General features: G+C 67.2%; 48 protein-coding genes, 2 tRNA genes and 1 pseudogene (1 of these 51 only partly in view). 28 read left to right on the top strand and 23 right to left on the bottom strand.

The genetic code is table 11. From position 1 onward, the window contains the following. Nucleotides 1-183 precede the first annotated feature (183 nt). The gene (locus HV701_RS10325; protein WP_175132967.1) at nucleotides 184-507 is read left to right on the top strand and encodes a YXWGXW repeat-containing protein; all 324 of its coding nucleotides are present in this window, start codon (nucleotides 184-186) and stop codon (nucleotides 505-507) included. 174 nt (nucleotides 508-681) lie between these two features. On the opposite strand, the gene HV701_RS10320 is transcribed toward HV701_RS10325, so the two are convergent. Next, nucleotides 682-766: transfer RNA gene (locus HV701_RS10320), tRNA-Leu, on the bottom strand. A gap of 120 nt (nucleotides 767-886) precedes the next feature. Then, entirely contained in the window at nucleotides 887-2278 is a 1392-nt protein-coding gene (locus tag HV701_RS10315; protein ID WP_175132966.1) for a uracil-xanthine permease family protein, read from the bottom strand. A 171-nt stretch (nucleotides 2279-2449) separates the two neighbouring features. On the opposite strand from HV701_RS10315, the gene HV701_RS10310 reads away from it, so the two are divergent. The 4 genes from HV701_RS10310 (at nucleotide 2450) to HV701_RS10295 (ending at nucleotide 8272) form a co-directional block, all read left to right on the top strand. Continuing rightward, a complete protein-coding gene (locus tag HV701_RS10310) occupies nucleotides 2450-3835 on the top strand; it encodes a DKNYY domain-containing protein (RefSeq protein ID WP_254595157.1) in 1386 nt (461 codons plus the stop codon). Between the two features lie 182 nt (nucleotides 3836-4017). Continuing rightward, on the top strand, nucleotides 4018-5907 hold the full coding sequence (gene htpG / locus HV701_RS10305; protein WP_175132964.1) for a molecular chaperone HtpG: 1890 nt from the start codon (nucleotides 4018-4020) through the stop codon (nucleotides 5905-5907). 68 nt (nucleotides 5908-5975) lie between these two features. Continuing rightward, nucleotides 5976-6875, top strand: coding sequence for a HipA domain-containing protein (locus tag HV701_RS10300; protein WP_254595156.1), 900 nt, complete (start codon nucleotides 5976-5978; stop codon nucleotides 6873-6875). A 197-nt stretch (nucleotides 6876-7072) separates the two neighbouring features. Beyond that, nucleotides 7073-8272 carry an MFS transporter gene (locus HV701_RS10295; RefSeq protein ID WP_175132963.1) on the top strand — a complete coding sequence of 400 codons (1200 nt, stop codon included), beginning with the start codon at nucleotides 7073-7075 and terminating at the stop codon, nucleotides 8270-8272. Between the two features lie 3 nt (nucleotides 8273-8275). Here HV701_RS10295 and HV701_RS10290 read toward each other — a convergent pair whose 3' ends face one another. The 8 genes and pseudogenes from HV701_RS10290 to HV701_RS10255 all read right to left on the bottom strand — a co-directional run bounded on the left by HV701_RS10290 (nucleotide 8276) and on the right by HV701_RS10255 (nucleotide 18509). Beyond that, nucleotides 8276-10444, bottom strand: coding sequence for a TonB-dependent receptor (locus tag HV701_RS10290; protein WP_175132962.1), 2169 nt, complete (start codon nucleotides 10442-10444; stop codon nucleotides 8276-8278). Between the two features lie 40 nt (nucleotides 10445-10484). Further along, a pseudogene (locus tag HV701_RS10285) lies at nucleotides 10485-11944 on the bottom strand (ABC transporter permease subunit). A gap of 10 nt (nucleotides 11945-11954) precedes the next feature. Beyond that, nucleotides 11955-13343: an ABC transporter permease subunit gene (locus HV701_RS10280; protein ID WP_175132961.1), complete on the bottom strand. Its 1389-nt coding sequence runs from the start codon at nucleotides 13341-13343 to the stop codon at nucleotides 11955-11957. After that, nucleotides 13340-14050 (bottom strand): ABC transporter ATP-binding protein, encoded by a 711-nt coding sequence (locus HV701_RS10275; RefSeq protein ID WP_175132960.1) that lies wholly within the window; start codon nucleotides 14048-14050, stop codon nucleotides 13340-13342. Before HV701_RS10275 ends, HV701_RS10280 begins: the two co-directional genes overlap by 4 nt. A gap of 227 nt (nucleotides 14051-14277) precedes the next feature. Next, the gene (locus HV701_RS10270) at nucleotides 14278-15669 is read right to left on the bottom strand and encodes an MFS transporter (protein WP_175132959.1); all 1392 of its coding nucleotides are present in this window, start codon (nucleotides 15667-15669) and stop codon (nucleotides 14278-14280) included. Nucleotides 15670-15700: 31 nt separating this feature from the next. After that, nucleotides 15701-16849, bottom strand: a complete 1149-nt coding sequence (dgoD, locus tag HV701_RS10265; RefSeq protein ID WP_175132958.1) for a galactonate dehydratase — start codon at nucleotides 16847-16849, stop codon at nucleotides 15701-15703. Next, entirely contained in the window at nucleotides 16846-17499 is a 654-nt protein-coding gene (locus HV701_RS10260) for a 2-dehydro-3-deoxy-6-phosphogalactonate aldolase (protein ID WP_175132957.1), read from the bottom strand. Before HV701_RS10260 ends, dgoD begins: the two co-directional genes overlap by 4 nt. Then, the gene (locus HV701_RS10255) at nucleotides 17496-18509 is read right to left on the bottom strand and encodes a 2-dehydro-3-deoxygalactonokinase (RefSeq protein WP_175132956.1); all 1014 of its coding nucleotides are present in this window, start codon (nucleotides 18507-18509) and stop codon (nucleotides 17496-17498) included. The genes HV701_RS10260 and HV701_RS10255 overlap by 4 nt, the downstream gene beginning before the upstream one ends. Before the next feature lie 320 nt (nucleotides 18510-18829). On the opposite strand from HV701_RS10255, the gene HV701_RS10250 reads away from it, so the two are divergent. From HV701_RS10250 to HV701_RS10215, 8 genes are all read left to right on the top strand, one after another. Beyond that, nucleotides 18830-19666, top strand: a complete 837-nt coding sequence (locus HV701_RS10250; protein WP_175132955.1) for an IclR family transcriptional regulator — start codon at nucleotides 18830-18832, stop codon at nucleotides 19664-19666. A gap of 117 nt (nucleotides 19667-19783) precedes the next feature. Further along, nucleotides 19784-20290: an RNA polymerase sigma factor gene (locus HV701_RS10245; protein WP_175132954.1), complete on the top strand. Its 507-nt coding sequence runs from the start codon at nucleotides 19784-19786 to the stop codon at nucleotides 20288-20290. Between the two features lie 72 nt (nucleotides 20291-20362). Further along, the gene (locus HV701_RS10240; RefSeq protein ID WP_175132953.1) at nucleotides 20363-21382 is read left to right on the top strand and encodes a FecR family protein; all 1020 of its coding nucleotides are present in this window, start codon (nucleotides 20363-20365) and stop codon (nucleotides 21380-21382) included. Nucleotides 21383-21623: 241 nt separating this feature from the next. Then, the gene (locus HV701_RS10235; protein WP_254595153.1) at nucleotides 21624-24737 is read left to right on the top strand and encodes a TonB-dependent hemoglobin/transferrin/lactoferrin family receptor; all 3114 of its coding nucleotides are present in this window, start codon (nucleotides 21624-21626) and stop codon (nucleotides 24735-24737) included. Between the two features lie 139 nt (nucleotides 24738-24876). Next, nucleotides 24877-25482 carry a heme acquisition protein HasA gene (locus tag HV701_RS10230; protein ID WP_175132952.1) on the top strand — a complete coding sequence of 202 codons (606 nt, stop codon included), beginning with the start codon at nucleotides 24877-24879 and terminating at the stop codon, nucleotides 25480-25482. A 133-nt stretch (nucleotides 25483-25615) separates the two neighbouring features. Beyond that, entirely contained in the window at nucleotides 25616-27553 is a 1938-nt protein-coding gene (locus HV701_RS10225; protein ID WP_175132951.1) for a type I secretion system permease/ATPase, read from the top strand. Then, complete coding sequence (locus tag HV701_RS10220; protein ID WP_175132950.1) at nucleotides 27550-28902, top strand: HlyD family type I secretion periplasmic adaptor subunit; 1353 nt, start codon at nucleotides 27550-27552, stop codon at nucleotides 28900-28902. The genes HV701_RS10225 and HV701_RS10220 overlap by 4 nt, the downstream gene beginning before the upstream one ends. Further along, nucleotides 28899-30254: a TolC family outer membrane protein gene (locus tag HV701_RS10215; RefSeq protein WP_175132949.1), complete on the top strand. Its 1356-nt coding sequence runs from the start codon at nucleotides 28899-28901 to the stop codon at nucleotides 30252-30254. The genes HV701_RS10220 and HV701_RS10215 overlap by 4 nt, the downstream gene beginning before the upstream one ends. Nucleotides 30255-30358: 104 nt before the next feature. Here HV701_RS10215 and HV701_RS10210 read toward each other — a convergent pair whose 3' ends face one another. Beyond that, nucleotides 30359-31294: a LysR family transcriptional regulator gene (locus HV701_RS10210; RefSeq protein WP_175132948.1), complete on the bottom strand. Its 936-nt coding sequence runs from the start codon at nucleotides 31292-31294 to the stop codon at nucleotides 30359-30361. Nucleotides 31295-31392: 98 nt separating this feature from the next. Here HV701_RS10210 and HV701_RS10205 point away from each other — a divergent pair, with 98 nt between their 5' ends. From HV701_RS10205 to HV701_RS10185, 5 genes are all read left to right on the top strand, one after another. Next, nucleotides 31393-32868, top strand: a complete 1476-nt coding sequence (locus tag HV701_RS10205; RefSeq protein ID WP_175132947.1) for an aldehyde dehydrogenase — start codon at nucleotides 31393-31395, stop codon at nucleotides 32866-32868. Between the two features lie 5 nt (nucleotides 32869-32873). Next, complete coding sequence (locus HV701_RS10200; RefSeq protein ID WP_175132946.1) at nucleotides 32874-33908, top strand: NAD-dependent epimerase/dehydratase family protein; 1035 nt, start codon at nucleotides 32874-32876, stop codon at nucleotides 33906-33908. Between the two features lie 96 nt (nucleotides 33909-34004). Further along, nucleotides 34005-34964 carry a tripartite tricarboxylate transporter substrate binding protein gene (locus HV701_RS10195; RefSeq protein ID WP_175132945.1) on the top strand — a complete coding sequence of 320 codons (960 nt, stop codon included), beginning with the start codon at nucleotides 34005-34007 and terminating at the stop codon, nucleotides 34962-34964. Nucleotides 34965-35464: 500 nt separating this feature from the next. Beyond that, nucleotides 35465-37411 (top strand): hypothetical protein, encoded by a 1947-nt coding sequence (locus tag HV701_RS10190; protein WP_254595152.1) that lies wholly within the window; start codon nucleotides 35465-35467, stop codon nucleotides 37409-37411. 36 nt (nucleotides 37412-37447) lie between these two features. Continuing rightward, nucleotides 37448-37999, top strand: a complete 552-nt coding sequence (locus HV701_RS10185) for a hypothetical protein (protein ID WP_175132944.1) — start codon at nucleotides 37448-37450, stop codon at nucleotides 37997-37999. A gap of 5 nt (nucleotides 38000-38004) precedes the next feature. Here HV701_RS10185 and HV701_RS10180 read toward each other — a convergent pair whose 3' ends face one another. From HV701_RS10180 to HV701_RS10165, 4 genes are all read right to left on the bottom strand, one after another. Then, nucleotides 38005-38625, bottom strand: a complete 621-nt coding sequence (locus HV701_RS10180; protein WP_175132943.1) for a glutathione S-transferase family protein — start codon at nucleotides 38623-38625, stop codon at nucleotides 38005-38007. Between the two features lie 18 nt (nucleotides 38626-38643). Further along, on the bottom strand, nucleotides 38644-39222 hold the full coding sequence (gene ampD, locus HV701_RS10175) for a 1,6-anhydro-N-acetylmuramyl-L-alanine amidase AmpD (protein ID WP_175132942.1): 579 nt from the start codon (nucleotides 39220-39222) through the stop codon (nucleotides 38644-38646). Nucleotides 39223-39357: 135 nt separating this feature from the next. Further along, nucleotides 39358-39624 carry a PP0621 family protein gene (locus HV701_RS10170; protein WP_175132941.1) on the bottom strand — a complete coding sequence of 89 codons (267 nt, stop codon included), beginning with the start codon at nucleotides 39622-39624 and terminating at the stop codon, nucleotides 39358-39360. A 1-nt stretch (nucleotide 39625) separates the two neighbouring features. Beyond that, complete coding sequence (locus HV701_RS10165; RefSeq protein ID WP_175132940.1) at nucleotides 39626-40468, bottom strand: cytochrome C assembly family protein; 843 nt, start codon at nucleotides 40466-40468, stop codon at nucleotides 39626-39628. A gap of 106 nt (nucleotides 40469-40574) precedes the next feature. On the opposite strand from HV701_RS10165, the gene ffh reads away from it, so the two are divergent. Beyond that, a complete protein-coding gene (gene ffh, locus HV701_RS10160; protein WP_006385754.1) occupies nucleotides 40575-41981 on the top strand; it encodes a signal recognition particle protein in 1407 nt (468 codons plus the stop codon). Between the two features lie 176 nt (nucleotides 41982-42157). On the opposite strand, the gene lysM is transcribed toward ffh, so the two are convergent. From lysM to trmB, 5 genes are all read right to left on the bottom strand, one after another. Then, nucleotides 42158-42604 carry a peptidoglycan-binding protein LysM gene (gene lysM / locus HV701_RS10155; protein ID WP_175132939.1) on the bottom strand — a complete coding sequence of 149 codons (447 nt, stop codon included), beginning with the start codon at nucleotides 42602-42604 and terminating at the stop codon, nucleotides 42158-42160. A gap of 46 nt (nucleotides 42605-42650) precedes the next feature. Beyond that, complete coding sequence (locus tag HV701_RS10150) at nucleotides 42651-42968, bottom strand: hypothetical protein (protein ID WP_175132938.1); 318 nt, start codon at nucleotides 42966-42968, stop codon at nucleotides 42651-42653. A gap of 225 nt (nucleotides 42969-43193) precedes the next feature. Next, nucleotides 43194-43394, bottom strand: coding sequence for a sulfur carrier protein ThiS (thiS, locus tag HV701_RS10145; RefSeq protein ID WP_042795329.1), 201 nt, complete (start codon nucleotides 43392-43394; stop codon nucleotides 43194-43196). A gap of 10 nt (nucleotides 43395-43404) precedes the next feature. Continuing rightward, nucleotides 43405-44346, bottom strand: a complete 942-nt coding sequence (pip, locus tag HV701_RS10140) for a prolyl aminopeptidase (RefSeq protein ID WP_175132937.1) — start codon at nucleotides 44344-44346, stop codon at nucleotides 43405-43407. Beyond that, nucleotides 44346-45146: a tRNA (guanosine(46)-N7)-methyltransferase TrmB gene (gene trmB / locus HV701_RS10135; RefSeq protein ID WP_254595151.1), complete on the bottom strand. Its 801-nt coding sequence runs from the start codon at nucleotides 45144-45146 to the stop codon at nucleotides 44346-44348. Before trmB ends, pip begins: the two co-directional genes overlap by 1 nt. A gap of 146 nt (nucleotides 45147-45292) precedes the next feature. On the opposite strand from trmB, the gene HV701_RS10130 reads away from it, so the two are divergent. The 5 genes from HV701_RS10130 (at nucleotide 45293) to HV701_RS10110 (ending at nucleotide 49791) form a co-directional block, all read left to right on the top strand. Then, on the top strand, nucleotides 45293-46204 hold the full coding sequence (locus HV701_RS10130; protein ID WP_175132935.1) for a LysR family transcriptional regulator: 912 nt from the start codon (nucleotides 45293-45295) through the stop codon (nucleotides 46202-46204). A gap of 180 nt (nucleotides 46205-46384) precedes the next feature. Then, entirely contained in the window at nucleotides 46385-47578 is a 1194-nt protein-coding gene (locus HV701_RS10125) for a CaiB/BaiF CoA transferase family protein (RefSeq protein WP_175132934.1), read from the top strand. 40 nt (nucleotides 47579-47618) lie between these two features. Beyond that, nucleotides 47619-48581: a hydroxymethylglutaryl-CoA lyase gene (locus HV701_RS10120; protein ID WP_175132933.1), complete on the top strand. Its 963-nt coding sequence runs from the start codon at nucleotides 47619-47621 to the stop codon at nucleotides 48579-48581. Nucleotides 48582-48650: 69 nt separating this feature from the next. Continuing rightward, a complete protein-coding gene (locus tag HV701_RS10115; protein ID WP_175132932.1) occupies nucleotides 48651-49640 on the top strand; it encodes a Bug family tripartite tricarboxylate transporter substrate binding protein in 990 nt (329 codons plus the stop codon). Between the two features lie 77 nt (nucleotides 49641-49717). Next, a tRNA-Gly gene (locus HV701_RS10110) sits at nucleotides 49718-49791 on the top strand. A 1-nt stretch (nucleotide 49792) separates the two neighbouring features. Here the strand turns inward: HV701_RS10110 and HV701_RS10105 are convergent. Beyond that, nucleotides 49793-50413, bottom strand: coding sequence for a TetR/AcrR family transcriptional regulator (locus HV701_RS10105; protein ID WP_175132931.1), 621 nt, complete (start codon nucleotides 50411-50413; stop codon nucleotides 49793-49795). 108 nt (nucleotides 50414-50521) lie between these two features. On the opposite strand from HV701_RS10105, the gene HV701_RS10100 reads away from it, so the two are divergent. The 3 genes from HV701_RS10100 (at nucleotide 50522) to HV701_RS10090 (ending at nucleotide 54221) form a co-directional block, all read left to right on the top strand. After that, nucleotides 50522-51982, top strand: coding sequence for an amidase (locus HV701_RS10100; RefSeq protein WP_175132930.1), 1461 nt, complete (start codon nucleotides 50522-50524; stop codon nucleotides 51980-51982). A gap of 52 nt (nucleotides 51983-52034) precedes the next feature. After that, entirely contained in the window at nucleotides 52035-53090 is a 1056-nt protein-coding gene (locus HV701_RS10095) for a DUF72 domain-containing protein (RefSeq protein ID WP_175132929.1), read from the top strand. A 75-nt stretch (nucleotides 53091-53165) separates the two neighbouring features. Next, nucleotides 53166-54221, top strand: coding sequence for an RNA methyltransferase (locus HV701_RS10090; RefSeq protein ID WP_175132928.1), 1056 nt, complete (start codon nucleotides 53166-53168; stop codon nucleotides 54219-54221). A gap of 42 nt (nucleotides 54222-54263) precedes the next feature. Here HV701_RS10090 and HV701_RS10085 read toward each other — a convergent pair whose 3' ends face one another. Then, the gene (locus HV701_RS10085; RefSeq protein ID WP_175132927.1) at nucleotides 54264-54836 is read right to left on the bottom strand and encodes a GNAT family N-acetyltransferase; all 573 of its coding nucleotides are present in this window, start codon (nucleotides 54834-54836) and stop codon (nucleotides 54264-54266) included. 92 nt (nucleotides 54837-54928) lie between these two features. Further along, nucleotides 54929-55705 (bottom strand): Crp/Fnr family transcriptional regulator, encoded by a 777-nt coding sequence (locus tag HV701_RS10080; protein WP_236755649.1) that lies wholly within the window; start codon nucleotides 55703-55705, stop codon nucleotides 54929-54931. 138 nt (nucleotides 55706-55843) lie between these two features. On the opposite strand from HV701_RS10080, the gene HV701_RS10075 reads away from it, so the two are divergent. Further along, a protein-coding gene (locus HV701_RS10075; protein ID WP_175132926.1) for an ABC transporter substrate-binding protein crosses the window boundary here: on the top strand, nucleotides 55844-56842 show its 5' portion. Its footprint extends 225 nt past the window's final position; only the first 999 of its 1224 coding nucleotides appear in the window; its start codon is at nucleotides 55844-55846; its stop codon lies off the right edge, out of view.

Here is a 56842-nt window from a genome sequence, read left to right as displayed (position 1 = left end):
AATTCCCCTTAAGTCCACTGGGCGGAATTTACGGGGCCATATCCGGCCGGGTGGCCCCGCCGCGCCAGATGAAATCCACTGAAACCGCCTACGCCCGACGCGTAACGATTTCGACAATTCCTTCCGAGCACACTGGCCTCACCGCGTCCGCATCGGCGGACGCGACTGCGAGGGAGATGCATCATGAAGAGTCTTGTCAAAGCCGCGATGACCGCGGGCACCGCGGCGATCCTGTCCCTGGGAGCGCTGGCGGCGCCCGGCGTGGCGCAGGCCGGCGTGGCCATCAGCATCAATGTCGCGCCGCCGCCTCCCCGCGTGGAAGTGGTGCCGCCGCCGCGCGCGGGCTACGTCTGGGCGCCAGGTCATTGGGAATGGATCGGCGGACGCCACGCCTGGGTCGGCGGCGTCTGGGTGCCGGCGCGGCCGGGTTACGTGTACCACCGGCCCGAGTGGCGTCATCGGCACGGGCATTGGGTGTATTACGCGGGGCGCTGGGGGCGTTATTGACGGCTTGCCAAGGGGGAGGGGGGGGCGCCGGGATCAGGTGGGGCCGGTCTGCCCGCGCAGCGGTGATATTCCGCGCTGGTGGCGGCTGTTCCGTTTTTGGCTAAGGGAATGACGCACGCATGGGGCCTAAATACAAAAAGCCGCCACTGCAATGCAGTGGCGGCTTTTCTAATTTGGTGCCCGGGGCCGGAATCGAACCGGCACGCCTTGCGGCGGGGGATTTTGAGTCCCCTGCGTCTACCAATTTCACCACCCGGGCAGGCTGGTCGCGGAACCGTCCAGGTGACGGTCGCGGGTAAAGCGAAGACCGCGATTATATGCGGTCTGGGAAAAATTGTCAGGCAAGGGGCCGGCGCCCGTGAACGCCGGCCCGGCCGGCCTACTTCTTTTCCGGCAGGAACCAGTTCATTACCAGCGCGCAGATGCCGCCGGTGGCCACGCCCGATTCCAGGACGCTTTTCACCGCGTGCGGCAGGTGCGACAGGATCTCGGGGACCTGCGACACGCCCAGGCCCAGGGCCAGCGACACGGCGATGATCAGCAGGGCGCGGCGGTCCAGGTGGATGCCGGCCAGGATGTTGATGCCGGAGGCGGCCACGGCGCCGAACATGACCATGGCGGCGCCGCCCAGCACGGGTTCGGGCACGGCCTGCAGCACGCCGGCAACGGCGGGGAACAGGCCCAGCAGGATCAGCATGCCGGCGATCCACACTCCGACGTGGCGGCTGGCGATGCCGGTCAGCTGGATGACGCCGTTGTTCTGGGCGAAGACCGAGCTGGGGAAGGTGTTGAAGACGCCCGCCAGCAGCGAGTTGGCGCCGTTGACCAGCACGCCGCCCTTGATACGCTGCATCCACAGCGGGCCTTCGACCGGCTGCTTGGACACCTTGCTGGTGGCGGTGACGTCGCCGATGGCTTCCAGCGAGGTGACCAGGTAGATGATCAGCATCGGCACGAACAGCGACCACGAGAAGCCCAGGCCGAAGTGCAGCGGCATCGGCAGCTGGAACAGCGCGGCTTCGCGCGCGCCGGTGAAGTCCAGGCGGCCCATGTAGGCGGCGGTAATGTAGCCGACGGCCAGCGCCAGCACCAGCGCGGTGCTGCGGATCCACACCACCGGCACGCGGTTCAGCAGGATGATGGTGCCGAGCACCAGGCCCGACAGTGTCAGGTTCTCGGCGCTGGCGAAGGTGCCGTTGGCCATGGCGCCGAAGCCGCCGCCCATGCTGATCAGGCCTACCTTGATCAGGGTCAGGCCGATCAGCAGCACCACGATGCCGGTGACCAGCGGCGTGATCAGGCGCTTGACGAAGGGCAGGATGCGGCTGATGCCCATTTCGACGAAGGAGCCGGCGATGACGACGCCGAAGATCGCGGCCATCACGGCTTCGACCGGCGTGCCTTGCTTGACCATGACCGAGACGCCGGCGATCAGCGGGCCGACGAAGTTGAAGCTGGTGCCCTGCACGATCAGCAGGCCTGCGCCCAGCGGGCCGAAGCGCTTGCATTGCACGTAGGTGGCGATGCCGGAGATGACCAGCGACATGGACACGATCAGGGTGGTGTCGCGGCTGCTTACGCCCAGGGCCTGGCAGATCAGCAGGCCAGGGGTGACGATGGGCACCAGGATGGCCAGCAGGTGCTGCAGGGCGGCGACGAAGGCGACGGGGGGCGCGGGGCGGTCGTCGGGGCCGTAGACCAGGTCGTGGCGGGGGGCGTCGTCGGCGGGCGCGCCGTGGGCGGCGGGTGGGGTCAGGGAGGCGGGTTGCATGGCGGCAGGGTCGGCCGGGGGCGGGAGAGGAAAGTGCGGGATTTTAGCGGGGAAGGCCCCCGGGTGCAGCGCGTCCGCCGCGGGGCTGCCCGGGGGGGCTTGATAGAATTCTGGTCCGTCAACCAGCGGCCGCCGGCCTGGGAATCGATGCAGAAGCGCACCAGAGGGATCGTGATCTTACTGGTCTTGTTGGCCGTCATCCTGCCGCTGGGCCTGCTGTCGTGGCTGATCGCCGGCGGCGACGATTTCACCGCCATCGACCATGGCGAGTCCTATGGCAGCAGCATCTACAAACGCTACCAGGGCGAGGTCTATGCGGCCGTGCCCAGCAATGGTTATTACCGGATGCGCGATGCGGATCCGGCGGCGTTCGAAACCTTCGACACGGGCCGCTATGACGGCCGGCAGGCGGCGCGCGATGGGCGCCACGTGTATTGCGGCAATCGGGTGCTGCCGGAGATGCGGCCCGCATCGACGCGCTACCTGGGGAACAGTTATTTCAGCGACGGCGCGGTGACGTATTTCTGCGATTTCGCCTCCGAGCGCAATGGCGAGCTGGGCCAGATGGACGAACTCTGGCAGACGATCCTGTACCGCGCCGGCAAGGGCGACAAGCCGCAGACCTACCTGTACCCGTTCCTGGCCCTGCCGGCCAGCGCGCAGCCCTACCGGCCGCTGCTCGATCGGCAACTGGCCACCGACGGCGCGCGCGTGTTCTACGAAGGCCGCGAAATGCCGCAGGCGGATCCGGCGCGGCTGCGCCGCATCGCCGCGATCCAGCGGGGCGAGGCGCGGCCGGGCGAGAATTTCTTCGGCGATGGCCGCCGGGTCTATTACCGGGAGACGTTGCTGCCGCTATCGGACGATCCGGCGCTGTATACCTTTACGGTCGGCAACCTCCATCGCCAACCTTATCTGCATGACCCGCGCGACGGCATGGTGTACCTGGGCGCGCTGGCGTTCGACCGCGCGCATGCGCCGTACCGGCTGCTGAGCGAGGCGGGCCGTCACATGCTGCATGCGCTGTTCGCCGGCAAGGACGGCATCTATTTCTACAACAGCGAGAAGCGCGTGGTGGAGCGGGCCGGCGACGATCCGTTCGCGGCGGGCGGCTTCACGGCGTTGTCGCCGTATGTGTTCTGGGACGGCCGCCAGCTGCTGTTTCTCAAGGGCAAGGCCGTGTGGAACCGCTCGCGCACCGGCGGGCGCCTGATTTCCCGTTCCACGCTGATCCTGCGCATGAAGGACGCGCCAGCGGGCCAGTGGACCCGACTGGGCGGTGTCTACCACGGCTTCGGGTCGGTCTGGCGCAACGGCGACGCGCTCTATTATCTCGACGAGCTGGGCCCGGACCAGCTGATCCCCAGCGCGATCTATCGCATCCTGGATCCCATGGCGGCGGATTTCCTGCTGCGCTCGCGGCAGACGCGGCAGATCAAGACGGACGACATTCGCAATCTGGTGCGCAGCGGGAAGCTGGCGGCGCCCGAGTCCGACGAGGTGCTGGAGGCCAAAACGCGTTACCGGCGCGGCGTGCTGTCGTTTTTTCTGGACTGATGCCGGGGGCGGCCGGTCCGATCGTGGGGCGGGCCGGGCAGCCTGGCCGGCCGCTGCATTTTCCGGTCTTGAAATATTTCACATGGCCCCCATCACAATAGGGTTTCCCGGAGACCGCCTGGGCCATGCGCCCCGCTATCCGGCTTCCTTTTGTCCCTAATTTTCCGACTTTTCATACAACGATGAGCCAGACCGCCACGTCCGAAACCCTGGGATTCCAGGCCGAGGTGAAGCAACTGCTGCACCTGATGATCCATTCGCTGTACAGCAACAAGGAAATCTTCCTGCGCGAGCTGGTGTCGAACGCATCGGACGCCTGCGACAAACTGCGCTTCGAAGCCATCGACAATCCGGCGCTGCTGGAAGGCGATGGCGAGCTGGCCATCACCGTCAGCTACGACAAGGACGCGCGCACCATCACGATTTCCGACAACGGCATCGGCCTGTCGCGCGACGAAGCCGTGGCCAACCTGGGCACCATCGCCCGGTCCGGCACGCGCGAGTTCTTCTCGCAGCTGACGGGCGACAAGCAAAAGGACGCGCAGCTGATCGGCCAGTTCGGCGTGGGCTTCTATTCGTCGTTCATCGTGGCCGACAAGGTCACCGTGGTCAGCCGCCGCGCCGGCGCCACCGACGCCATCCGCTGGGAGTCCGACGGCCAGGGTGAATTCACCATCGCCGCCGCCGACAAGGCCACGCGCGGCACCGACGTCACGCTGCACCTGCGCGCCGACGAAGACGAACTGCTCAACGGCTGGAAGCTGCGCGAGATCCTGCGCCGCTATTCCGACCACATCTCGCTGCCGATCCGCATGGCCAAGGAAGAGTGGGATTCGGAGAAGAGCGAGCAGGTCAAGAAGGACGAGCTCGAAACCGTCAACCAGGCCAACGCGCTGTGGGCCCGCAACAAGGCCGACGTCACCGAAGAACAGTACCGCGAGTTCTACAAGACGGTGTCGCACGACTACGACGACCCGCTCGCCTGGACCCACAACCGCGTCGAAGGCCGCAGCGAATACACGCAGCTGCTGTACGTGCCCAAGCACGCGCCGATGGACCTGTGGGACCGCGACGGCCGCCGTGGCGTCAAGCTGTACGTCAAGCGCGTCTTCATCATGGACGATGCCGACCAGTTGCTGCCGTCGTACCTGCGCTTCGTGCGCGGCGTGATCGATTCGGCCGACCTGCCGCTGAACGTCTCGCGCGAAATCCTGCAGGAAAGCCGCGACGTGCGCGCCATCCGCGAAGGTTCGGCCAAGCGCATCCTGTCGCTGCTGGAAGACCTGGCCGAGAACAAGCCGGAAGACTACGCCACGTTCTGGTCGGAATTCGGCCAGGTGCTCAAGGAAGGCGCGGGCGAAGACCACGTCAACCTGGAACGCATCGCCAGGCTGATGCGTTTTGCCTCGACCCACACCGGCGACCAGGCCCAGACCGTGTCGTTCGCCGACTACGTGGCGCGCATGAAGGAAGGCCAGGACAAGATCTACTACGTCACGGCCGATACCTTCGCCGCCGCCAGCAACAGCCCGCACCTGGAGATCTTCCGCAAGAAGGGCATCGAGGTGCTGCTGCTGTCCGACCGCGTCGACGAATGGATGCTGTCGTACCTGCGCGAGTTCGATGGCAAGTCGCTGGTGTCGGTGGCCAAGGGCGGCCTCGACCTGGCCGAGCTGGCCGACGAGGAAGAAAAGAAGCACCAGGCCGAAGTGGCCGAGGACTTCAAGCCGCTGGTCGAGCGCCTGCAGAAGACCCTGGAAGACCAGGTCAAGGAAGTGCGCGTGACGCTGCGCCTGGTGGATTCGCCGGCGTGCGTGGTGGTGGGCCAGAACGAACTCAGCCCGCACCTGCTGCGCATGCTGAAGGCGGCCGGCCAGGAAGCGCCCAACGTCAAGCCGGTGCTGGAAATCAATCCGGAACACCCGCTGCTGGCGCGCATCCGCGCCGCCGACGACGGCGAGTTCGACCAGTGGGCGCGCCTGCTGCTCGATCAGGCCCTGCTGGCCGAAGGCGCGCAGATCGCCGACCCGGCAGCGTTCGTCAAGCGCTTGAACGCGCTGCTGCTGAAGTAAGCGGTTGGCGTGACAGGTGAAAGGGCGCCCGCGAGGGCGCCTTTTTCATTGGAGAGGGCGGGATCTCCGTGCGCTTGTTGGATCCGGCGCAACCGGCCCTGGTCGCCGAAAACGCCGACGGGGCGCGCATTTCACTGGCGGGCGCGCAGGACAAGCTGCTGCTGATGGTCATGCCGGATGGCTCGCCGGCCTGGCCGGAGGGCGCCGCGCCCTCCACGCACATCCTCAAGCCGGACATGCGCGGTTTTGATGGCGTCTGGTCATCGGCGCTCAATGAAACCCTGGTGATGCAATTGGCGGCGCGCCTGGGGCTCGGCGTGGCCGAGGCAAGCCTGCAACCGGATACCCGCGCGTGCCTGGTCACCCGCTACGATCGCGCGCCGGACGGCGCGGGGGGCCTGCTGCGCCTGCATCAACTCGATCTGTGCCAACTGGCAGGCAAGCCCTCGGACGTGAAATACGAAGCCGATGGCGGGCCGTCGCTGGCGCATTGCCGCGAACTGCTCGGGGGCATGGGCGTCAACGCGGCGGACCTCAAGCGGTTCCTGCTGTGGGTGCTTTTCAACCTTTGCGTTGGCAACAACGATAGCCATGCAAAGAACCTGTCCGTGCTGCAAACACCAGATGGCCAGTACCGCCTGGCGCCGTTCTATGACCTGATGTGTACCGCGCTGTATCCCGGCCTGGCCCGCAATTTCGCGTTTGCCGTGGGTGGCGAGTCCAGGCCGGGCCACATCGGCCGCGGGCATCTGGATGCGATGGTCCGGGAACTGGGCTTCAGCCCCCGCTATGTGGCCGGCGTGGCGCAGGCGTTGGTGACGGAATTGCCGTCGGCGCTGGAAACGGTACAGGCCGACCTGGCGCGGCAGGCCACGGCAAGAACGGAAAGCACGCTGATCGAGCGTCTGGTCCCGTGGATTCGGGCCAATATTCGCAAGCTCGCCAAACGCTGGGAATTGCCGGGCTGATCCGGTCCGCTCCCCGGAACCCCCCCCACATCATTCATGACTCCAGGTCAAAAGTCTTTCGCCGTTTCGTTGCTTTTTCCGCAAGGGTATACCCGTCATACTGGCCGCCTGTCTTCCGATCAGACCCGCCCCACGCTGCGGCCTTCGCCGCGACGCTTCTGGATTCCCTGGTCGGCGCACCCAACCAAGGAACCCGTATGTCTACCCATGAAACCCCGCCGGTGAAAGCCGGCCTGCCATTGCTGGCATTGGCCGTTGGCGCCTTTGGCATCGGCGTCACCGAATTCTCTCCCATGGGCCTGCTGCCCGTGATCGCCGACGGCGTGGGGGTGTCCATCCCCAGCGCCGGCATGCTGATCAGCGCCTACGCCATCGGCGTGATGCTCGGTGCGCCGCTGATGACGCTGGCGCTGTCGCGCTGGTCGCGCCGCAAGGCGCTGATCATGCTGATGGCGATCTTCACGCTGGGCAACCTGCTGTCGGCGCTGTCGCCCAACTACACCACGCTGCTGCTGGCGCGGCTGGTGACCAGCCTGAACCATGGCGCCTTCTTCGGCCTGGGGTCGCTGGTGGCCGCCAGCGTGGTGCCGCGCCACAAGCAGGCCAGCGCGGTGGCGACGATGTTCCTGGGGCTGACGATCGCCAACGTCGGCGGCGTGCCGGCGGCCACCTGGCTGGGTCAGGTGATCGGCTGGCGCATGTCGTTCGCCGCGACCTCGGTGCTGGGGCTGGTGGCGATGCTGTCGTTGTGGCTCGCGCTGCCGGCGGGCGAGGCGGGCCGGCGTCCGGACATCCGTCATGAACTGGCGGTGCTCAAGACGCCGGTGGTGCTGGTGGCCCTGTTGACCACGGTGCTGGGCGCGGGGGCGATGTTCACGCTGTACACCTATGTGGCGCCGACGCTGGCCGAGTTGACCGGCGCGTCGCCCCACTTCGTGACGGCGATGCTGGTGCTGATCGGTATTGGCTTCACCATCGGCAATACCGCCGGCGGCCGCTTCGCCGACCGTTCGCTCGACGGCAGCCTGATCGCCTTCCTGGTGCTGGTGATCGCCGACCTGCTGGCGTTCCCGTGGCTGGCCCAGACCCCGGCGGGCGCGGCGATCGGGCTGCTGATCTTCGGCTTCGGCACCTTTGCCGTGGTGCCGCCGCTGCAGATGCGGGTGATGCGCGCCGCCACCGACGCGCCTGGCCTGGCCTCGTCGGTGAACGTGGGCGCCTTCAACCTGGGCAATGCGGTGGGCGCGGCGGCCGGCGGCGGGGTGATCTCGGCCGGCCTGGGTTATGCCGCGGTGCCGGTGGCGGGCGCGGTCATTGCCGCCGCCGGGCTGGCGCTGGTGCTGTGGCAGCGCGCCGCCAACCAGCGCCAGCGCAAGTTGGCGGTGCAGGGCTGCTGAGCCTCAGAACTCGAAGGTCGCGCCCAGTTCGTAGGTGCGCCCCGGCGCCAGCAGCACCTGGCTGGTGGCGCGGCCGCCGTAGTAGGCGTAGAGCTTGTCGGTCAGGTTGCGCACGCGGAAGGTGATCAGCGCCGGACGGATGCGATAGCTGATCGCCGCGTCCACCGTGGTGTGGCTGTTGATGCGGATCTGATTGGCGTTGTCGGTGTAGATCTTGCCGGTGTGATTCAGGCCGACGAAGACGTCCATCGGCACGTCCTTCAGGCGATAGGTGGCGTACAGGTTGGCGATGCGCTCGGGCACGTTGGGCGGGGTGTTGCCCACGCGCGAGGTGCCGTCGCCCTCGGTCAGCGAATCGAAGCGCGCATTCAGCGCGGCGATATTGCCCGACAGCGTCAGTTGCGGCGTGACGCGCCAGGCCGCCGACAATTCCACCCCGCGCGACGATTGGCGGCCGTTGTTGACCGTCACGCGCGGGTCGTTGGCGTCGCGCGTCAGCATGTTCTCCAGCTTGATGTGATAGACCGCCGCGGTCCATTCCACGTCGCCCAGGCTCTGCTTGAAACCGGCTTCCCATTGCTCGCCCTTGGCCAGCGGGAACGAGGCACTGGCCTGCGACAGCAGGAACAGCGTCCCCACCGGCAGGGTGGCGTTGGTGTACTGGGCGTATACCGACGACGACGGCGTCACGTCGTACACCGTGCCCAGCCGCGCGGAGTTGGCGCTGTAGCGGGTGCCGAAAGTGTTGCGGGTGCCGGCGTTCAGGTCGGTGACGCCGCGTTCGACGCGCATGCGGTCGTAGCGGTAGCCGCCCACCACGGTCCAGCGCTCGGTCAGCTTGAGCGAATCCTCCAGGAACAGCGCGGCGCCGCGCACGTCGGTGGTGTAGTCGGTGCGGTTGCCGGGGCCGCTCATCAGCGCCGGGTCATCGTTGAAATAGCCCACGTCCGGGTTCCACAGCGACACGCGCAGCGCGTCGGCGGTGCTGGCCGACCGGTTGGAGAAGCGCCGCTCGCTGTCCAGCGTGGTCTTGCTGAGTTCGCCGCCGATCACGAACTTGTTCGACAGGCCGCCGATGACGCCGTCATGGCTGGCGTCGAAGCGGTCGATGAAATAGCGCTGGTGGTGCGTGATGAGGGTCTGGTCGCGGTCGATCGACGCGGGGGCGCTGTAGGTGGCCGACTCCGAGTTCTTCCACAGCCGGTCGACCTTGTTCATCGCGAATTCGTTGCGCAGCGTCCACGACGGCGTCAACCGGTGCGTGACGCGCGCCCGCAGCCAATAGGATTCGGCCTCGTTGCGGTCGTCCAGCACGTTGTAGTTCTTGCCGGCCAGGGCGCGGTCCAGCACGCGGCCATCGGGCGTGCTGACCACGCCGGTGGGGTCCTTGGCCAGGCTGCGCGGGACCAGCGGCGTGCCCCAGTAGGCGTGGCCGGTGTCGCGCGAGTAGTCGAACGACAGGTCCAGGCGGGTGGCGGGCGCGATGTCGAAGGCGATGCCGGTGGTCAGGTGGTCGAGCTTGTTGCTGTTGCGATCAATGGTGCCGACGCGGGTGTCGTTGTGGCTGTAGTCGATGCGGTAGGCGCCGGTCTCGCCGAAGTTGTCGCCCAGGCCGATGCCGGTGCGCGTGCTGCCGTAGCTGCCATACGAGAACATCGCTTCGCGCGACGGGTTGTTCCGGTCGGGGCGCTTGGTCTGGAAGTTGACGATGCCGCCGATGGCGCTGTCGCCCTGCAGGACCGAGGCGGGGCCCTTCAGGACCTCGATGCGCTCGTAGTTCCAGGTGTCTTCGACCCGGTTGGTCGAGCCGGCGCCGGACATGCGCAGGCCGTCGTACAGGTACAGGATGTCGGTGAAGCCGCGCGAAGACAGCGTGGTGGGCGAGGACGGCGGGCCGCCGCCGGCCAGGCCGGTGGCGCCGCGCAGCGCCTCGCTGAGGGTGCTGGCGCCGCGCTCGCGCATGGCCTGCTGCGAGACGATCTCGACCGAGGCGGGCGTTTCGCGCAGGGTCAGGCCCAGCCGCGAGGCGCTGCTGCTGCGGCTGTCCAGGTGCAGGCTCTCGGCGTCGCCGGCGGCTTCCACGCGGATAGCGGGCAGTTCGGCCTCCTGGGCCTGGACGTTGGGCACGGCGGTGCAGGCCGCGAGGGCGGCGGTGGATACGACTCTTCTCATGACGCTTTCCCGAAACTCGATGGGGGTGAAAAATCTGTCTCTAGACCACGCGGTAGCGGCGCAGGCGCCAGCCGGCCAGGGCCAGCAGCAGCGCGGCCGGCGCCAGCAGTTGCATCAGGGCGCGCAGGGCCCGGGCGCGCACGGCGGCGGGGTCTTCCTCTTGCCAGTGAAAGACCGGCATGGCGGCGAAGTCGGCGGGCGTGATGGCGCGGCTGGCCTCGATGCGGGGCAGGAAGAAGTCCTTCCAGGCGCGGTGATAGGCATCGATCTGCCGCATGAAATGGGCGTGGCGGCGTTGGCCGGTGCCGGCCAGCGCGGTGATGCCTTCGTACGCGACCGCCGCCGGCGACAGCACGCTGTAGCGCGCCACCAGCGCCTGCTGGCGCGCCATCTGTGCGTCGAAGCGCGCCAGTTCCGGCTGCATCGCCGCGTCCACCTGCCGCTCGACGCGGGCATGGCCCAGCGGGCGGCCGGTGATTTCCAGGCGGCCCTCGCGGGGAATCAGGGCGTCGGGCTTGTCCATGTGGCCGTAGTCGGTCGACAGCAACGCGGCGTTGTCGCGCATCGCCAGCGCCGTGGCCACGCGGGTGCGCGTGGCCAGTTCGGCGCGCGACGGCGCCGGGCTGGCGTAGGCCGCCACCAGGTTGAGCAGCACCGGCACCACCAGCACCAGCAGCACCCAGCCGACCATCAGGATCATGGCGTTGGCGGCCGACGACTTGCCGAAGGCGTTGACGGCCACCACCGCCGCGAACCAGAACAGCGCGTAGGCGCCGACCAGCAGCGCCCACCACAGTGTGGCGCTGGCGGCCTGCAGCGCCTGGGGGCGGGCCAGCAGCAAGGCGGCCACCGGCAGCAGCACCGCCGCGCCCAGCAGCACCACCGCGCGCAGCGCGATCTTGCCGCTGATCAGGGTCGCCAGCGCCAGCGGTTGCGACAGCAGCAGGCGCAGCGTGCCGTCTTCCTTTTCGCCGGACAGCAGGTTGTGCCCGAGCGCGAAGATCAGCAGCGGCAGCAGGTAGATCACCACGAACGCCAGATCGAAATGCCCGCTGAGCAGGTGCCAGGGATTCTCGATGTCGTTGTTGTGGATGAAGTTGACCTTGCTGTCGTAGGTCACCTTGAATTGCGACGGGAACAGGTCGGTCTGGCCCAGTGCCACTGGCGCCAGCGGCACGCTGGGCATGAGGGCGTAGTCGCGCCCAGGCCGCCGCCCATGTTGGCGGGGCTGGCGGGATTGCCGAACGGCGTCGGGGTTTCGCTGCCGTCCATGATGCGTTGCAGCTGCGCCAGCTGGCTGGCGCGGTTCTGCGCGTCAGCGTGCGCCAGCGCGGCCTGGGCCTGGTCGCGCAATGCGGTTTGCAACAGTCCGTTGAAGACGGCGTAGCCCACCAGCAGCAGGAACAGCAGGCCGCATAGCCACAGCGCGCGTTCGCGCGTCAACAGGCTGAGTTCATGCCGCAGGACCATCCCGAAGCGGCTCAATTGCGTATCGTGCACCGGGAATCTCCTACAGGGCGGTCTGGCGGGCCACGGCGCGCCAGGCAAAGGCCACGCTCAACAGCAGCGCCACGGCCAGCATCATCAGGCTCAGGCGGGCCTCGCGCAGCGCCCAGCCGGCGGGCGGGGCCTGGTAGTGGAACGGCGGCACGCGCGCCCATAGCGACGGGCCGGCCTGATACGAGAAATGCTGGTGTTCCAGTGTGTCGGCGTGCGCCACCAGGTCGGCGCTGACGATGTCCTGGATCACGCGGCGCTGCCGTTCGGCGGCGGTGGTGAAATCGCGGTGATGGGCGAAGTCGGTGCCGGCCATGGCGGCCGACAGCGCGCGCACCGCCAGCAGCGGCATCAGCCAGCCGGCCGTTTCCTGCACGGTCTGCTGGCGCTCCCAGGTGTCCCACAGGCGGCCGAAGTGGCGGTCATACACGGCGTAGGCGGACTGGTCATCGAGCTTGAGCGCCAGGCCCCACTTGTTCAGCGGCACGTCGCGGCTCCAGCGTTCGGTGGTGCCGAAGGCCTGCATCCAGACGCGGTCGGACGTGGCCTTGAGGTCGTCCTGCAGCGCCTGGTTGAACGCCAGGCGCGTCGGGCTGGGGTAGAGCCCGCGCGACAGTTCGGCCATGACGCGCGGCGCGATCACGGTGTTGGCGATCCACAGCGCCAGCAGCACGGTGATGGCCACGCGCGACGAACGCGCGGCGGCCGATACGCCCAGCGTGACGAAGACGAAGACGGCCAGGTACAGCGCATAGCCGCCGGCCAGCACGCTGAAGCGCAGCATCGCATCGGCGCGGCCGCCAGCCAGCCATACCGCCGCGATGGCGGCCAGCGCCGCCGGCACCAGCAGCAGGGCCAGGCTCATGGCCAGCGCCGTGGCCTTGCCCCACAGCAGGCGCGAGGGCGCCACGCCCAGGCTCAGCGTCTGGCGCAGGATGCCTTGTTCGCGCTCGCCCGAGAAGGCGTTGAAGCCCAGCACGATCACCAGCAGCGGTCCCAGCGCCTGCAGGATCCAGGCGGCCGACAGGTCGCCGAAGCGCTGCAGGCCGGTGGCGTCCTGCGCCGGGCGGAACTTGACCTCGCTCTGGCGGTGCGCCTGCAGCCACACGGTGCTGCCGATGTACGGATTGATGCCGGGGTCGAGCAGGGCCAGCGTGGTGTCGGGCTTGAAGACATGCATGCCTTGGTGGGCGGCGTCGTGCGGATGGCGCGCGCCCTGCTTGAGCCAGTCGCTGTAGTCGGTGTTCTGGGCCGCGGCCTGTTCGGCGCGCGCCTCCTGCTGGTGCAGATAGCCGACCGCCAGCGCCGTCAGCAGCAGCACAGCGACGATGCCGCCGGCCCAATACAGCCGGCCGTCGCGCAGCCGTTCGCGCAGGTCCTTGAGGGCGATCAGCAGGATCATGCGTCGGACCTCATGTGCGCCAGGTATAGCGCTTGCAGGTCGACCTCGCCGATCTGCGCGGTGTCCAGGCTTTCGACCAGCCGGCCGCGCTTCATGATGCCGATGCGGGTGGCGGTCTGGCGCGCGTGGAACAGGTCGTGGGTGGTGGCGAGGATGGCCACGCCGCGTTCGGCGGCGCGTTGCAGCAGGCGGGTGAATTCGGCGGCGGCGGAAGGGTCCAGGCCCGAGGTGGGTTCGTCCAGCAGCAGCGCGCGGGCATTCTTGGCCAGCGCCACGGCGATCCACACCTTCTGCCGCATGCCCTTGGAATAGGCGGCCACGCGCTTGTCGGCGGCCGCCGGGTCCAGGCCGACCTCGGCCAGCAATTCCAGCAACCGCGCGCGCGGCGGCGCTTCGCCCAGGGCCAGCGCGGCGAAGTAGCGCAGGTTCTCCAGGCCGCTGAGGGTGCCATACAAGTTGACCTGTTCCGGGATGTAGGCCACGTGGCGCTTGCTGGCCAGCGGTTCGCGGGCCACGTCCAGCCCGTGGATCAGGGCCTGGCCGCCATCGGGCGCGATGAAGTTCAGGAACAGGTTGATGGTGGTGGTCTTGCCGGCGCCATTGGCGCCCAGCAGGCAGTAGATCTCGCCCGGCTCGATGCGCAGGTCCAGCGGGTGGAGCGCGATCTGGTCGCCGTAGCGTTTGGTCAGGCCGATGGCTTCGAGCACTGCAAATCCTTCTTCGTCCGAAGATGCGGGGAGTTCAGGGGGGAGGGGCCGCCGATGACGCCGTCCTGGCGCGCGGGCCGAATTGGGAATGACTATTGTTAGAGATGATATAACATAACGTGATTATATCGCCATCCATTGTTCGGAACTTTGGCGAAACCGGAGATCCAAAGCAGAAGGGCGTCCACATGGACGCCCTTCGTCATTGCGATAGCGGTGCGCGCCGATCAGGCCTCGATGCGCTCCACCTTGCCCACCAGCAGGATGTACGACAGCGCACCCAGCAGCGCCAGCGACGACACATACACGATGGCTGGCGCGAAGTTGTCCTGGGATACCAGGAAGCCGATCACGATCGGCGTGCAGATCGACGACAGGTTGCCGACGAAGTTGAAGACCCCGCCGGTCAGCCCCAGCAGACGCACCGGCGCCAGAGTCGATACCAGCGACCAGGTGATCGACGCCAGGCCGTTGCCGAAGAACGCCACCGCCAGGAAGAAGATCACCCACGGCGTGGAATCGGTGAAGTTGGCGCCGATCATCGACGTCGAGATCAGCAGGCCCAGGATGATCGGCAGCTTGCGCGCCAGGCCCACCGTGGCGCCGCGGCGGATCAGGAAGTCCGACAGCACGCCCGAGCACAGCACGCCGACGAACGCCGCCAGGAACGGCACCGACGCCAGGAAGCCCGACTTGATGAAGTCCATGCCGCGGTACTTCACCAGGTAGGTCGGGAACCACGTCAGGAAGAACCACAGCGTCGAAGTCAGGCAGAACTGGCCCAAGTACACGCCCCACAGCTTGCGCTGGCTCATCACCAGGCCCAGGTCGTTCCAGTTGAACGGGGCCTTCTTTCGCCGCCGGGCGGCCCCAAGGGGAAAGGCGCCCCCTTGGGGGGCAGGAAGCCCGTCTTGCGGGCGCGCCGTGGGGGCGTCTTCATTGACGCGTTTGTCCAGGTCGACCACGCCGCCGCCTTTCTGGATCAGCTCGATCTCGGCCGCGTTGGCGCCCTTGAACTGGCGCGGCTCACGGTAGATCAGGTACCACAACACGCCCCAGACGATGCCCACCAGACCGGTGCTGACGAACACCATGTGCCAGCCATAGCGGTGCTGCAGCCAAGCCAGCAGCGGCGTCAGGAACGCCAGGCCGACGAACTGGCCCGAGGTGTAAAAGCCGATGGCGGTGGCGCGTTCCTTTTCCGGGAACCAGGTCGTGACGACGCGGTTGTTGATCGGATAGGCCGGCGCTTCCAGCGCGCCCACGGCCAGGCGCAGCACGAACAGGATCACGAAGCTGCCGGCAAAGCCCATGAAGAACGTGGCCGCCGACCACAGGATCAGCGCGGCCGCGTACAGCACGCGCGGCGACACCCGGTCCACCAGCCAGCCGCCGGGGATCTGCATGGCGGCGTAGGTCCAGCCGAAGGCCGACAGGATCAGGCCTTCATGCACCGTGTCCAGGCCGAACTCGTCCTTGAGCGCGGGCGCAGCGATGGACAGGTTGCTGCGGTCCAGGTAGTTGATGACGACGGTGATGAACAGCATCACCATGATGAGATAGCGGCTGCGCGTCGGCCGCTGGGCGCTTTGCAGGCCCGGGTGGGTGGCGGTGGTCAAGGGGGTCTCCTCTCTTGCTTTTTCTACCGGCTTACCACTCGGCGAAGCTGCCGTCGGCGTGGCGCCAGATGGGGTTGCGCCAGCGGTGGCCGACCGCCGCGCGCTCTTTGACGTATTCCTCGTTGACCTCGATGCCCAGGCCGGGGCCCTGCGGAATCTCGACCATGCCGTTCTCGTAGGCGAACACCTCGCGGTTGCTGACGTAGTCCAGCAGGTCGTTGGCCGCGTTGTAGTGGATGCCCAGGCTCTGCTCCTGGATGAAGGCGTTGTAGCAACCGGCGTCGATCTGCAGGCAGGTGGCCAGCGCGATCGGACCGAGCGGGCAGTGCAGTGCCAGCGCCACGTCGTAGGCCTCGGCCATGGCGGCGATCTTGCGCGTTTCGGTGATGCCGCCGGCGTGCGAGGGATCGGGCTGGATGATGTCGACGTAGCCTTCGGCCAGTACGCGCTTGAAATCCCAACGCGAGAACAGGCGCTCGCCCAGCGCGATCGGCGTGGACGTCAGCGGCGCCAGTTCCTTCAGCGCCTCGTAGTGTTCGCTCAGCACCGGCTCTTCGATGAACATCAGCTTGAACGGGTCCAGCTCTTTCATCAGCACCTTGGCCATGGGCTTATGCACGCGGCCATGGAAGTCCACGCCGATGCCGACGTTGGGGCCGACCGCCCCGCGCACGGCAGCCACGTTCTCCAGGCACTTCTCGACCTTGTCGAACGAATCGATGTACTGCAATTCCTCGGTGCCGTTCATCTTCACGGCGGTGAAGCCGCGCTCGACCGCGCCCTTGGCGGCCGCCGCGGTGTCGGCCGGGCGGTCGCCGCCGATCCACGAATACACGCGGATGCGGTCGCGCACGTTGCCGCCCAGCAGTTGCGACACGGGCACACCCAGGTCCTTGCCCTTGATGTCCCACAGCGCCTGGTCGATGCCGGCCAGCGCGCTCATGTGGATGGCGCCGCCGCGATAGAAGCCGCCACGGTACAGCACCGTCCAGTGGTCCTCGATGTTGCGCGGATCCTTGCCGATCAGGTAGTCCGACAGTTCCTCGACGGCGGCGGCCACCGAATGGGCGCGGCCTTCCACCACCGGTTCGCCCCAGCCGACGATGCCGGCGTCGGTTTCGATCTTCAGGAAGCACCAGCGGGGCGGCACGATGTAGGTGGTGAGCTTGGTGATCTTCATGCTTGGGTCTCCTGGGCCGGATAGGCGCGTTGCCAGGCGGCCATGAAAGCGCGCGCGTTCCGGCCGACTTCGGTGGCCGACAGGCCGGGTTGGTACAAGGCGGAGCCCAGGCCGAAGCCGCTGGCGCCCGCCTGGGCATAGGTGGCAAGGTTGTCGGGCGTGATGCCGCCGACCGGCATCAGCGCGATCGGCGGACGCATCACCGCGCGCCAGGCCTTGAGCACGGCCGGGCCGAGCTGCTCGGCCGGGAACATCTTGAGCGCGTCGGCGCCGGCCGCCAGTGCCGCGAAAGCCTCGGTCGGCGTGGCTACGCCGGGGCACGACGCCAGGCCGGCGGCCTTGGCCGCGCGCACCACGGCCAGGTCGCTGTGCGGCATGACGATCAGCTCGCCGCCCGCGTCCTTGATGCGGGCCACGTCGGCGGGGTCCAGCACGGTGCCGGCGCCGACCAGGCAATCGGCCGGCAGCGCATCGCGCATGGCGCGGATGCTGACCAGCGGCTCGGGCGAATTGAGCGGCACCTCGATCAGGCGAAAACCCGCCTGGTACAGCGCCTGCGCGACAGGCACGGCCTCGGCCGGCGTGATGCCGCGCAGGATAGCGATCAGGCCGCAATGGGCCATGGCGGTTTGCAGTCTGGTATGGGTCATGGTGGGGTCTCGGAAGTGGGGAAGGGCACCAGTCCGGCGCTGACCGCCAGGTGCCACAGGCCGCGCTCGGTGGCGTGCTTGGCCAGTTGCGGCGTGCCCAGGCCGTAGTGCCGCAGCGCCAGGATGTAGCGCTGGCACAGCGCGTCGTCGCCGCACAGCACGATGCGCGGCAGGTCGCCCTGCAGATGCAGCATGTCGGCCAGCGCGGAAATTTCATGGCCGATCAACAGGCCCGACAGGTAGTCGGCCTGCGACACCCCGGCCAGTTCGCCGGTCAGCCCCAGCGCGCGGGTGCTGAAGATCGTCGACAGCACGCCGGCGCGGCCGGCGGGCACGCCGGCCACTTTCAGGCCACGCTCGAAGGCCGCCATGTCGGACGCCCGCGCCTCGACCATGGTGCGGCCCAGAATGGTGTGGCCGCGCAGCGCGGCGTAGACCTCGCCGGTCATGAAGGTATCGAAGTGCGTGACCTGGCCGCGGCGCGTGTTGACCCATTTCGAATGGGTGCCGGGCAGGCCGATCAGCACGTTGGCGGCGGGGTCGTCGACCTGGCCGGACAGCACGCCGAACACCTGCGTTTCTTCGCCGCGCATCACATTGGGCAGGCCATGGCGCTGGATCAGGCCGGGCACGATGTGCAGCGGCGCGGCGCCGTGGCGCTCGACGCGCGTCAGCAGCGTGCCGATGCGTTGCAGGTCGACCGGCACGTCCAGGTAGGCGGCTTCCTGCCAGCCCTGGGCGCTGCCGACCATGCCGCAGGCGATCACCGGCAGGTGGGGCTCGGCCCGCAGCCAGTCGCCGCAGGCCTGCTCGAACGCCAGTTCGAAGCCCGATTGGCCGCTGGGCGTGGCGGCGCCGTCCTGCAAGGGCTGCGGCAGGCGCATGATGCCCCACGGCAGGTGGCGGGTATCGAGCGTGCGGCCGGCGCCATCGAGGCGGTAGGCGCGCAGCGAAGAGGTGCCCCAGTCCAGCGCGATAAGGGCCGCGCGGGCCGGCAATCCGGTTGTCATCAGAGTCTGTGTCTCGTCTCGGGCCGGCGATGCGCTGCGGGCGAGGACGCGCCGGGAGGCGCGGTAGTCGCGGGGGCAGGCGGTGGCCGACCTTGTTGTCGTCAGGCCCGCGCCGACGCCGGGGCGGCGGCGGGCAGGCTGCGAAAAATTCTAGATCAGCGCTTGAAAAATCTCAAAATATAGAATTAAATCCCATATATAGGGAATTTGGCCTGAGGGGATAATGAAGCCGTGCCGGGGCTACGCCATGCCTTCGCCTTCTGCCTCGTCTTCCGCCTTCGCCTGCCGTTCCACCTTTGCAATAGCCGCGCCTGCCCCCCATGCCCGATTCATCGCCCGCCTCTCCTGCCTACGACCCCGACGCCACGGCCCCCGCCGGCACCCAGACCCTGATGCGCGGGCTGGGCGTGATCCAGGCCGTCGCCGCCGGGGCGCGCGATCTGAAAGACATCTGCGCCCATATCGGCGTGGCGCGCAGCACCACGCACCGGCTCGCCAGTTGCCTGGTGCAGGAACGCTATCTGCGCACGCTGCCCGGCGTCGGCTACGTGCTGGGCCCGAAGCTGATCGAACTCGGTTTCCAGGCGCGCGAAGCCTTTCCCATGGCCACGCTGGCGCGGCCTTACCTCGACGCCCTCGCGGCCGAGACCGGCGACACCATCCACCTGGCGGTGCGCGACAACGACGAAGTGCTCTACCTGGAAAAGATCCCCGGCAAGAAAGGCCTGGAGATGCGTTCGCGCGTCGGCCATCGCATGCCGCTGGCCGCGACCGGCGTCGGCAAGGCGTTGCTGCTGGACGCCGACGAGCCGCAATGGAAAGCGCTGCACCGCATCGGCGCGCCGGTGTCATCGCGCGCGCCCGGCGGCGGCCAGACCTGGGAAGCCTTCCGCGACCGCATGCGCGACTACGCCGCCAACGGCTACGCCTTCGACCTGGAAGACAACGAACCCTCGATCCGCTGCGTGGCGGCGCCGGTGCGCGACGCTTCCAGTGGCATCGTCGCCGCCATCAGCGTGTCCAGCACGGTGCCGTACATGTCGCTGGACCGCATGCGCGAGATGGTGCCGGTCGTGCGGGAGGCCGCCGCGCGCATTTCGGCGGAACTGGGTTGGAAGGTGCAAGGCGCGCCCACCCGGCCGCGCGCGGCCGACTGAGATAAATCTCCGACGAAATCGCATGTCGCAGCCGCCGGCCCCGCTGGGGATCGGTGCTAGTCTCGTCGCTCATCCTTGATGTCCATCATGATCGAGTAGATTGACGGCGACGAGCAAGTGGCGCCCAAACCTGATGTCGCGCGCCTGTATGCGGCTTATGCCGAGCGGCTGCGTCGCTACCTGTTCCTGAAAACCGGCGAAGCCGAACTCAGCGCCGACCTGGCGCAGGAGTGCTTCGCCCGTCTCGTCGCGCAGGAAGACGAACTGCCGTCCGACGACGCCCTGGCCTATCTGTACGCCATCGCCAACCGCCTGCTGATCGATCACCGCCGCAATCATCATCAGGCCCGCACCGAGGTCGCGTCGGACGCGTTCCTGGAAAGCGTGCGCGACCTGCGCATCGCGCCCGATGTCCACGTGCACATTCGCCGGCAACTGGCACGATTGGCGGCGACCCTGGCCGAACTGCCGGTGCGCACGCGCCAGATTTTCCAGCTTTGCCGCATCGAGGGCTTGAGCCACGCGGAGGCCGCCCGCTATCTGGATATCTCTCCCAGCTCGGTGCAGAAGCACCTGGCCATGGCGCTGGAACTGATGCGCGAACGCCTGGGAGACGACCCTTGAACGCCCGCATCCGCGACTTTTTTTACTGTTTTTCGCGGCTGGGCCGTTTATCTAGTTTATGAAGAGCCCATCATGCCCCCCGTGAACCGCTCCGGCCGCGAACGACGCCTGCGCCGACAGGCCAGCCTCTGGGCGCTGCGCCTGGCCAGCGGCGCGCTGGCGCCGGCCGAGAAGCGCCGCCTGGACCGTTGGCTGGCGCGCGACTCGCGCCACGGCCCGGCCCTGGCCGACGCCGAGATGGCCTGGGCCTTGGCGGGGCAATGCCGCGATCTGGCCCTGTTCGCGCAGCCGGTGCCCCGGCCGCAGCGCTCGCCTTGGCGCGCCTGTGTCGCGTCATGGTGGCGGGCGGGCCGCATGGCGCCCCGGCGGCCCGCGGTCGTGATGGCGGGCGTGGCCCTGGCGGTCGCGGGGTCGATCGGCGGGCCGGAGGTGGCGGCGCCCTGGCTGGCAGACTATCGCAGCGCGGTCGGTGAAATCCGATCCTTCGATCTTCCGGATGGCAGCCACGTGCTGTTGGGCAGCAACAGCGCGCTCGACGTGGAATACGACGCCACGACCCGCCGGGTCCGGCTGCTGCGCGGCGAAGCGGTGTTCGCGCCCGCGCCCACGGGCGCGGCCGAACTGCGCCGGTTCGTGGTGGCGACGGCCGGCGGCAGCATGACCGCGCTGGGTACGCGCTATGCCGTGCGTCGTCGCGATGCGGGCCATGCCTGGATCGGCGTGTTGCAGCATCGTGTCGAGGTGACGCTGGACCGGGCGCCCGCCTCGGGCGACGCCCGCGCAACGCTGGCGGACGGAGAAAGCGCCACCTATAGCCACGCCGATGGCATCCTGCGTAACGGAAAAGCGCCCGCGCTCGGCGCCGCCTGGGCCGAGGGCTATCTGGTCTTCGATGGCGAGCCCCTGGCTCAGGCCCTGCAACGCATCGGCGAGTTCAAGCCGGGCCAACTGATCCTGGCGAATCGCGGCGCTGCCCGCCTGCCCGTGCATGCGCTGTTCCATCTGGACAATCTCGAAGGCGCGCTGGCCACGCTCTGTGCCGAGATGCATCTGAAGCGGTTGCGGTTGCCGGGAGTGGTGTTGCTGTACTGAATCCCAGCGCCCTGGACAGGGTTCGCAGAGCGCGGCACAAGCGCTGGTTGGTCTGGCATGCCCGCCTGTTCGCGGGCCGGCGCCGCACGCAAAAGTTCCGGTAAACCTAAGACGAAATCCGTTCGGTTCGTCGGCGCTTCCCTAGGGGGACTGTCCTTTTTCCAACTTTTTTTACTGTAGTTCGCTTCTCATCCGTTAATGGTAATGATGCGCGTTTGCATCGGCAGAAACTGAAGATGACATGAAGCGAAGACTGATCAATGCCCGCGTGGCGGGCCGCATGATGGGAGCAGGGCTGCTCGCAATGCCTTGCGTGGTAACCGTGTGGGCGCAGTCGCCGACGCCGGTGGCGGCGGGGCAACCCGGTCACCAGGACCGCAAGGACGCCGCCGCGCAGTCACGCACCTTCGATGTCCCGGCCCAACCCATGGCGCAAGCAGTATTGGCGTTTGCGCGCCAGGCCGGCGTCGATCTCTATGTGGGGGACGTCGATCTTTCCGCATACACAAGCGCCGCTCTCCAGGGCGCCTACAGCCCTGTCGCGGCGCTGGCCCATCTGCTGGGCAGCAGCCCCATCGGCTATCGGGTATCGGAAGGCAGCGGACGCATGAGCTTTCGGTTGGTCGATAACAGCCAGGCCGGACGTGCCGAGGTTTACTCAATGACGCCTGTCGTCGTCCAGGGCAATACCGTCAACGAGCGCGTCTACCAGGCCCCCCGCGCCGTCAGCATCGTCACGCGCGAAGAGATGGACCGCGTCCCGGTGCGCCACGCCGCCGAACTCATCCAGGATACCCCCGGCGTCGCCAGCGCCGTCAACCGCCAGAACCCCGGCCTGTCGATCAACATCCGCGGCATGCAGGACTTCGGGCGCGTCAACATGATGATCGACGGCATGCGCCAGGACTTCGTGCAGAACGGGCACATGCAGCGCAATGGAGAAATGTATGTCGATTCGGAATTGCTGTCCGAGGTGCAGGTAGAGCGGGGCGTGGTGCGCGGGGTGCATGGCACCGGCGCGATGGCGGGAAGCGTTGACTTTCGCACGCTGGATTTCGGGGATGTGCTGCGGGAGGGCAGGGATATCGGTTGGCGGCTGCGCGGTACGTCCGGGATGGGCTATCAGGGCAACGGCGTCAACTTTCTGGGCAGCGCGGCGGGCGCGGCGCGCGCGGGTGAAAACCTGGAAGTGATGGCGGCGGTGTCGCGGCGGTCGATCGGGGATTATCGGATTGGTACGCGCGGAGGAATCGAGGGCCAGAATTCAGTTTGGTTCAATGGCGGAAAAATCGAGTTCAACGATGTGAAGTTTGCCGCGCAAGAACAGGACTCCAGTCTGTTCAAGGCACGCTGGAAGCTGAGCAATGATCAGTCGCTGTTGTTCAGCTACGTTGGCACGCGAGTCGGATACTCCTACACCACTGATGCCGACATGTCGGTACAGGAGAGTGGCACTCCTTGGCGCAAGATGGGAACTTCGAAGGCTCATTCAAACAGCTACGCCCTCGATTACAAGATCAAGCCGGTGGGCAACCTTTTACTGGATTTAAAAGCGAAGATTTATGGGGTCGAAACAAATGTTGAGAATTACACGATGCCAACTTATCCAGGCTCCAGATTTGATGGCGGGTTCACAGACGCGGCAAAGATCCGAGAGAATATTGACAATGAGTACTGGGATAGCGGCACTTGTGAGAAGCCCAATAAAACTCCCTACGCGCTTGACGTTTGCAGGCAGTACGGTGTGGGCCGGAATAATCGTCTGTCTACCCAGACCCAAGGATTTCAGCTCGACAACACATCGCGTTTCATGTTCGGGGCGAGAACGCTTAGCGCCAACTACGGCGTAGAGTATTTCACTGACCATACGACTTCGAACCAGCGGTGGAATCACGACGGTCGCGAGGTGCGCCCCATTGGCACAACAGGTAAGGACGCGCTCAATCCCCAAGGCCGTCGCAGCATGGGGAGCATCTTCGCAGAGCTGAAGCTGGAAGACGATTTTTTCACAGTATCGGCCAGCCTTCGTTACGAGCGCTACGGACTCAAGGGCAAGACGCAAGTTCCCGGTAAGCAAACTATCCACCTATCCAGGCTCGACAAATTTGCAAAAGAAATGTGCGCGTATGGCGCCTTTCCAGGGCTGGCGCCGAACGAAAACCCGCGCAGTCAGGTTCAGGCTGTTTACGGGCCAGGTTGCCGTTTAGCGTTGGCTGGCGACGAATCGGCCATCGCTGCTTGGTGGGCCGATGTGCCGACGTACGTCGATCAACGTGGAAGAACGAGGAACTTCTACATACCTGGCGGACGTAGATCCACCGACTACGAAAAGGAGTTCCAGCCTGAGGATCTGAACGATCAGAACGCCTTGTATGACTACGACGTGAATCGTAGTGCAGGGATGCTGCTGCCCTCGGTGGCTGGCGCGGTTCGGCCAACCAATTGGCTGGAACTGTACGGGAGCTGGGGTAAGTCCTGGAGGCCTCCCGCCATCAACGAAATGCTGATGGTGGGCAATCATCCTAAAGACGGCTTTGCCACCATTTTCCCTAATCCGAATGCCGAGCCGGAAACTTCGCGGACCTGGGAGGTAGGCGCCAACACCATATTTCAGGACATCGCGTTGGATGGCGACAGCTTGTTGGTAAAGGCGGGTTACTTCGATACGAGGGCGGATAACTATCTTTTTTCGTCCATGGACGTCATTTTGCCCGGCTCCAACCTGGAAAGGTTGCCGTTGCCAGGCACAACGGCCTTCGTCAACAACCGCAACCGTACGAAGTTTCGCGGCTTGGAGCTTGAGGGGCGTTATGAGGCTGGCTGGATCTACGGGGGGGCGAGCTATACCCATTATCTAGGCGGCCCCAACAAGTTCTGCGAAGACCTTTACTTCCTGGGGTCGGGCGAAAACAAATTCGACCGCCCGAATGCAGACGGAAGCTATTCAGTCGAGCATCAGAAAGCCCTCGCGCGTGGATATGAATCGTGGCGAGCTTGGGCTGATGATCAGGTCGTCTGCGACAACTTCGTCTTCAACAGTGCGATCGCCAAGCCGGTGGATAAAGGCACGTTGCTGGTCGGCGTGCGCTTGCTGGAGCGCAAGCTGGACACCGGCGTGAGATTCAACTACAGCGGTGACGGTTGGTACAACCGCGATTCTGGCGGTTCCCAGGTTTGGTTTAAGTACACGACTTGGGACTGGTATGCCAGTTATCAAGCCAATGACAACGTCAAGCTTATGGCGTCAGTCGAGAACATCACCAATCGCATGTATGTCGACGGATATTCCGATGCGATGGCTCGCACATTCGCGCCGGGGCGCTCCGTTGCGTTGGGCATGGAGGTTCGCTTTTAGGCAGGTAGTTGCTCGGGTGGGAGTATGCCTACCCGAGAAAGGGACATGCGGATTTTCCGCATGTGCGACGTACACATAGTGCGGCGCTTTTTGGGGTCGGGGATTCACCCCGGCAATTGGTAATAAACGGAGCATGACAATGTCTGCACAAGTAAGCTTTATCGATATCAGCCACCTTCCCACGGGGATCACCTTGGAGAGTTCGTTGGAGCTCATGCTGGACGCGTTCCAGAATGGTGGCGTTGCCGGTGAGCACACCAACGTTCCCAATAAGGGCGGATTCTTCGGTGGCAACGCCTTCAACGGCACTGACTATGGCTATGTCAGCAAAGCGGTTGCCAACTACGCCTTCGTGGCTTCGGGTGACTTGCACTACTTCTTCCCTCCATACAGCGGCCACGCAGGCGATGGCCCGACCGCGCACACAGTGTGGGGTTCATTGGATTCCATCACCTTGGGCGGTGGCCTGGACGGAGCCGGGCATGTGGTGGACCCGCTCATTACGTTTACTTTCGATCAGCCTATCGAGGGTGACGTTGCCGATGGACGTGGCAACGAAGTGCATGACATCGTTTGGGGCTTGATGAACGGTTCGGTTGCTGGCACGCCAGACAAGATCAGCCACATCACGAACGGAGGTTTGGTCGACGCCTTGGAACAGAACGGGATGGATATGCACACCTCCATCGCCGACCTCGTCGGCCACAACTTCGCCACCGAAGCCGACCTCGCCCTGGCGGCATAACCCTTCCGTGAGTTTCCCCGCGGCTTCTCGGCCACGCGGTTCACGGTCGCGGCGGGCCTATCCCCCGCCGCGACCGTCTTTTTGTTTATTCATTCGCGACTCCCGGCTGCCAGCCGGACAAGGACACACCACCATGCAGCAAGACCAGAAGCGCGCGGGCGCGGCACCGGAAGGGGGCGCGTTGGAGATCAAATCTCTGCTGGCGCGCTTTCGCACCGGCTGGGTCAGCGTGGCGGCCTTCAGCGTTGCCGCCAACCTGCTGATGCTGGCGCCGTCGCTCTACATGCTGCAGGTGTACGACCGTGTGCTGGCGTCTGGCAACGTCTTCACCCTGGTCATGCTGAGCCTGATGATCGTCGGGCTGCTGGCGTTGATGGGCGCGCTGGATTACGCGCGCAGCGCGGTCATCATCCAGATCGGCGCGCGCTTTGACGCGGCGCTGGCGGGGCGTGTGCATGAAGCGGCGTTCCAGCGCGGCCTGGCGGGCGTGCCCGCCAACGCGGGGCAGGCGGTCAGCGACCTGAACACGGTGCGCCAGTTCCTGACCGGCAGCGCGGTGTTCGCGTTCTTCGATGCGCCGTGGTTTCCGCTGTTCCTGCTGGTGATGTTCCTGTTCCATCCGTGGATGGGAACGCTGGCGTTGGCGGGCGCCGTGGTTCTGGTGGCGCTGGCGTGGCTCAACGAGCAGGTGTCGCGCAAGCTGCTGGCCGAGGCGGGCGGGCTGTCGGTGCGGGCGGGCATCGAGGCCGAAGGGCAGTTGCGCAATGCCGAGGCGATCCAGGCCATGGGCATGCTGGCGCGGCTGCGGTCGCGCTGGCAGCGGTTGCACGTGGGCTACGTTCGGCGCCAGGGGTTGGCGAGCCGCCGTTCGGCGATGATTGCCAGCATGTCCAAGACGGTGCGCCTGGCGCTGCAATCGCTGGTGTTGGGCCTGGGCGCGTGGCTGGTGCTGCAGAGCCATGTCAGCGCCGGCATGATGATCGCGGGATCGATCCTGATGGGGCGGGTGCTCAGCCCCATCGACCAGGTGATCGGCGCGTGGCGGCAATGGGCGGGCACGCGGCTGGCGTGGCGGCGCCTGCAGGACCTGCTGGAAACGTATCCGCGGCAGCCCGCCGGCCTGACGCTGCCCGAGCCGACGGGCGCGCTGCGGCTGGAGGGGGTGACGGTGACGCCGCCCGGCGCGGCGCAGCCGACGTTGGTGAACGTGTCGTTCGCGCTGGAGCCGGGGCAGGTGCTGGGCGTGATCGGGCCGTCCGGCGCGGGCAAATCGACGCTGGCGCGATTGGTGGCTGGCGTCTGGCCGGCGCGGCTGGGCGCGGTGCGGCTGGACGGCGCCGACCTGCGGCAATGGGAACGCACGCGGCTGGGAGAATGGTTGGGCTATGTGCCGCAGGACGTCGAGCTGTTCTCGGGGACGGTGGCCGAGAACATCGCCCGCTTTCCCGATCCGGACAGCGACGGCGAGGAGCTGGCGCGGCGCGTCATCGAGGCCGCCCGGCTGGCCGGGGCGCACGACATGATCCTGGCCTTGCCGCGCGGCTATGACACGCCGCTCGGCACCGGCGGCCAGGGGCTGTCGGGCGGGCAACGCCAGCGTATCGCGCTGGCCCGCGCGCTGTATGGCACGCCGCGCCTGGTGGTGCTGGACGAGCCCAATGCCAGCCTGGACGAGGTTGGCGAGCAGGCCTTGCTCGATGCGTTGGGGCGGTTGCGCGAGATCGGCGCGACGGTGGTGCTGGTGACGCACCGGCCCAAGGTGCTGGCGGCCACGACCCATCTGCTGCTGCTGCGTGACGGACGCGCGCAGCGCTTTGGCGCGACCAGCGAGGTGTTGCGGCCGCCGCCGGAAGGCGCGGGCGGGACGCAGGCCCCGGCGGCCTTCCGGCCGAATGGGCCCGACGCGATGGCACCTTCTGGTCGGCCGGCGGGGGCGGCTGGCATGGCGGGCGAGGCCGGGTCCCGCGGCGCGGCGTCCGCATCGTCTGCGCGCAGGCCGGCATCGGTGACGCAGGCGTATCCCTTGGCCGGCGGGGCGTTTGCGGGCCAGTTCTCCGGAGGCAAGGCATGACCGGACGCACCGAAGGCAATCGCGTGCGGGTGTTGCGGCCCGAGCGCGACAGCGGCGAATCCAACGCGGTCGATCCGATGGCTACCGCCGGGTGGTCGGCGCGTTTCGGCTGGTGGGTGCTGGCGTTGGGCTTTGGCGGCTTTCTGGCGTGGGCCGCGTGGGCGCCGCTGGACAATGGCGTGGCGATGCCGGGCATCGTGGTGGTGACCGGCGAACGGCAGGCCGTGGACAGCATCGAAGGCGGCGTGGTCAGCGCCTTGCTGGTGGCCGAGGGCGATACCGTGCAAGCCGGCCAAGCCCTGGTGCGGCTGGACGATACGCGGGTCCGCGGCGAGGCGCGCAGCCTGCGCACGCAGTTGGCGGCCGTGACCGCCCGCGAGGCCCGTCTGCTGGCCGAGCGCGATGGTCGCGACGACCTGGCATCGCCAGCCGAGCGCGCGGATGCCGACGCCATCGCTGCCCTGGAAATGGAACGCCAGTTGTTCGCCAGCCGCCGCGCGGCGCTGGCGGGCGAACTGGCCAGCATCCAGGCCACGCTGTCCGGCAGTCGCGCCCTGGCCGGCGGCCTGGAGGCAACGCTGGCGCACAAGCGCACGCAGCGCGCCCTGCTGCGCGAGCAGTTGGGCAATCTGCGCGAGTTGGCCCGCGAGGGCTATGTGCCGCGCAATCGGGTGCTGGAACTGGAGCGGTCCCTGGCGCAACTGGATGGCGACATGGCGACGGACCTGGGCACGCTGGGTCAGACGCGCCAGCAGATCGCCGAACTGGGCGTGCGCGCGCAGCAGCGGCGCGATGCGTTCCAGCGCGAAGTGCGCACGGATCTGGCGGAAACCCGGGTGCAGCGCGAACAGTTGGCGCAGAAACTGGACACGGCGCGGTTCGATCTGGCGCACAGCGAGATCCGCGCGCCGGCCAGCGGCACTGTGGTGGCCCTGGCGATCCATACGGTCGGCGGCGTGGTGCAGCCGGGTTCGCGCCTGATGGAGATCGTGCCGCGGGACCAGCCGCTGGTGGTGGAGGGGCGCCTGCCGGTGGAGTCCATCGACAAGGTGCATGCCGGCCTGCCGGTGGAGCTGATGTTCACGGCTTTTGACGCCAGCCGCACGCCGCGCCTGGAGGGGGCGGTGACGCTGGTGTCGGCCGACCGTTTCGAGGACGAGCGCAGCGGCCGGCCCTATTACCGCCTGCGCGCGGATGTGGCGCCGGGGCAGTTGCGCCGTATCGGCGACGCGCCGCTGCAAGCGGGCATGCCGGTGGAGGTGTTCGTGCGCACGGGCGAGCGTTCGCTGTTGAACTACCTGTTCAAGCCCTTGCTCGATCGCGCGCGGCTGGCGTGGGGGGATGCATGAGCCGTTTGTCGAGACGGGCCGCGGCATGGACGCTGGCGTGGGGGATGCTGCTGCCGGTGGGCGCGGGCGCACAGGCGCTGGATTTTCGGCAGGCGTACGCCATGGCGCTGGGCGCTGACCCGACTTGGCAGGCGGCGCGGGCGCGCGAGCGGGCCGATGCCGAGGAGTTGGCGCTGGGCCGCAGCGGCCTGTTGCCCAGCCTGAGCTATCACTACAGCCGGGCCCGCAACGACACCACGTCGCGCCAGCAAAGCCGTTGGGGCACGTTGGAGCAACGGTCGCGCTATGGCAGCTATGCCTCGGGCTTCACGCTCAGCCAGCCGCTGTTCGACGCGGCGGCGTTCGCGCAGTACCAGGCGGGACGCGAACGCGCCGAAGCCGCGGGCCTGACCCTGGCGCGCGCCCGGCAGGCGCTGGCGGTGCGCGTGTTGCACGCCTACACCGCCGTGCTGGCGGCGCAACGGGCGCTGGCGCTGACGCAGGCGCAGGGCCGTTCGCTGCAAGAGGACGCCCGCCGCAGCGCGCGCTTCGTGGCGGCCGGGCAGGGCACGCGTACCGACCAGCTTGAGATCGAGGCGCGCGCCAATGTGGTCCAGGCGCAGGAGATCGAGGCGCGGGACCAGTTGCGCGAGGCGCGCAATGCGTTGCGCGCCATCGTCGGGCCGGCGTTGGCGGATCGGCCGCTGGCGCCGGTGGACCTGGGCGGGTTGGCCCGGTTGGCGGTGGACGAGCATGATCTGGCGGGATGGCGCGCGCTGGCGCTGGACGGCAATCCGGAAATCCAGGCGCAGCGCCACTTGCTGCAGGCCAGCCGTCAACGCTACGAAGCCGCCCGCGCCGGACACCTGCCCACCGCGCGCTTGTATGCCCGCAAGCAGTTGACCAACTCCAACGGCGAGAACCAGATCGGCCAACGCTACGACAGCGGGTCGGTCGGCATCGAGGTCAGCATTCCGCTGTACTCGGGCGGAAGAACCTCGGCGGCCAGCGGGCAGGCCCTGGCCGAGCAGGAGGAAGCGCAGCACAAATTGCAGGCGGCCACCTGGGCGCTGCTCGATGATCTGGAGCGGCAGTTCCACACCTTCGCCAGCAGCGGCCAGCGTATCGCGGCCTACCAGCAGGCGGCCGATGCCGCCGGCCTGCGCGTGCAAGCGACGCGGCGCAGCGTGCAGGGCGGCGAGCGCACCAACCTGGATGTGCTGGATGCCGAACGGCAGCGCTTCGAGGCGCTGCGCGACCTGGACCGCGCGCGCTATGACCATCTGCTGTCCTGGCTGACGCTGCGCTGGCAGGCCGGCGTGCTGGATGACGCGGACGTGGCGCGCGTGGGGACGTTGTTCGTGGCGGGCTGAGGCGGGCTTGCCACGGCGGGCCAGGACCGGCTTGGTTCGCAATGGGCCGGGCGCGCGCTCGGGCCGACTGGTTGGCGCTTTCCGGCCGCGTATCCGCGCCCGGGTTACTTCAACGGCGGCAATGGCAACAGCCGCCGCGAGATGGCCTGCATGGCGGTCGCCAGTTGCGCCGCCAGCGCCTGGGCGGCTGGCGATAGCGAGCGGTCGCGCCGGTGCAGCAGGCCGATGGCGCGCCGCGCCGAGGCGTCGCACAGGGGCGCGGCGCGCAGGCCGGCCAGGTTCAGTTCCGGTAATGCCAGGCGCGGCAACACACTCACGCCCAGGCCCTGGCGCACCATGCCGGCCGCGGTACCCATGTTGGTGACGTCATAGCGCAGGGCGGTGGCGGGCGCGCCGGTTTCCTCGCGCACCGCGCGGTCGAACTGCTGGCGGGCATTGGAGCCCTGCGACAACAGGATCAGGTCGTAACGCAGCACGTCGCGCCAATGCAGCGGGCCGCGCTTGCGGTCCAGGCGATGGCCTTCCGGGTAGATGGCGCAGAAGCAGTCCTCGGCCAGCGCCGTGAACGACAGGTCCGGCGCCGGCTCGGCCAGCGCGCCGACGGCGAATTCGATCTGGTTGGTGCGCAGCATGGCCACCAGCTCGTCGTTGTGGGCCTCGACCACCCGCACCTTCAATGCCGGATGCCGTTGCCGCAGCGCGCCGGCCGCCACGGGCAGCAGCGCCAGCGCGGTGGAGGGCAGCGCGCCCAGCGTGACGTTGCCGCGCCGCACCGCCGCCAGGTCCGCCAGGCTGCGGTAGGCTTCTTCCAGGTCGGCGATGGGGCGCTGCACCCGGGCATGGAAATCCTGCCCGGCCGAGGTCAGGCTGATGCTGCGGGTGGTGCGTTCGAACAGCCGCAGGCCGAGCACGTCCTCCAGGTCCTGGATCAGCGCGGTGAATGAGGGCTGCGTCACGCCCAGTTGGTTGGCGGCGTGGGAGAACGAACCGCTATCCACCGCCAGCAGAAAGGCCTTGAGCGGCCGGTACTTGATATTCATAGCCATAAGCTAAGAATATAAGAAAAATATCGAATTGTGCCTAATAGTTGACCGGCCGATGATGCGTCTACCGAAGACCTCTGGATTGCCCGACCCTTATGCACGCATCGAGCCACAAGCCCTTCCGGCTGGGCGCCGAATGGCGCCACAGCCAGGACGGCGACGCCGTCATCACTTCCATCAATCCCGCCGACGGCCGTGTCGCCGGCATCGTCACGCGCGCCCTGCCGCGCGACGTGGACAGCGCCGTGGCCATCGCCTGGGACGCGTTCCAGCGCCAGCCCTGGCGCAAGCTGCGCCCCGACCAGCGCGCCAACACGCTGTACGAGATCGGCCGCCGCCTGGCCGCCGAGCGCGAGCCGCTGGCGCGGCTGCAGATGCAGGACAGCGGCAAGCCGTGGAAGGAATGCCTGCACATGGTCGACAGCGCGGCCGGGCATTTCCGCTATTACGCCGCCGTCTGCGAGACCTGGCAGAACGAGATGACCTCGCCGCGCGGCGAGTATTTCTCGATGGCGCTGGCCGAGCCGTTCGGTGTGATTGCGGCCATCACGCCGTGGAACTCGCCCATCATGAACGAGGCGCAGAAGGCCGCGCCGGCCCTGGCGGCCGGCAATGCGGTGCTGCTCAAGCCGTCCGAGGAAACCCCCCAACTGGCGCTGGAACTGGCCCGCATCTGCGCCGAGGCCGGCCTGCCCGAAGGCATGCTGACGGTACTGCCCGGCCACGGCGAAGATGTCGGCGCCGCACTGGTCAAGCATCCCGGCGTGCGCATGGTGTCGTTCACCGGCGGCACCGAGACCGGCCGCGCCATCGGCGGCATCGCCGGCCAGCGCCTGATTCCGGTCGGCCTGGAGCTGGGCGGCAAGTCGCCGCACATCGTGTTCGACGACGCCGACCTGGACCGCGCCGTGGCCGGCGTGGTGTCGGGCATCTTCGGCTCGGCGGGCCAGAGCTGCGTGGCGGGTTCGCGCCTGTTCGTACAGAAGTCGATCTACGGCCGCTTCATGGATGCGCTGGTGGCGCGCACGCGCCAGGTGCGGGTGGGCCTGCCCGATGATCCGGCCACGCAGATGGGGCCGCTGGTGTCGCGCGCGCATCGCGACAAGGTCGCCGCCTATGTCGACATCGGCCGTGCAGAAGGCGGCTGCGTGCTGGCCGGCGGCGCCGCGCCGGACCGCGCCGAGCTGGCCCATGGCTGGTTCTATCTGCCCACCGTGATCGACGGGCTGGGCAACGGCGCGCGGGTCTGCCAGGAAGAGATTTTCGGACCGGTGCTGGTGGCGCTGCCGTTCGCGGACGAGGACGACGTGATCCAGCAGGCCAACGACACGCCCTTCGGCCTGGCCGCCGGCATGTGGACCGGCGACTACGCCCGCGCCTGGCGCGTGGCGCGCGAGATCGAAGCCGGCTCGGTCTGGATCAATACATACAAGCAATCGCATATCGCCACGCCGTTCGGCGGCTTCAAGGCCAGCGGCATCGGGCGCGAGAAAGGCCTGCACGGCCTGCGCCTGTACAGCCAGGTCAAGAGCCTGTACTGGGGCATGCACAATCAACCGATGGGACTGTGAAGCACATGACGACTGACAATAAAAACGCGGCGCTGCCGCTGGCCGATGCCCGCATCCTGATCGCCGGCGCCGCCAGCCTGGTGGGCTCGCACACCGCCGACGCGCTGCTGGCCGCCGGCGTGCGCGAAGTGATCCTGCTGGACAACTTCGCCTTCGGCACGCCCGAGGCCATCGCCCACCTGCAAGGCAATCCGCGCGTGAAAGTGGTGCGCGGCGACCTGATGCGCCTGCCCGACCTGCTGGCCGCGACCGAGGGCGTGGACGGCGTGCTGCACCTGGCGGCCTACATGACGCTGGGTTTCGCGCAGACGCCGTGGCAGGCGGTGGACGTGAACATCCGCGGCGCGCAGAACATGCTGGAAGCGTGCCGCGCCAATCAGGTCAGGAAATTCGTGTTCGCCTCGTCCAACGCGGTCTACGGCTACGGCAGCGGCATTGCCGGCGCGCTGGTCGAGAACGGCCCGTTCCATTCCGTCGGCGCGCCGCCCGCCGCGATCCTGTACGGCGCGTCCAAGATCATGGGCGAGCAGCTATGCCGCCAGTATTACCAGAAGAGCGGCCTGGACTATGTGGTGCTGCGCTATTCCACCGTCTATGGCGAGCGCCAGCACTACCGCGCCGCCAATTCGCTCTACATCATGGAAACCTACGACCGTGTGCGCCGGGGCGAACGCCCCGTGCTGCCGGGCGACGGCACCGACACCAAGCACTTCGTGCATGTGTCGGACGTGGCGCGCGCCAACGTCGCCGCGTTCCAGAGCGGCGCCACCGACGTCGCGGTGAACGTGTCCGGCCCCGCGCCCATCACCACCGGCGAGCTGGTGCGGCTGGTGTTGGACTACTGCAAAAGCGACCTGGAACCGGAGATCCGGCCAGACCCGCCGGGCACCGTGCGCCTGACCTCGGGTGGGGCATTTCATATTCCGCATGACCTGGCCGGGCGGCAGATCGGCTGGCAGCCGCAGGTGGACATGGCCGAAGGCGTGACGCGCCTGCTGGCATGGCGCGAGGCGCAGGAAGGGAGCACGGGAACCATTTGACCCGGGGCGGCCGTCGCAGCCGTCCCGCGTGACGGGCCGGCGCGTCCGGCCCATCACAACGCATAACAACAGCAGTAACCCACACAGGAGACAACCATGTTCTTTACCCGCAAGGCGGCCGCTCGCGCCGCGCTGTCCGTGGCCGCGCTGTGCGCCGCATGGCCGGCCTGGGCCTGGCCCGACCATCCCATCGAACTGGTGGTGGGTTTCGCGCCCGGGGGCGGCACCGACCTGACGGCCCGTTCGCTGGCGGTGTTCCTGGAAAAGGAGCTGGGCGCCACCGTCGTGGTGCAGAACAAGCCGGGCGCATCCAGCGCCATCGCGCTGTCGTACGTGGCGCGCGCCAAGCCCGATGGCTATACGCTGGCGATGACCAACATGCCCGGGCTGGTGTCGCTGCCGATCGAGCGCAAGGCCGGCTTCACCACTGGCGACTTCACGTACTTGGCCAACCTGGTGCGCGACCCGAGCGCCTTCAGCGTCGCGGCCGATAGCCCCTACCAGACGCTGGATGCCTTGATCAAGGCGGCGCGCGAGAAGCCCGGCACGATCAGCTATGGCTCGACCGGCGTCGGCACCGACGACCACCTGGCGCTGGTGCTGTTCCAGAACCTGACCGGCACCAAACTCAACCATGTGCCCTACAACGGCGCGGGGCCGCTGCGCAGCTCGGTGCTGGGCGGGCACACCGTGATCGGCGGCCTGAACCTGGGCGAAGTCATGCCCTATCACGGCAAGAACATGCGCGTGCTGGCCCAGGCCAGCGAAACGCGTTCGCCGCTGGGGGCGGACGTACCGACGTTCAAGGAGCTGGGGGTGAACCTGGTGTTCGCCTCCGAGCGCGGCATCGTCGCGCCGAAGGGGCTGCCGGCGGATGTTGCCGAGAAGCTGCGCCAGGCCTTGGGCAAGGTGGCCGCCAATCCGGAATTCCAGGCGCAGATGAAGCAGCAGTTCACCGAGATGGATTATCTGGATGGGCCGCAGTGGCAGGAGCGGTTGAAGCAGGATGATGGGCGGCTGCGGAAGATCTGGGCGAGCACGCCTTGGGTGGAGTAGGGCGCTGGACGCTGTTGCCGCGATGGCGGTGACGTGCTCCGGTTCGCGGGACGCGGGCCAGGGTTTGGGAACTGGTCTGAATTGCGGCTTTTTTTTACTGTAAATCGCGGCTCAACCGTTTATGTCTATAGACGGTCGCCTGCGTGCCTGCGGGCGGCTAGTGATGATCCGCGATCAGGAGCCGCATCATGGGCGTACCCACACTTGGCGCTATCACCGTTGTTGGAACCTGGCCTCCCAACCCGCCGACATGGGGACCTTTCGGGGTGTGGGATTGGTACTGGGACTGGTACAGGGAGAGCGAGGGGGATTGGTACGGGAGGTGGGATGGAGAAGGGTTCGTTATTCAAGACCCCGAGCCGCGCAGCACCGCCCCTGATTCATCCGCGCCTGCCGCCGCACCTGAGCCGCCTGCTCCGGTTGTAGCCCCCGCACCTGTACCGTCCAATTGGGGAGGGCCAGCGTTGGAGTCTGGGCTGTGGTACATGGCGGAGAACGATATGTACCACTATGAGCGTTCTCTCGACATCCCCATTCCTGGCATAGATAGATTCATCGTTGAGGTGCTTCCTGGAATAAAGGACTATTACCTTTCCCACTACGCCGATGAATCCAGGCATTACCGCGATCCGGCATCCACTGGCGGCATGGCGGCATCGGTGGTCAGTGCGGAGGTGCCGGAAACAAGCAAGTTGCTGAAGTATGTTGGTCAATTGTTGCAGAGCAGTCTGGATGAGAAGGCTTTCAATACCTTGAAGTGGATGTCCCGCAAGAATAATTTTCTAATTCAAGGTTTGTTCAGTTGGAGCGCCATTCAGAAGGATATCGCCGCCGGTATATCGCCTAAGGTTGCAATAGGTTCCGAGGCGGCGCTGTTCACGTTTAATCTCGGAGCGTCATGGCTACTAGCTGGCGCGGCGGGCGCTGTTGGACTTACGGCGACCGCGCCAGCGGCCGTTGCGGCATCCATCATCATAGGCGTCGGTGTTGCCATTGGTTCAGATCGATTTGGATTCAAGGGCTGGGCCGCCGAATTGATCGATGACGCGCTCTCGAACGTGGATGCTATGTTTATCGATCATCCTTCGAGCGTGGATGATGTCTCTTCCGACCATCACACACCGTCGGCTGGCAGCGATTTGGACATGTCGTTCCAGCCTGTTGTGTATGCGCTCATGCAGCCAAGCGCACCTTCCGCCGACGATGGATTGACACAGTTTTCCGACTATCAGATCTATCTGGCAATGCGCGAGATCATCGAACATCCGGAGGCGTATCCGGACGCGGCCGCCATCCTGCCCGATATCCTCTCAAGCATTGCAGACGCCATTCCGCCCGAAGATCTGGCAGGCGCCGATCCGGTGGACGGCGATTCGAGTTTGAGGTCTCCGCCCGAAACGGTTCGCTATGTTGAGATTGAACCCGATAACGGCCTCAAGACATACGTTGTTGATGATGACCGTTCGTATCTGTTCGTCGGCGACGACACGCCAAACAAGATGGTCGGCGGCAAGGCCATCAACTGGTTCATGCCGAAGACCGATCATGGCGGTGCCAATACGGTCATTGGCAATCCGGACGGCTACAACGTGCTGGATTTTTCGTTGAACGAAACAGGCGTCGATATCTTCATACAAGGCAATGACCGTGTGGATGATCGGATCAAGGCCCAGGCCCAACTCCACGGAGTTAGCGCTGGCTGGTTCGAAGAGCGCTTTCTTACGCGCTACAACGCCCTGAAATTACTGCGAGGATGGTTTGCATCCGAAGCGTTGAATGCCGAATCTTCCGCGCCGTTCTCCGAGGATAGTTATCGAAACATCGACTACATCATCGGCAGCCGTCATGATGACATCATCATCGGCGATGCGCTCGGCGGCATGACGATAACCGGCGGGGCGGGCAACGATACCTTCGTGCTGCATGGCGGCGGCAATCGCCTGGTGTTCAACGATGGAGATTTCGCCGCGCCAGGAAGCGGGGAAATCACCACCAAGTTCATTCACGGCCTGACAACAGGTTCGGAGGCCGACCACTTCAACGTGCAGCGATACATACCCAATTTCCCGGCGTTGCATGACTATTACGGGTTTCACCTGGATCCCGATGTGCTGGATTTTTCCAGTCTGGATGGCGACGTCAACACCGATGGCCATCAGGCGATGCGGTTCATCGGAGAACTCGCGTTTACCGGCCATGCCGGCGAGCTTAGGTACGTGACGATGGATTCCCGGGGATCGAGCGTCCCGATTCAGACGCCTGATGACAGCTACTACGTCAGTACCACCGTGCGGTTGGAAGGCGACAGAACCGGCACTGGCAAGGCGGATTTCTTTATCGAATATACCAATTACCTCAACCCGTCCAACTATAACGAACAGCATTTTGCGCAGTTGATCGGAAATATCTATCCGTTCCTCGATAACGAGAATTTCTTTTTCGGATAACCGAGTTGTTCGGACGATTTTCTATCGAGGTGGAACATGGCATTGGGACCGAGAGGGCTGTTCGAAACCCTGGAAGACGGCACCATCATCTACTACGGCAAGATGGGTTGGAACAAGCCCGGCTACATCGTCGACGAAGCAACCATGGGGGCGATCCAGAGGCTGACTGCGGCGTCGACAGGTACGGCGATTCTGACCATTCCGGCTCTGTTTCGCGCCGGTTTTTTATGGCTGTCGCTGGCGCTGGGGATCATTCTGGTCGCGGTAACTCACATTCAACACAAAAAGCTTGTCAAAGACCTGCCGGTCTCCACGCTCCACTGCACGCCGGGGTTCAGACGGCGGTTTGTTTTGATAAGCCTGGACATGTCCTATTTCGTGCCGGTTTTGGGCCTGATCTTCGTTTGCCCATCGCTTGCGTGGATAGGTTGGAGCAGTCTGGATGACCCCGATATCAAGCCGGTATTGGCGTGGGCGGCATTGGCTGGCGGGGCTTTGGGATGGTTGTTCAGCGCCGCCATGTTGTCCGTCAAGGTCACGATGTCGGTGCGCCGCGTCAGGGCCTGGCTCAAAGCCCGCCGGAAGTGAGGTCCTTACTCCAACGGCAACGTCAACACCCCCTGCGTCGCCGGCCGCATCATCACGCGCCGATACCACGCCGACAGCGCCGGCGTGTCTGGCCGCTCGATCGGCAGCGCCAGCCAGCGGTGCGCCGAGCACACCAGGGCGATGTCGCCCATGGTCAGGTGGCGGCCGGCGATGAACTCGCGGCCTTGCAGCGCCTGGTCCAGGATCCGCGCGCGGGCATTGCTGCGCTTGACCGACAGCTCGATAGCGGCGTGGTCGCGTTTTTCTTCCGGCGTGCGGATCAGTCCCAGGAAGGCCGGGCCCATGGCGCCTTGCCATTCGGTGGTTTGCCAGTCCATCCAGCGGTCGGCGTCGGCGCGCAGACAGACGTCCTCGGGCCACAGGGTGCCGGCGCCGTAGCGGGCGGCCAGGTAGCGCACGATGGCGTTCGATTCCCACAGCACGAAGCCGCCGTCGTCGATGGCGGGCACGGTGCGGTTGGGGTTGATGCTGGCGTACTCGGGCGTGTCGACCACGCCGAACGGGCCGCCGGCCTCGATGAAGGTATGGGGCAGCGCCAGTTCGCGCACCGCCAGCATGACCTTCTGCACATTGACGGACGTCAGCCGTCCCCAGATCTTCAACATAACCATTCCTTGTAGGGGTCAGGCGGGCGGCAACTGCCGCCGCGCAAAGCCGCTGTCGCGCCCGAAGCGCGTCCAGTTGAAAGCGGGCCCCGGGTCGGTCTTGCGGCCGGGGGCGATGTGTTCGTGGCCCCAGGCGGCCGCCAGGGGATAGCGCGCGCGCAGCACCGGCGTCAGTCGGCGCAGCGTCAGGTACTGTTCGTCAGTGTAGGGCAGGGTGTCGGTGCCTTCCAGTTCGATGCCGATGGAGAAGTCGTTGCAGCGCTCTCGGCCGGCGAAGCGCGAGACGCCGGCATGCCAGGCGCGCGCGTCGGTGGAGACAAACTGCACGATGCGGCCGTCGCGGCGGATGAAGAAATGCGCCGACACCCGCAGGCCGCGCAGGCGTTCCAGCCAGGGATGCGAGCCGTGATCCAGCGTGTTCAGGAACAGGCCGGCCACTTCGGGGCCGCCGAACCGCCCAGGGGGCAGGCTGATGTTGTGCAGGACCAGCAGCGACACCTGGGCATCCCGCGGACGCGCATCGCAGTTGGGGGAGGGCTGTCGGGAAACACCCGGGGCCGGCGCCAGCCAGCCATGTCGATCCAGAAGCAGAGGCATGGGACGAAAGCAGGTTGGTATCCAACATGCATTATGCCGTGCCTTGGAAGGAGGGACGGGTGGAGGGCCGATAAGGGCTCTCCGGGCGCGGTGTGGGCGGCGCCGCGTCGAGCCCTGGCGCGGCCGCGTGTCCGCCTACTTCGCCGCCGGTCCCAGCCGGGCGTGTTCCTGGCTGCACCAGGTCTGGCCGCCCAGCAACAGGGCTTCGGAGCGCGGCAGGTGGATGCCGCAGTGGGCGCAGCGAACCATGGCCTCGGGGGCGCCGGCGGCGGGCGGACTGGCCTTGGCGCGGGGCTTGGCGGCGGCGGGGGACTCCTGGCGGGCGGCGGCCATGCGGCCGGCGATGCGCGCCACGAACAGCACGCCGATGATGATGACGATCCAGAACAGCAGTTTGCCCACGTCAGCCTCGATGCAGAATGACTTCCAGCACGAACCGGCTGCCGGTGTAGGCCAGGATCAGGAAACCGAACCCGGTGAGGGTCCAGCGCAGCGCCACGCGTCCGCGCCAGCCCCAGATATGGCGGCCAGCCAGCAGCACGCCGAAAGTCAGCCAGGACAGCAGCGTGAAGACGGTCTTGTGGTCGAAGGGCAGGATCTGGCCGGTGAGCTTCATGGAGGCGATCGAGCCTGAACCCACGGCCAGCGTCAGCACCACGAAGCCGATCCAGATGATGCGGAACAGCAGTTGTTCCTGCACCAGCAGCGGCGGCTGCGAGTCCAGCACGCGGCCGATGATGCTGCGTTCGGCGGGGGCGTCCAGGGGGCGGTGCAGGTGGCGGTCGAGCAGCGCCATCAGCATGGCGTGCAGGGCGGCGATGGTGATCAGGCCGTAGGCGGCCAGGGCGATCAGCAGGTGCACGCGCAGCCAGGCGTTGTCGGCGTGGGGCACGAACTGGCCCTGGGGGAACAGGGCGGCCAGGCCGCTGGCCAGGGTGGCGGCCGGCAGCAGCAGCAATTGCAGGCCGTCGATGCGCACCAGCAGGCTTTCGAGCCAGAAGACGACCATGCCCAGCCAGATCGCGGCTGACAGGGCCAGCGCCCACCCGATGAACAGGTGGGGCGCTCCCAGCATGGATTGTTGCAGCCCGATGCCTTGGAGAACCAGGGCCCCCAGCAGGCACAGGCGGGCGACCTTGCCCGTCTGCTCGACTTCCCCGGCGCCCGCCAGGCGGATCCAGAGGGACCCTCCCAGCACGGCATACGCCAAGGCGGCCGCTGTGTGAAATACAATGCCAAGTGACATAGAAACCGTTGTCTGGATGGGGCCTGGGGGCGCATGCCGCCCGACAGCGCGCAATCCGCGCCTGCGGCCACCGTTCAATCAACTAGTTTAAGCGGAAACGCCTCTCATGCTCGATAACCTAACTCAACGCCTGTCGCGCGTCGTCAAGACGCTGCGCGGCGAAGCCCGCCTGACCGAGGCCAACACCCAGGAAATGCTGCGCGAAGTGCGCATGGCCCTGCTGGAAGCCGACGTGGCGCTGCCCGTGGTGCGCGATTTTGTCGCCCGGGTCAAGGAAAAGGCGCTGGGCGAAGAAGTCGCCGGCAGCCTCAGCCCCGGCCAGGCCCTGGTCGGCGTGGTTCACAAGGAACTGACCGCCCTCATGGGCGGCGACCTGGGCGCCGATTCCGGCGAACTGTCGCTGGCGGTGCAGCCGCCCGCCGTGATCCTGATGGCCGGCCTGCAGGGCGCGGGCAAGACCACCACCACCGGCAAGCTGGCCCGCTGGCTGAGCGAAGGCCAGCACACCCAGCACGGCCGCAAGACCGGCAAGAAGAAAGTGCTGGTGGTGTCGGCCGACGTCTACCGCCCGGCGGCCATCGACCAGTTGAAGAGCGTGGCGGCGCAGGTCGGCGTCGATTTCCTGCCGTCCGACCCCAGCCAGAAGCCCGAGGACATCGCCCGCAACGCGGTCGACCATGCCCGCCGCCACCACTACGACGTGCTGATCCTGGACACGGCCGGTCGCCTGGGCATCGACGAGGCCATGATGCGCGAGATCCGCGCGCTGCATGATCTGGTCAAGCCGGTCGAAACGCTGTTCGTGGTCGACGCCATGCAGGGCCAGGACGCGGTCAACACCGCCCGCGCCTTCGCCGAGGCGCTGCCGCTGACCGGCGTGGTGCTGACCAAGCTGGACGGCGACGCCCGCGGCGGCGCGGCCCTGTCGGTGCGCCACGTCACCGGCAAGCCGCTCAAGTTCGTCGGCGTCTCGGAAAAGCTCGACGGCCTTGAGCCGTTCTATCCCGAGCGCATGGCGCAGCGCGTGCTGGGCATGGGCGACATCGTCTCGCTGGTCGAGCAGGCCCAGAAGAACATCGACATCGCCGAGGCCCAGAAGCTGGCGGCCAAGATCAAGTCGGGCAACAAGTTCGACCTGAACGACTTCCGCGACCAGCTCGGCCAGGTCAAGAAGCTGGGCGACATGGGTTCGCTGCTGGAAAAGCTGCCGGCCCAGTTCCAGCAGGCCGCCGGCCAGTTGCAGGGCGGCCAGGCCGAAAAGCAGCTGCGCCGCACCGAGGGCATCCTCAATTCCATGACGGCCGCCGAGCGCGCCAAACCGGAACTCATCAAGGCTTCGCGCAAGCGCCGCATCGCGGCCGGTTCGGGCGTGCCGGTACAGGAAGTCAACCGCCTGCTGGCCCAGTTCGAGCAGATGCAGGGCATGATGAAGCAGATGAAGAAGGGCGGCATGGCCAAGATGATGCGCGCTATGGGCGGCATGAAGGGCATGGGCCGCTTCATGAAGGGCTGAGCGGCACGCGGGTACCCGGCGGCAGGGCTCGCTCGGGCCTGCCGGTGACCCGCTGGCCTGCGCCCCGGAATCATCACTAAAAAAATGGCCAGGCATTGCGCCTGGCCAAATCATCGCGGCTGGCAGGGGGTTCTGCGCCGCGATACGGGCCCGCAAGGGCCCATTCCGTTTGTTGCTTACGACAGCGGCGGGATGCGCAGCACCTGGCCGGGATAGATCTTGTCGGGGCTGGTCAGCATCGGCTTGTTGGCCTCGAAGATCTGGGTGTTCTTGGCGCCCTGGCCCTTGCCGTATTGCGCTTCGGCGATCTTCCACAGGTTGTCGCCCTTCTGCACCGTGTACATCTTGGCCTCGGGCGCGGCCTGCTTGACCTGCAACTGGTTGTCCACAGCGGCCACGCCGACGGTATTGCCCAGCGCCAGCGCGATTTTCTCGGCGGCTTCGGTGTTGGCGGCCTCGCCCGTGACGGTGACCTTGTCGCCATCGACCGAGATCTGCAGGCCATCCGCGTTCAGGCCGTGCTTGTCGAGCTCTTTCTTCAGTTCATCGGGCGTTGCCGCCTTGGCTTCGCTGGCACCGAAGAGTTTTTCTCCAACGTCCTTGATGAAATTGAGCAGACCCATCGTGTTTCCTTTATCTATGTTGCGGTGAGAAAAAGAGCGATGCATGTCAGGGCGCGCGGCCCGTGAACATCTTGCGTACGATGCCGGCGATGAGCGTCAGCACGGCGCCGCCGACGCCGCCGCCGACCACGCTGCCGGCAATCGCGGAAAGGTCGAGCGCGCCGTTGCCCGCCGCGACGGCGCCGGCGCCGGCCGTGATCATTGGCGCCAGCCATGAGCCGCCGGCCAGGCCACCGATCGCGCCGGCGATGGTGTTGCCCAGAGGCCCCAGGTTGAACTGCTGAAGCATTTTTCCCAGGCCGTTGCCGCCGGCGGCGCCGGCGACAAGCTGGATGATGAGGTTGATGATGACGGCGGTGTTCATGGTGCCTCCTCAGCCCCACAGGGCATTGTGCAACGTTAGAACAACAACACGACAACCTGACGACGGCAACGCCAGCACCAACGATTATGACTCGCCCCGTCGCCGCCAGACGAGGGGTTAACGTGTAACAGGTTGCTAGTCCCTCGTCAGATTCATGCAAAAAGGGCTGCATTGCTGCAGCCCTTTTTGCGATATTCGCGCGTTCGCGGAGAGGGCGAGATTCCCTCAGCCCCCGCCCACCGCGACCACGATCTCGATCTGGTCGCCGTCGGTCAGCGCGGTCTGCGCGTGCTGGCTCTTGGGCACGATTTCGCCGTTGCGTTCCACCGCGACGCGCTTGCCGGCATAGCCCAGCGTTTCGAGCAGTTCGTTCACCGTGGTGTCGAGCGGGAATTCACGGGCGTCGCCGTTCAGGGTGATGTGCATGTCGGTCTCCTCAGCGTTTGGCGTAGGCGTCGGTGGCGGCGATCAGGCGCGCCAGCGTGCCGGGTTCGTCGAAGGCGTGGCCCGCATCGGGCACCAGGTGGAATTCGGCCTCGGGCCAGGCGCGATGCAGGTCCCAGGCGCTGCGCGCGGGGGTGCAGGCGTCATAGCGGCCCTGCACGATGGTGCCGGGGATGCCGCGCAGCTTGTGGGCGTCGCGGATCAACTGGCCTTCTTCCATGAAGCCGGCGTGCGTGAAATAGTGGTTCTCGATGCGGGCGAAGGCCAGCGCGGCGCGGTCGGCGGCGTGGCTTTGCTGGTGGCGCGGGCTGGGCAGCAGCGTGATGGTGCTGTCTTCCCACTTGCTCCAGGCCTTGGCGGCGCGCAGTTGCTCGGCCGGATCGTCGCTCGTCAGGCGCTTGCGATAGGCCGCCACCAGATCGCCGCGCTCGGCTTCGGGGATGGGCGCCAGGTATTCTTCCCAGTGATCGGGAAACAGCCAGGACGCGCCTTCCTGGTAGAACCACTGCACCTCGGCGCGGCGCAGCGTGAAGATGCCGCGCACCACCAGTTCGCTGACGTGCCCCGGATGCGTTTCGGCATAGGCCAGCGCCAGCGTCGAACCCCATGAGCCGCCGAACACCAGCCACTGGTCGGCGCCCATGACTTCGGTGCGCAGGCGCTCGATGTCGGCCACCAGGTGCCAGGTGGTGTTGTTGTCCAGGCTGGCGTGCGGCGTCGAACGGCCGCAGCCGCGCTGGTCGAACAGCAGCACGTTGTAGCGCCGCGGGTCGAACAGTTGGCGATGCACCGGCGAGCAGCCGCTGCCGGGGCCGCCGTGCAGGAATACCGCCGGCTTGCCCTGCGGATTGCCGCAGAGTTCCCAATACACCTGGTGACCGTCGCCGGTCTCCAGCATGCCGTGGCGATAGGGTTCGATCGCGGGGTAGAGCATCAGGCGACTCGCTTAAAGATCAGGTCCCAGACGCCGTGGCCCAATCGCAGGCCGCGCGTCTCGAATTTGGTCAGGGGGCGGTAGTCGGGGCGCGGCGCGTAGCCGTCCACCGTGTTTTTCAACTGCGGTTCGTTGCCCAGCACGTCGAGCATCTGCACCGCGTAGTCTTCCCAGTCGGTGGCGCAATGGATGTAGCCGCCCGGCGCGATGCGGCTGGCCAGCAGCGCGATGAACGGCGGCTGGACCAGGCGGCGCTTATGGTGGCGCTTCTTGGGCCAGGGGTCGGGAAAGTAGATGTGGACGCCGGCCAGCGAGTCCGGCGCGATCATGTCACGCACGACCTCGACCGCGTCGTGCTGGATGATGCGCAGGTTGGGGATGCTGGAATCCTCGATGCGGCGCAGCAGCGAGCCGACGCCGGCATTGAACACCTCCACGCCGAGGAAGTTGTCGCCGGGACGCGCCAGCGCAATCTTTTCGGTGGTCTCACCCATGCCGAAACCGATTTCCAGCACCGTCGGCGCCGCGCGGCCGAAGGCGACGGCCGGGTCCAGGCGCCGGGCGGCGTAGGGGATCGACCACTTGCCCAGCAGTTGTTCCAGCGCGGCCTGCTGGCCCTGCGTGATGTGGCCGCGGCGGTGCACGAAGCTGCGGATGTGGGTGGCGCCGGGGCTGTTGGGGGCATGCGCGGTGCTGGCCAGCGCGGCTTCGGTCTGGGGGGAAACCGACGCGGGCGCGTCGGCGTTGCCGGGTATTGCGGGGGTGTTCACGGGCGGATTCGCAGAGCGGTTCGTTGTCATAGGCGGGATTGTAGTGGCAGCCCCGGCGGGCCGCCGTCCGCCTGGGGGATTAAATAGGGACTTATTACCGTGCACGCAACGGGGCCGGCGCGGGCGGCCCGCGCTATAGTGCAGCCGCGGCGCCCGCCTGGCGCCATCCGTCCGCCATGAATATCGCCCGCATCGACCTCGTCACGCTCTCGCTTTTCGTCTCGGTGGCCCGCCAGGGCAGCATCTCGGCCGGCGCGCGCCAGTCGCATCTGGCGGTGGGGGCGGCCAGCAAGCGGATCTCGGATCTGGAGGCCGCGCTGGATACCCAGCTGCTGTATCGCAATGCGGCCGGTGTCGAGCTGACCGAGGCCGGCCAGGCCTGCCTGGTCCATGCCCTGCGGGTGCTGCAGGAGGTGGAGCAGATGGCGGGCACCCTGTCCGATTTTGCCCGGGGGGTGCGCGGGCAGGTGCGCATCGCCGCCAATACCTCGTCGCTGACCCAGTTCCTGCCGGAAGACCTGGCGTCGTTCATGGAAGCGCACCCGGCCGTGCGCATCGACCTGGAAGAGCAGAACAGCAGCGACATCGTCACCGCCGTGCTGGAGAACCGCGCCGATATCGGCGTGTTCGCCGATCGCACGCCCGCGACGGGGCTGGCGACCGTGCCGTACCGGCTCGACGAGCTGGTGCTGATCGTGCCGCAGCGCCATCCGCTGGCGCGCCAGGCCAGCGTGGCGTTCGCCGATACCCTGGCCTACGATTACGTCGGCCTGCCGCCGGCCACGTCCCTGGCCACCCGCCTGGCCGATGAAAGCGGCCGGCTGGGCCGCGACATGCGGCTGCGCATCCAGGTGCGCAGCTTCGACGCCATCTGCCGCATGGTGGCCGCCACGCGCGGGGTCGGCATCCTGCCGCGCCTGGCGGCCGAGCCGCATGCGCGCTCCATGCCCATCCGCCTGATTCCCCTGGCCGACGACTGGGCGCGCCGCTGGCTGCTGCTCGGGGTGCGCGATGCCGATGCGCTGCCGGTGGCGGCGCGGCTGCTGCTGGCGCATCTGCGCGGCGCGCAGGACCCGGGCACGGCCTAAGCTCAGGCCCCACGACAAAGAGGCGCCTTGCACTGGCCGGTAATCGGACGCCGGGACCGCCGCTGCCGCGCCGGGCTTTCTCGATCCGGGAATGCCCCCTTCCCGAATCGTCCATTCCGCCGCCGAGGGCGATGGCGCACACTGCCGGCCATCATCGGTTGGATGCGCCCGGGAGGCGACATGGCAGGGCAGATACTCGCCGGCATACGCGTGCTGGAACTCGGACAACTCATCGCGGGGCCGTTCGCCGCCAAGACGCTGGCGGATTTCGGCGCGCAGGTCGTCAAGATCGAGCCGCCGGGGCAGGGCGATCCGCTGCGCAAATGGCGCCTGCTGCACGAGGGCACCTCGGTATGGTGGGAGGCCCAGTCGCGCAACAAGCAATCCGTCTGCGTCGACCTGCGCCAGCCCGAGGGCCAGGACATCGTGCGCCAGTTGGCGGCCGAGGCCGACGTGCTGATCGAGAATTTCCGTCCCGGCACGATGGAGAAGTGGGGCTTGTCGTGGGAGACGCTGCACGCGCTGAACCCGCGCCTGATCATGCTGCGCATTTCGGGCTATGGCCAGACCGGTCCCAAGGCGCGCGAGCCGGGCTTTGCCGCCATCGGCGAAGCCATGGCCGGGCTGCGCTACCTGAACGGCGAGCCGGGCCGCGCGCCGGTGCGCGCCGGCCTGTCGCTGGGCGACACCATCGCCGGCCTGCATGGCGCGCTGGGGGTGCTGCTGGCCCTGTACCAGCGCGATGCCCGGGGCGGCCAGGGGCAGGTGATCGACGCGGCGCTGTACGAGAGCCTGTTCAATCTCAGCGAAAGCCTGCTGCCGGAATATTCCGTGTTCGGCGCCGTGCGCGAGCCGGCCGGCGCCTCGCTGCCCGGCATTGCGCCGTCCAACGCCTATCGGTGCCGCGATGGCTATGTATTGATCGCCGGCAATGGCGACGCCATCTACACCCGCCTGATGGCCCGCATCGGCCGCGACGACCTGGGCCGCGATCCTGACCTGGCGCACAACGATGGCCGCGCCCGCCGCGTGGCCGAGATCGACCAGGCCATCGGCGCCTGGACCGGCGAGCGCGGCATCGACGAGGTGTTGCAGGCGATGCGCGAAGCCGACGTGCCGGCGGGCCGCATTTATTCCGTGGCCGACATCGCCCATGATCCGCATTACCAGGCGCGCGGGGCCATCACCCGCCTGCAGGCCGCCAGCGGCATCGCCGTGGACATGCCGGCCGTGTTTCCGTGCCTGTCGGCCAACCCTGGCGCGGTGCGCGAGCGCGCGCCGACGCTGGGCGAGCACACCGACGCGGTGCTGGCGTCGGCCGGGCTGAGCCCGGAACAGCGTGAGGCGCTGCGGGCGCGCGGCGTGATCGCATGAGCCACTTCAATTTGCGCTGCCCGGCAGCGAGGATGCAGCCATGAACACCGGTTCCCCCGTCCTGGAAATCAACGAGGTCGGCCCGCGCGACGGCTTGCAGATCGAAGCGCGCATGGTGCCCACCGAAGACAAGATCGCCTTCATCGACGCGCTGTCCGAGTGCGGTTTCGCCCGCATCGAAGTCACCAGCTTCACCTCGCCGAAGGCGATTCCGGCGCTGGCCGATGCCGGCGCCGTGATGCAGGGCATCCGCCGCCGGCCCGGCGTGATCTACACCGCGCTGGTGCCGAACATCCGCGGCCTGGAGCGGGCGCTGGAAGCCGGGGTTGACGAGATGAACCTGGTCATGTCGTGCAGCGAGACGCATAACCGCGCCAACCTGCGCATGACCCGCCAGCAGTCGTTCGACGAACTCAGCCAGGTGCTGGCCGCCGCCGCGCGCGCCGGCGCGCCTTGCAACGTGTCGCTATCGACCGCATTCGGCTGCCCCTTCGATGGCGATGTGCCGACGGCGCAGGTGCTGGACCTGGCGGCCCGTCTGGTGGATGCCGGCGCCCGCGGCATCACGCTGTGCGACACCACCGGCATGGCTTATCCCACCCAGGTCGGCGCGCTGTGCGCCGCCGCCGCGCAGCGCCTGCCGGGCACGGCGCTCACCGCCCACCTGCACAATACGCGCGGCATGGCGCTGGCCAATGCCGTCACGGCGTGGCAGGCCGGCATCACCCGTTTCGATGCCGCCGCCGGCGGCCTGGGCGGCTGTCCCTACGCGCCCGGCGCCAGCGGCAACGTCAACACCGAGGAACTGGTCCACATGTTCGAGTGCATGGGCGTGCGGACGGGCGTGTCGCTGGAACCGCTGCTCGCCATCCTGCGCGGATTGCCCGCGGTGGTCGGCCGCGAACTGTCCACGGCGCTGCTGCGCGCCGGGCCGCGCCTGGCCGCGCATCCGCCGCCCGCCTGGCTGGCGGAACGTTTCGGCGCCGCGCCGCCGGCGGCATAGCTTTTTTCCGATTCACACCACGCGCCCGCCCGCGGGCGCTTCCTACAAAAACAGCAAGGAGACAACCGCATGACCGCTTTTCGTCCCGTTCCCGTTCTACGCGCCTGCGCCGCCGTCGCGCTGGGCCTGGCCGCCACCGGCGCCGCGCACGCGCAGGCGGATTTTCCCAACCGTCCGATCACGCTGATCGTATCGGCCGCGCCCGGCGGCACCACCGACATCGCCGCCCGCCTCATCGCGCAGCCGCTGGGCGCCGCCCTGGGCCAGAGTGTCGTGGTCGAGAACAAGCCCGGCGCCTCGGGCGGCATCGCCGCCCAGGCGGTGGCCCGCGCCAAGCCTGACGGCTACACGCTGCTGTTGCAATACTCGGGCTTCCAGGTCATCACGCCGCACGTCACGCCGACCTCCGGCTGGGACCCGATCAAGGACTTTGCTCCCGTCGCCAATGTGCTGTCCGCGCCGCAGGTCGTGGTGGTGCGCCCGGACCTGCCGATCAAATCCCTGAAGGAGCTGGTCGCGTACGCCAAGGCGAATCCGGGCAAGCTCAACTACGCCTCGTCCGGCAACGGTTCATTGCAGCAGGTCGCCACCGAGCTGCTCAACCAGATGGCCGGCACGCAAATCACGCACATCCCGTACAAGGGCACCGGCCCCGCGCTGAACGACCTGTTGGGCGGCGCCGTCGACATGACCATCACCACGCCGCCGCCGCTGCTGGGCCAGATCGCCGCCGGCAAGCTGCGCGCGCTGGCAGTCACCGGCAGCACGCGCCTGGCGTCGCTGCCGGACGTGCCCACCGCCGCCGAAGCCGGCTATCCCGATCTGATTGTCTCGTCCTGGTTCGCCATGTACGCGCCCAAGGACACGCCCGCGCCGGTGGTGGACAAGATCGCCGGTGAAATCCAGAAGATCATGCAGACCGATGCCTTCCGCAAGAAGGCGGCCGAGCAGGGCGCCGAGGCGGAATTCATGGGGCCGAAGACGCTGGGCGCCTACACCCAGTCCGAACTTGAGCGCTGGGGCAAGGTGGTGAAGGCGGCGGGCATCAAGGCCAACTGACCGCGGCAGCCGGGGAGAAAAACCCAGGCTATAATCTTCGCCTCTGCCCCGGTTTTGCGCCGGGGCACGACACCCGAGCGGGTGTAGTTCAATGGTAGAACGGCAGCTTCCCAAGCTTCATACGAGGGTTCGATTCCCTTCACCCGCTCCATTCACCGACGACCAGCCGTAGCCTGCCGCGCGATGACGGCATCGACGATCCGCCGCAACTGCCGGTCGGCGTCGCGGATTGACCGGTTCTGCGCGGACACCTGCGCGCCCTCGAATATGAACGTGAGTTCGCTTGCCGTGTCTTCCGGCGACGCCAGGCCCGCCCGCTCGCACAGGCTGGCCAGCCGCCGCCATTGCCGCGCCTTGTGTTCCTCGATCAGTTTGCGGCCGGGATGTTCCGGATCGGGCAGCTCCGCGATCGAGTTGATGAACGCGCAGCCGCGGTGCGACCAGGCTCGCGCTTCGTCCGAAAAATAGGTGACCCACCCAAGGATCTGCGCGCGAGGATCGTCCGGATGCGCGGCCTCGATGGCATCGAGCGCGCGCCAGTAGTCGTCGATCACCTGGCGCAGCCATTCGGTCACCAGCACATCTTTTGATTGGAAATGGCGGTAGATCGCCATCTTCGTCGTGTTGCCGCGGGCGGCGATGGCATCGACGCCGGTCGCCCGGATGCCATCGTTGTAGAACAGCTCGCCGGCCGCCGCGAGCACGCGTTCGCGCGGCGCGGGAGTGGGGGCGGGCACGGCCTCGTTCTGGTTGTCGCTCTGTTTTCTTGTCATGGGTTCTTGACGTCGATACCGATCGGTATCATCATTCGGATTCCGTTGATACTGATCAGTATCACTCAGTGGCGATTCTATGCCACCCCTGGTCGATAGGAAACAGTAATGAAGCTCTCAGAGTACGTGCAATACGACGCGGTCGGGCTTGGCGGCCTCATCGCGCAAGGCGAGGTGAGTCCCCGGGAGCTTGCCGACACGGCGCTTCGAGCGTGCGCGCGGATCAATCCGCGCATCAACGCGGTGATCGAAAGCTGGTCGCCGGACCTGGCCGACGTTGACGCCGCGAGGGACAGAAATTCGCCTCTGGCGGGCGTCCCCTTCCTGATCAAGGATGTGGGGGTCGCGATGGCCGGCAGGAAAAACGAGTTCGGCAGCAGGCTGGCGCAAGGCTTCACGGCCGCGGCCGATTCGCTGCTGATGCGGCGCTTTCGCGAGGCCGGGCTGGTGACCCTGGGGCGCACCGCGACGCCAGAGTTCGCCTGGAGCGGCACGACCGAATCCACGCTGTGCGGCCCGACGCGCAACCCCTGGAATGTGGCCCATGGCGCGGGCGGATCGAGCGGCGGCGCCGCGGCGGCGGTTGCCGCCGGCATCGCGCCGTTGGCCCATGCCACCGACGCGGCCGGCTCGATCCGCATTCCCTCGGCGGCTTGCGGCGTGTTCGGGCTCAAGCCGACGCGCGGCCGCGTGTCCAATGGGGCCGGGCTGGAAGAGGCCATCAACGGCCTGGCGGCGCAGCTTGGCGTCAGCCGTTCGGTCCGTGACAGCGCCGCGCTGCTGGACGCGGTGCACGGCGCGGCCGATGGCGAGCCGTATGCGATTGCGCCGCCGGTTGGCCGTTACCTGGCGCAAGTCGGCATCGAGCCCGGCAAGCTGCGCATCGGCGTCATGCCGCAGGCCTGGGGAGGCCAGCGCACCCAGGCGCCCATCCTGGAGCGCCTCGCCGAGGCGGTGCGGCTGTGCGCCTCGCTCGGCCACGAGGTCGAAGAGGCCGAGGCGCCGCTGGGCGTCAGTTGGGAGGCGTTCGTGCATGCCAGCTCGGTGCTGTGGTCCGCCAACATCGCCGCATGGATCGACGGCATCGCGGGCGCCACGGGGCGCCAGCCCGACCTGGCAACCCTGGAGCCGCAGACGCTCGCGGTCTATCGGACGGGGCGCTCGATCGGCGCCATCGAGATGCTCCATGCCCTCGATCTGCGCAATGCCGTGACCCGCGGCGTGGCGGCGTTCTTCTCGCGCTACGACCTGCTGTTGACCCCCACGTTGCCCGACCTGGCTCCGGCCTTGGGGACCTATGCCGTCGGCGCAGACACGATGGACGGCCACCAATGGACCGACCGCGTCTTTGGCCGTTCGCCGTTCACCCCGGTTTTCAACGCAGCCGGACTGCCGGCCATGTCGGTGCCGTTGTTCCAGGACGCCGCGACCGGCCTGCCGATTGGCATGCAGTTCGTTGCGCCGGCCGGCCGCGAGGATGTGCTGTTCCGGGTGGCCGGCCAGCTGGAGCGCAGCCTGCCTTGGGCGGCACGGCAGCCAGGCGAGTGGGTGTCGACGGGGAACAATTGAGCCGGCGCGATTCAAGTACCCTATAGCCCATCCCCGTGCCAGAACCCCACGTATGCAAGACGATCTTTTCGGCGATGCGCTACCCTTGCCGCCGGCTAACACGCCGGATCATGCCAAGTCTCGTGCCAATCCCGATCTTTCCGCCCTTCGCGGCATGGCCAGGGTGCTGCCCGCTCCTGCGGGGCAGGAATGGCGCGCGCTCGCGGGCCAGTTGCCGGCGCCGTTGCGCTTTGGCGTCTCCACCTGGTCATACCCCGGCTGGGAAGGGCTGGTCTGGGACGGCGAATACGATTCGAGCACGCTGTCCCGGCATGGCCTGGGCGCCTACCACCGGCATCCGCTTTTGCGCACGGTTTGCGTGGACCGGACTTTCTGGCAGCCGTTGACGGCGAGCCAGTATGCCGGTTACGCGGGACAGGTCGACGATGATTTCCGGTTCGTCGTCAAATGCCCCTCCAGCATTACCGACGCCCAGGTGCGTGGCGAAGAAGGCAGGACGCGCGAGGCCAACCCGGTCTTCCTCGATCCGTCGCTAGCGGTCCAGGAATTCGTGCGGCCGGCGCTGGAAGGCCTGGGGGCCAAGCTCGGGGTCCTGGTGTTCCAGCTGAGTCCGCTGCCGCTGGGCTGGCTGAGTCGCTCGGCATCGCTGTTGGAGAAACTGGGGCACATGCTGGCGGCCGTGCGGGAGGCATTGTCCGCACATGAGGCCGTGATCGTCGCGGTGGAAGTACGCGACCCGGAACTGTTGGGCCAGGCGATGGTTGACACGCTCAAGGCGCATGGGGCCACTTTCTGTCTGGGGCTGCATGGCAAGATGCCGCCGATCGACGCGCAACTGCCGATGCTGCGCGCGTTGTGGCCGGGACCGCTGGTCTGCCGCTGGAACCTGAACCGCGTTTTCGGCCCCTATGGCTATGCCGATGCGCAGAAGAAGCATGATCCGTTCAATGCCCTGCTCAGCGAGGACATCCCCACGCGCACGGTGCTGGCGCGCACGATCCGCGGTATCACGGGCGCGGGCCAGCCGGCCTACGTGACGGTCAGCAACGATGCCGAGGGCTGCGCGCCGCTGTCCATCCTGAAACTGGCCCAGGCCATTGCGGGGTAGGGCCTGCCCGGCTCGGCATGCCGGGGCGCTGAGCCCGGCCGGCGGCTGTGCCGGGCGGGGTAAAATCCGCTCCCCATGCGCCACTCCGATTTCGACCAACGCCTCGCCGCCTTAGGCGCCCAGCCAGCTCATCGCGGGCGGGTCATGCGCGCCTGGCTGAGCGGGCAGGCGTTCGACAGCGCCGCGTGGCGGCGGCGCTTCGACAACTATCTGCCGCTGGCGCTGCGCCAGGCGCTGCCCGCCCTGGCGGCGGACCTGGACGGTCTGGCCCGCGTCCGTTCCGAGCATGCCGGCAATGACGGTTCGCGCCTGCTGGTCGATCTGGCCGACGGCCAGATGGTGGAAAGCGTGCTGCTGCCGCGCGATGGGCTGTGTGTGTCGACCCAGGTCGGCTGCGCGGTCGGCTGCCGGTTTTGCATGACCGGCAAGAGCGGCCTGATCCGCCAGGTCGCCAGCATGGAGATCCTGGCGCAGGTGGTGCTGGCGCGGCGCTTGCGCGCGGTCAGGAAAGTGGTTTTCATGGGCATGGGTGAACCGGCGCACAATCTGGAAAACGTGCTGGAAGCCATCAACCTGCTCGGCACCGAAGGCAACATCGGCCACAAGAACCTGGTGTTCTCCACCGTGGGGGACCCCCGTGTATTCGAGGCGCTGCCGCGGCAAGCGGTCAAGCCGGCCCTGGCGCTGTCGCTGCATACGACCCGGGCCGAGCTGCGCGAGCACCTGCTGCCGCGCGCGCCGAAGATCGCGCCACAGGAACTGGTGGAACTGGGCGAACGCTACGCCCGCGATACCGGCTACCCGATCCAGTACCAATGGACGCTGCTCAAGGGCATCAATGACGGCGACGACGAACTCGATGCGATCCCGCGCCTGCTCAAGGGCAAGTTCGGCGTGCTCAATGTGATTCCCTTCAACAGCCTGGAAGGCGACGACTACCAGCGACCCGAAGCCGAACGCATCCGCGAGATCGTGCGCACGCTGCATCGCCGTGGCGTGCTGACCAAGATCCGGAACAGCGCCGGGCAGGACGTGGATGGCGGCTGCGGCCAGTTGCGCGCCCGCGCCGTGGGAGCGGAGCAGGTGGTCGAACTGCGCCGCAATCGCGCGGCCAGGCGGGAAGCCGCGTAGACCGGCCTTGCCTGCAACGCGGTGGCGCGTCGTCGCGGCCGATCACGCGTGCGCGGGATTGATCAGCGAAGTCAGCACGTGGTCCGTCCAGGCGCCGTTGATCTTCAGATAGGCGCGCGCCATGCCTTCGCGCTCGAACCCCAGGCCCTTCAGCAGACGGGCGCTGCGGGCGTTCTCGGGCCGGTGGTTCGCCATGATGCGGTGCAGGCCGTGTTCGGTAAACATGAAATGTGTCGCGGCGACGAGGCATTCGCGCATCAGTCCGTGCCCTTCGCGATCTTGCGCGAGTGAGAAGCCGAGATGGCAGGCCTGGAAAACCCCCCGCACGATATTGGTGAAGTTGCAGGTGCCGACCAGACTGTCGTCGGTCCTGTCGAACAGCAGCAGGTGCACCGCCTGCCCGGCGGCGGTGTTCATCTCCATCGCGGCAAGCCGTTCTTCGGTCGACGGGGCGGTGTAGAACGCGTCGGACCGGGCGGGTTCCCAAGGCTGCAGGTGGGCCCGGTTGGCAAGATGGTATGCCAGCAAGGCGGGGGCATGCTGGCGAATCGCCGGCCGCAGCGACAGGCGTGGCGTGAGCAGGGGACGGGCCGGTGCCGTGGGCGCGGGGATCATGGGTCGACGGAGGGGGAGCAGCGGAAGGCGCAAAGATACCGCGGATGGGTGAACGGCGGAAATGCGTGGCGCCGGCCGCCCCGGCCGGCAGGCTATGCCGGCATGTCGGCCGGATGGTCCGCGGGTTCCCGGTTCAGCTTCGCGTGCCGGTACAGGCCCTCCCGGTCCAGGATCGTCATCCCCCGATAATGCGTCTGTAGCACGCCCAGCCGCGCCAGCCGGGTCAGGGCGGCGTTACAGCGTTGCCGCGACACGCCGCACAGGCTGGCGATTTCCTCCTGGGATATCTTGAGCCGGCCGTTGTTATCGGAATGTTGCTCGGCGTTCAGTTGCGCGGCGACGGCGCGGGCCACGGTGGTGTCGACGTCCAGCAGCACGTTGCCGGTGTAGCTGGCCATCAGCCAGTTGACGCGTTGCGCCAGGTGGGTCATCAGCGCCTTGGTGAACGCGATATTGTTGTTCCACAGGCGCTCGCAGGTGTCGCGCGGCAGGATCACGACCTGGCTGGGCCGTAGCGCCACCACTTCGTATTCGAACGGCTCACGGCGGATCATGGTGGCCTCGCCGAACCAGCTGCCGGTGCTGAAGCCGGCCAGCGACAGCGATCGGCCGTCCGAGCCGCGCGACGACCATTTCACCAGGCCGTCCACCACGCCGTACCAGCCCAGCGACTTGGACCCCTCGCGGAACAGGCGTTCGCCCGCCCGCAACGACACCACCCGCAGTTCGGCCCGCACCATGTCGCGCTCCAGGCGCGGCAGGCCGTTGTACCAGGGCACGACGGCCAGCATCCGGTCCACCGGGTCTGGCTTGGCCCGCCGCTTCGGGCTGGCAGGTTCATGGCCGGTTCCGGCTGCCGGTGCGCGCATGGTTGTCCCCGTTCCGCCGTGGTGAGAGCGCCCAGGTAAACCCTAGGGCGCTTTGTCAACATGATGACTGTTCGCATTTGGGGCCAGTCCGAGAATATTCGGGGCCCCAGAGCCAAAAAACCATAAGAGGAGACAGGTATGTTGTCAATGCCACGCAGGTTTTCACGCGCTGTCCTGGCCGGCGCCATCGCAGGCGCGCTATTGCAAGCGGGCGCGGCCCAGGCGCAGATTTCCGACGATGTGATCCGGATCGGCTTCATTACCGACATGTCGGGCGTGTATTCCGGCCCCGATGGCCCTGGCGGCGCGGAAGCCATCAAGATGGCGATCGAGGAGATGGGCGGCGAGGTCAACGGCAAGAAGATCGAGCTGTTGACGGCCGACCACCAGAACAAGGCGGACATCGCCTCGGCCAAGGCGCGCGAGTGGTTCGATCAGCGCGGCCTGGACCTGCTGATCGGCGGCACCAATTCGAGCACCGCGCTGGCCATGTCCAAGGTGGCGGCCGACAAGAAGAAGCCCATCATCGTGGTGGGGGCGGGCGCGCCGGCCCTGACCAACGAACAGTGCACGCCGTACACGCTGAACTATGCCTACGACACCGTGGCGCAGGCGCGCGGCACCGGGGGCGCGGTGGTGAAGGCGGGCGGCAAGAGCTGGTACATCCTGACGGCCGACTACGCCTTCGGCCATGCGCTGCAGGCCGATACCACCAAGGTGGTCGAGGCCGGCGGCGGCAAGGTGATCGGGTCGGTCAAGCATCCGCTGTCGACCAGCGATTTCTCATCGTTCCTGTTGCAGGCGCAGGCCAGCAAGGCCGAAATCCTGGCGCTGGCCAATGCCGGCGCCGACGCCACCAATGCGATCAAGGCGGCCAATGAATTCGGCCTGACCAAGACGATGCGGCTGGCCGGCATGATCATGTTCATCAATGACATCCATGCCATGGGCCTGCAAACGGCGCAGGGCATGTACCTGACCGACAGCTGGTACTGGAATGCGTCGGACGAGACGCGGGCCTGGGCGCAGAAGTTCTACGAGCGCCGCAACGCCATGCCGTCCTCGCTGCAGGCGGCCGACTATTCGGCGGCCATCCAGTACCTGCGCGCGGTCAAGGCCACTGGCACGGACGACGCC

The organism is Achromobacter pulmonis (genome assembly GCF_902859765.1).
GTDB lineage: Bacteria > Pseudomonadota > Gammaproteobacteria > Burkholderiales > Burkholderiaceae_B > Achromobacter > Achromobacter pulmonis.
Note: the sequence above shows the minus strand (reverse complement) of the source record. Positions and strands in the feature narration are given on the sequence as shown.

What these genes read in the sequence shown, in the direction of transcription:
- HV701_RS10105 (WP_175132931.1), bottom strand. Translation starts at nt 50,413, where the DNA reads ATGACAAGAAAACAGAGCGACAACCAGAACGAGGCCGTGCCCGCCCCC.
- HV701_RS10095 (WP_175132929.1), top strand. Translation starts at nt 52,035, where the DNA reads ATGCAAGACGATCTTTTCGGCGATGCGCTACCCTTGCCGCCGGCTAAC.
- ampD (WP_175132942.1), bottom strand. Translation starts at nt 39,222, where the DNA reads ATGCCTCTGCTTCTGGATCGACATGGCTGGCTGGCGCCGGCCCCGGGT.
- HV701_RS10150 (WP_175132938.1), bottom strand. Translation starts at nt 42,968, where the DNA reads ATGAACACCGCCGTCATCATCAACCTCATCATCCAGCTTGTCGCCGGC.
- HV701_RS10185 (WP_175132944.1), top strand. Translation starts at nt 37,448, where the DNA reads ATGGCATTGGGACCGAGAGGGCTGTTCGAAACCCTGGAAGACGGCACC.
- trmB (WP_254595151.1), bottom strand. Translation starts at nt 45,146, where the DNA reads ATGACAACGAACCGCTCTGCGAATCCGCCCGTGAACACCCCCGCAATA.
- HV701_RS10280 (WP_175132961.1), bottom strand. Translation starts at nt 13,343, where the DNA reads ATGATCCTGCTGATCGCCCTCAAGGACCTGCGCGAACGGCTGCGCGAC.
- HV701_RS10180 (WP_175132943.1), bottom strand. Translation starts at nt 38,625, where the DNA reads ATGTTGAAGATCTGGGGACGGCTGACGTCCGTCAATGTGCAGAAGGTC.
- HV701_RS10115 (WP_175132932.1), top strand. Translation starts at nt 48,651, where the DNA reads ATGACCGCTTTTCGTCCCGTTCCCGTTCTACGCGCCTGCGCCGCCGTC.
- lysM (WP_175132939.1), bottom strand. Translation starts at nt 42,604, where the DNA reads ATGGGTCTGCTCAATTTCATCAAGGACGTTGGAGAAAAACTCTTCGGT.
- pip (WP_175132937.1), bottom strand. Translation starts at nt 44,346, where the DNA reads ATGCTCTACCCCGCGATCGAACCCTATCGCCACGGCATGCTGGAGACC.
- HV701_RS10315 (WP_175132966.1), bottom strand. Translation starts at nt 2,278, where the DNA reads ATGCAACCCGCCTCCCTGACCCCACCCGCCGCCCACGGCGCGCCCGCC.
- ffh (WP_006385754.1), top strand. Translation starts at nt 40,575, where the DNA reads ATGCTCGATAACCTAACTCAACGCCTGTCGCGCGTCGTCAAGACGCTG.
- HV701_RS10295 (WP_175132963.1), top strand. Translation starts at nt 7,073, where the DNA reads ATGTCTACCCATGAAACCCCGCCGGTGAAAGCCGGCCTGCCATTGCTG.
- HV701_RS10190 (WP_254595152.1), top strand. Translation starts at nt 35,465, where the DNA reads ATGTACCACTATGAGCGTTCTCTCGACATCCCCATTCCTGGCATAGAT.
- HV701_RS10325 (WP_175132967.1), top strand. Translation starts at nt 184, where the DNA reads ATGAAGAGTCTTGTCAAAGCCGCGATGACCGCGGGCACCGCGGCGATC.
- HV701_RS10225 (WP_175132951.1), top strand. Translation starts at nt 25,616, where the DNA reads ATGCAGCAAGACCAGAAGCGCGCGGGCGCGGCACCGGAAGGGGGCGCG.
- HV701_RS10130 (WP_175132935.1), top strand. Translation starts at nt 45,293, where the DNA reads ATGAATATCGCCCGCATCGACCTCGTCACGCTCTCGCTTTTCGTCTCG.
- HV701_RS10080 (WP_236755649.1), bottom strand. Translation starts at nt 55,705, where the DNA reads ATGCGCGCACCGGCAGCCGGAACCGGCCATGAACCTGCCAGCCCGAAG.
- HV701_RS10230 (WP_175132952.1), top strand. Translation starts at nt 24,877, where the DNA reads ATGTCTGCACAAGTAAGCTTTATCGATATCAGCCACCTTCCCACGGGG.
- htpG (WP_175132964.1), top strand. Translation starts at nt 4,018, where the DNA reads ATGAGCCAGACCGCCACGTCCGAAACCCTGGGATTCCAGGCCGAGGTG.
- HV701_RS10250 (WP_175132955.1), top strand. Translation starts at nt 18,830, where the DNA reads ATGCCCGATTCATCGCCCGCCTCTCCTGCCTACGACCCCGACGCCACG.
- HV701_RS10205 (WP_175132947.1), top strand. Translation starts at nt 31,393, where the DNA reads ATGCACGCATCGAGCCACAAGCCCTTCCGGCTGGGCGCCGAATGGCGC.
- dgoD (WP_175132958.1), bottom strand. Translation starts at nt 16,849, where the DNA reads ATGAAGATCACCAAGCTCACCACCTACATCGTGCCGCCCCGCTGGTGC.
- HV701_RS10165 (WP_175132940.1), bottom strand. Translation starts at nt 40,468, where the DNA reads ATGTCACTTGGCATTGTATTTCACACAGCGGCCGCCTTGGCGTATGCC.
- HV701_RS10260 (WP_175132957.1), bottom strand. Translation starts at nt 17,499, where the DNA reads ATGACCCATACCAGACTGCAAACCGCCATGGCCCATTGCGGCCTGATC.
- HV701_RS10100 (WP_175132930.1), top strand. Translation starts at nt 50,522, where the DNA reads ATGAAGCTCTCAGAGTACGTGCAATACGACGCGGTCGGGCTTGGCGGC.
- HV701_RS10240 (WP_175132953.1), top strand. Translation starts at nt 20,363, where the DNA reads ATGCCCCCCGTGAACCGCTCCGGCCGCGAACGACGCCTGCGCCGACAG.
- HV701_RS10255 (WP_175132956.1), bottom strand. Translation starts at nt 18,509, where the DNA reads ATGACAACCGGATTGCCGGCCCGCGCGGCCCTTATCGCGCTGGACTGG.
- HV701_RS10210 (WP_175132948.1), bottom strand. Translation starts at nt 31,294, where the DNA reads ATGAATATCAAGTACCGGCCGCTCAAGGCCTTTCTGCTGGCGGTGGAT.
- HV701_RS10195 (WP_175132945.1), top strand. Translation starts at nt 34,005, where the DNA reads ATGTTCTTTACCCGCAAGGCGGCCGCTCGCGCCGCGCTGTCCGTGGCC.
- thiS (WP_042795329.1), bottom strand. Translation starts at nt 43,394, where the DNA reads ATGCACATCACCCTGAACGGCGACGCCCGTGAATTCCCGCTCGACACC.
- HV701_RS10290 (WP_175132962.1), bottom strand. Translation starts at nt 10,444, where the DNA reads ATGAGAAGAGTCGTATCCACCGCCGCCCTCGCGGCCTGCACCGCCGTG.
- HV701_RS10085 (WP_175132927.1), bottom strand. Translation starts at nt 54,836, where the DNA reads ATGATCCCCGCGCCCACGGCACCGGCCCGTCCCCTGCTCACGCCACGC.
- HV701_RS10120 (WP_175132933.1), top strand. Translation starts at nt 47,619, where the DNA reads ATGAACACCGGTTCCCCCGTCCTGGAAATCAACGAGGTCGGCCCGCGC.
- HV701_RS10200 (WP_175132946.1), top strand. Translation starts at nt 32,874, where the DNA reads ATGACGACTGACAATAAAAACGCGGCGCTGCCGCTGGCCGATGCCCGC.
- HV701_RS10220 (WP_175132950.1), top strand. Translation starts at nt 27,550, where the DNA reads ATGACCGGACGCACCGAAGGCAATCGCGTGCGGGTGTTGCGGCCCGAG.
- HV701_RS10215 (WP_175132949.1), top strand. Translation starts at nt 28,899, where the DNA reads ATGAGCCGTTTGTCGAGACGGGCCGCGGCATGGACGCTGGCGTGGGGG.
- HV701_RS10235 (WP_254595153.1), top strand. Translation starts at nt 21,624, where the DNA reads ATGAAGCGAAGACTGATCAATGCCCGCGTGGCGGGCCGCATGATGGGA.
- HV701_RS10125 (WP_175132934.1), top strand. Translation starts at nt 46,385, where the DNA reads ATGGCAGGGCAGATACTCGCCGGCATACGCGTGCTGGAACTCGGACAA.
- HV701_RS10090 (WP_175132928.1), top strand. Translation starts at nt 53,166, where the DNA reads ATGCGCCACTCCGATTTCGACCAACGCCTCGCCGCCTTAGGCGCCCAG.